The sequence below is a fragment of the Hymenobacter humi genome (genome assembly GCF_042665855.1).
GTDB classification, from domain to species: domain Bacteria; phylum Bacteroidota; class Bacteroidia; order Cytophagales; family Hymenobacteraceae; genus Hymenobacter; species Hymenobacter humi.
This window is the reverse complement of record NZ_JBHTEK010000001.1, coordinates 1,801,837-1,859,507: the sequence shown is the minus strand read 5'-3', so window position 1 is coordinate 1,859,507 and position 57,671 is coordinate 1,801,837. Positions and strand designations below refer to the sequence as shown.

The 57,671-nt window shown below is 62.1% G+C and carries 48 protein-coding genes, 1 tRNA gene and 4 pseudogenes (2 of these 53 only partly in view); 25 read left to right on the top strand and 28 right to left on the bottom strand.

Annotation, left to right across the window (positions count from 1 at the left end; genetic code table 11):
* Positions 1–863: the 5' portion of a class I fructose-bisphosphate aldolase gene (locus ACFQT0_RS10430; RefSeq protein ID WP_380202537.1), read on the bottom strand. Its footprint begins 184 nt before the window's first position; 863 of the gene's 1,047 nt are visible here — the first part of the coding sequence; its start codon is at positions 861–863; the stop codon falls past the left edge of the window.
* Positions 864–1,053: 190 nt separating this feature from the next.
* On the opposite strand from ACFQT0_RS10430, the gene ACFQT0_RS10425 reads away from it, so the two are divergent.
* From ACFQT0_RS10425 to ACFQT0_RS10415, 3 genes are all read left to right on the top strand, one after another.
* The gene (locus tag ACFQT0_RS10425) at positions 1,054–1,371 is read left to right on the top strand and encodes a hypothetical protein (protein WP_380202535.1); all 318 of its coding nucleotides are present in this window, start codon (positions 1,054–1,056) and stop codon (positions 1,369–1,371) included.
* Between the two features lie 332 nt (positions 1,372–1,703).
* The gene (locus ACFQT0_RS10420; protein WP_380202533.1) at positions 1,704–2,084 is read left to right on the top strand and encodes an OmpA/MotB family protein; all 381 of its coding nucleotides are present in this window, start codon (positions 1,704–1,706) and stop codon (positions 2,082–2,084) included.
* 71 nt (positions 2,085–2,155) lie between these two features.
* Complete coding sequence (locus tag ACFQT0_RS10415) at positions 2,156–3,631, top strand: hypothetical protein (protein WP_380202531.1); 1,476 nt, start codon at positions 2,156–2,158, stop codon at positions 3,629–3,631.
* A gap of 115 nt (positions 3,632–3,746) precedes the next feature.
* Here ACFQT0_RS10415 and ACFQT0_RS10410 read toward each other — a convergent pair whose 3' ends face one another.
* The 8 genes from ACFQT0_RS10410 to ACFQT0_RS10375 form a co-directional block, all read right to left on the bottom strand.
* Complete coding sequence (locus ACFQT0_RS10410) at positions 3,747–5,243, bottom strand: TonB-dependent receptor plug domain-containing protein (protein WP_380202529.1); 1,497 nt, start codon at positions 5,241–5,243, stop codon at positions 3,747–3,749.
* A gap of 9 nt (positions 5,244–5,252) precedes the next feature.
* The gene (locus ACFQT0_RS10405) at positions 5,253–6,554 is read right to left on the bottom strand and encodes a TonB-dependent receptor (RefSeq protein WP_380202527.1); all 1,302 of its coding nucleotides are present in this window, start codon (positions 6,552–6,554) and stop codon (positions 5,253–5,255) included.
* 456 nt (positions 6,555–7,010) lie between these two features.
* Positions 7,011–7,196 (bottom strand): hypothetical protein, encoded by a 186-nt coding sequence (locus ACFQT0_RS10400; RefSeq protein WP_380202525.1) that lies wholly within the window; start codon positions 7,194–7,196, stop codon positions 7,011–7,013.
* Positions 7,180–7,635, bottom strand: coding sequence for a hypothetical protein (locus ACFQT0_RS10395; protein WP_380202523.1), 456 nt, complete (start codon positions 7,633–7,635; stop codon positions 7,180–7,182). Before ACFQT0_RS10395 ends, ACFQT0_RS10400 begins: the two co-directional genes overlap by 17 nt.
* Positions 7,635–7,832, bottom strand: coding sequence for a hypothetical protein (locus tag ACFQT0_RS10390; RefSeq protein ID WP_380202521.1), 198 nt, complete (start codon positions 7,830–7,832; stop codon positions 7,635–7,637). Before ACFQT0_RS10390 ends, ACFQT0_RS10395 begins: the two co-directional genes overlap by 1 nt.
* Positions 7,781–8,464, bottom strand: a complete 684-nt coding sequence (locus ACFQT0_RS10385) for a metallophosphoesterase family protein (protein ID WP_380202519.1) — start codon at positions 8,462–8,464, stop codon at positions 7,781–7,783. Before ACFQT0_RS10385 ends, ACFQT0_RS10390 begins: the two co-directional genes overlap by 52 nt.
* 217 nt (positions 8,465–8,681) lie before the next feature.
* Positions 8,682–9,527, bottom strand: a complete 846-nt coding sequence (locus ACFQT0_RS10380) for a maleylpyruvate isomerase N-terminal domain-containing protein (RefSeq protein WP_380202517.1) — start codon at positions 9,525–9,527, stop codon at positions 8,682–8,684.
* A gap of 297 nt (positions 9,528–9,824) precedes the next feature.
* Positions 9,825–10,964: a cystathionine gamma-synthase gene (locus tag ACFQT0_RS10375; protein ID WP_380202515.1), complete on the bottom strand. Its 1,140-nt coding sequence runs from the start codon at positions 10,962–10,964 to the stop codon at positions 9,825–9,827.
* Positions 10,965–11,136: 172 nt separating this feature from the next.
* Between ACFQT0_RS10375 and ACFQT0_RS10370 the strand changes: the two genes are divergently transcribed.
* From ACFQT0_RS10370 to ACFQT0_RS10275, 20 genes and pseudogenes are all read left to right on the top strand, one after another.
* Entirely contained in the window at positions 11,137–12,036 is a 900-nt protein-coding gene (locus ACFQT0_RS10370) for a DUF2167 domain-containing protein (protein WP_380202513.1), read from the top strand.
* 259 nt (positions 12,037–12,295) lie between these two features.
* Positions 12,296–12,475, top strand: a complete 180-nt coding sequence (locus tag ACFQT0_RS10365) for a hypothetical protein (protein WP_380202511.1) — start codon at positions 12,296–12,298, stop codon at positions 12,473–12,475.
* Positions 12,429–12,758 (top strand): VTT domain-containing protein, encoded by a 330-nt coding sequence (locus tag ACFQT0_RS10360; protein WP_380202509.1) that lies wholly within the window; start codon positions 12,429–12,431, stop codon positions 12,756–12,758. The genes ACFQT0_RS10365 and ACFQT0_RS10360 overlap by 47 nt, the downstream gene beginning before the upstream one ends.
* Entirely contained in the window at positions 12,719–12,868 is a 150-nt protein-coding gene (locus ACFQT0_RS10355) for a hypothetical protein (protein WP_380202507.1), read from the top strand. The genes ACFQT0_RS10360 and ACFQT0_RS10355 overlap by 40 nt, the downstream gene beginning before the upstream one ends.
* Before the next feature lie 121 nt (positions 12,869–12,989).
* Positions 12,990–13,063, top strand: a tRNA-Arg gene (locus ACFQT0_RS10350).
* 501 nt (positions 13,064–13,564) lie between these two features.
* Positions 13,565–15,295 (top strand): family 78 glycoside hydrolase catalytic domain, encoded by a 1,731-nt coding sequence (locus ACFQT0_RS10345; protein WP_380202505.1) that lies wholly within the window; start codon positions 13,565–13,567, stop codon positions 15,293–15,295.
* Positions 15,261–16,379 carry an alpha-L-rhamnosidase-related protein gene (locus tag ACFQT0_RS10340; RefSeq protein WP_380202503.1) on the top strand — a complete coding sequence of 373 codons (1,119 nt, stop codon included), beginning with the start codon at positions 15,261–15,263 and terminating at the stop codon, positions 16,377–16,379. The genes ACFQT0_RS10345 and ACFQT0_RS10340 overlap by 35 nt, the downstream gene beginning before the upstream one ends.
* A gap of 54 nt (positions 16,380–16,433) precedes the next feature.
* The gene (locus ACFQT0_RS10335) at positions 16,434–17,495 is read left to right on the top strand and encodes a glycosylase (RefSeq protein WP_380205977.1); all 1,062 of its coding nucleotides are present in this window, start codon (positions 16,434–16,436) and stop codon (positions 17,493–17,495) included.
* A gap of 245 nt (positions 17,496–17,740) precedes the next feature.
* Positions 17,741–18,409 (top strand): sugar-binding domain-containing protein, encoded by a 669-nt coding sequence (locus ACFQT0_RS10330; protein ID WP_380202501.1) that lies wholly within the window; start codon positions 17,741–17,743, stop codon positions 18,407–18,409.
* Complete coding sequence (locus ACFQT0_RS10325) at positions 18,364–20,055, top strand: glycoside hydrolase family 2 TIM barrel-domain containing protein (RefSeq protein ID WP_380205976.1); 1,692 nt, start codon at positions 18,364–18,366, stop codon at positions 20,053–20,055. Before ACFQT0_RS10330 ends, ACFQT0_RS10325 begins: the two co-directional genes overlap by 46 nt.
* Positions 20,056–20,064: 9 nt before the next feature.
* Positions 20,065–20,816 (top strand): annotated as a pseudogene (locus ACFQT0_RS10320) (sugar-binding domain-containing protein); the annotation flags it as partial.
* A 39-nt stretch (positions 20,817–20,855) separates the two neighbouring features.
* Positions 20,856–23,474: a glycoside hydrolase family 2 TIM barrel-domain containing protein gene (locus ACFQT0_RS10315; protein ID WP_380205975.1), complete on the top strand. Its 2,619-nt coding sequence runs from the start codon at positions 20,856–20,858 to the stop codon at positions 23,472–23,474.
* A gap of 70 nt (positions 23,475–23,544) precedes the next feature.
* Entirely contained in the window at positions 23,545–26,946 is a 3,402-nt protein-coding gene (locus tag ACFQT0_RS10310; RefSeq protein ID WP_380202499.1) for a glycosyl hydrolase, read from the top strand.
* 59 nt (positions 26,947–27,005) lie between these two features.
* Positions 27,006–27,368 (top strand): hypothetical protein, encoded by a 363-nt coding sequence (locus ACFQT0_RS10305; protein WP_380202497.1) that lies wholly within the window; start codon positions 27,006–27,008, stop codon positions 27,366–27,368.
* Between the two features lie 43 nt (positions 27,369–27,411).
* Positions 27,412–28,145: pseudogene (locus ACFQT0_RS10300) on the top strand (beta-L-arabinofuranosidase domain-containing protein).
* Entirely contained in the window at positions 28,028–29,047 is a 1,020-nt protein-coding gene (locus tag ACFQT0_RS10295) for a glycoside hydrolase family 127 protein (protein WP_380202495.1), read from the top strand. The pseudogene ACFQT0_RS10300 and the gene ACFQT0_RS10295 overlap by 118 nt, the downstream one beginning before the upstream one ends.
* Positions 29,048–29,080: 33 nt before the next feature.
* Positions 29,081–29,926: a sialate O-acetylesterase gene (locus ACFQT0_RS10290; RefSeq protein ID WP_380202493.1), complete on the top strand. Its 846-nt coding sequence runs from the start codon at positions 29,081–29,083 to the stop codon at positions 29,924–29,926.
* A 4-nt stretch (positions 29,927–29,930) separates the two neighbouring features.
* Positions 29,931–30,518: a hypothetical protein gene (locus tag ACFQT0_RS10285; protein ID WP_380202491.1), complete on the top strand. Its 588-nt coding sequence runs from the start codon at positions 29,931–29,933 to the stop codon at positions 30,516–30,518.
* Positions 30,519–30,520: 2 nt separating this feature from the next.
* Positions 30,521–31,888, top strand: coding sequence for a DUF5703 domain-containing protein (locus tag ACFQT0_RS10280; protein WP_380202489.1), 1,368 nt, complete (start codon positions 30,521–30,523; stop codon positions 31,886–31,888).
* 31 nt (positions 31,889–31,919) lie between these two features.
* Complete coding sequence (locus ACFQT0_RS10275; protein WP_380202487.1) at positions 31,920–32,849, top strand: hypothetical protein; 930 nt, start codon at positions 31,920–31,922, stop codon at positions 32,847–32,849.
* On the opposite strand, the gene ACFQT0_RS10270 is transcribed toward ACFQT0_RS10275, so the two are convergent.
* The 17 genes and pseudogenes from ACFQT0_RS10270 to ACFQT0_RS10190 form a co-directional block, all read right to left on the bottom strand.
* Entirely contained in the window at positions 32,846–33,652 is an 807-nt protein-coding gene (locus ACFQT0_RS10270; protein ID WP_380202483.1) for an IS5 family transposase, read from the bottom strand. The genes ACFQT0_RS10275 and ACFQT0_RS10270 overlap by 4 nt on opposite strands.
* 259 nt (positions 33,653–33,911) lie before the next feature.
* The gene (locus tag ACFQT0_RS10265) at positions 33,912–35,951 is read right to left on the bottom strand and encodes an alpha-L-rhamnosidase-related protein (protein WP_380202481.1); all 2,040 of its coding nucleotides are present in this window, start codon (positions 35,949–35,951) and stop codon (positions 33,912–33,914) included.
* A 140-nt stretch (positions 35,952–36,091) separates the two neighbouring features.
* Positions 36,092–37,984: a right-handed parallel beta-helix repeat-containing protein gene (locus ACFQT0_RS10260; protein ID WP_380202479.1), complete on the bottom strand. Its 1,893-nt coding sequence runs from the start codon at positions 37,982–37,984 to the stop codon at positions 36,092–36,094.
* A 3-nt stretch (positions 37,985–37,987) separates the two neighbouring features.
* The gene (locus tag ACFQT0_RS10255; RefSeq protein WP_380202477.1) at positions 37,988–39,382 is read right to left on the bottom strand and encodes an alpha/beta hydrolase family protein; all 1,395 of its coding nucleotides are present in this window, start codon (positions 39,380–39,382) and stop codon (positions 37,988–37,990) included.
* A gap of 48 nt (positions 39,383–39,430) precedes the next feature.
* Positions 39,431–40,560, bottom strand: a pseudogene (locus ACFQT0_RS10250) (sialidase family protein).
* A 26-nt stretch (positions 40,561–40,586) separates the two neighbouring features.
* Positions 40,587–41,807: a glycoside hydrolase family 88/105 protein gene (locus ACFQT0_RS10245; protein ID WP_380205974.1), complete on the bottom strand. Its 1,221-nt coding sequence runs from the start codon at positions 41,805–41,807 to the stop codon at positions 40,587–40,589.
* A gap of 44 nt (positions 41,808–41,851) precedes the next feature.
* Complete coding sequence (locus ACFQT0_RS10240) at positions 41,852–43,516, bottom strand: family 78 glycoside hydrolase catalytic domain (protein ID WP_380205973.1); 1,665 nt, start codon at positions 43,514–43,516, stop codon at positions 41,852–41,854.
* A complete protein-coding gene (locus ACFQT0_RS10235; protein ID WP_380202475.1) occupies positions 43,416–44,618 on the bottom strand; it encodes an alpha-L-rhamnosidase N-terminal domain-containing protein in 1,203 nt (400 codons plus the stop codon). Before ACFQT0_RS10235 ends, ACFQT0_RS10240 begins: the two co-directional genes overlap by 101 nt.
* A gap of 290 nt (positions 44,619–44,908) precedes the next feature.
* A complete protein-coding gene (locus ACFQT0_RS10230; RefSeq protein ID WP_380202473.1) occupies positions 44,909–46,117 on the bottom strand; it encodes a beta-galactosidase small subunit-related protein in 1,209 nt (402 codons plus the stop codon).
* The gene (locus ACFQT0_RS10225; protein ID WP_380202471.1) at positions 46,098–47,744 is read right to left on the bottom strand and encodes a glycoside hydrolase family 2 protein; all 1,647 of its coding nucleotides are present in this window, start codon (positions 47,742–47,744) and stop codon (positions 46,098–46,100) included. Before ACFQT0_RS10225 ends, ACFQT0_RS10230 begins: the two co-directional genes overlap by 20 nt.
* Positions 47,745–47,900: 156 nt before the next feature.
* Positions 47,901–48,620, bottom strand: coding sequence for a hypothetical protein (locus ACFQT0_RS31625; protein WP_449272090.1), 720 nt, complete (start codon positions 48,618–48,620; stop codon positions 47,901–47,903).
* Positions 48,621–49,070: 450 nt separating this feature from the next.
* A pseudogene (locus ACFQT0_RS31620) lies at positions 49,071–49,798 on the bottom strand (six-hairpin glycosidase); the annotation flags it as partial.
* A complete protein-coding gene (locus ACFQT0_RS10210; RefSeq protein WP_380202465.1) occupies positions 49,791–50,681 on the bottom strand; it encodes a glycoside hydrolase family 43 protein in 891 nt (296 codons plus the stop codon). The pseudogene ACFQT0_RS31620 and the gene ACFQT0_RS10210, both read right to left, overlap by 8 nt.
* An 84-nt stretch (positions 50,682–50,765) precedes the next feature.
* The gene (locus tag ACFQT0_RS10205; RefSeq protein ID WP_380202463.1) at positions 50,766–52,073 is read right to left on the bottom strand and encodes a glycoside hydrolase family 140 protein; all 1,308 of its coding nucleotides are present in this window, start codon (positions 52,071–52,073) and stop codon (positions 50,766–50,768) included.
* Positions 52,074–52,251: 178 nt separating this feature from the next.
* Positions 52,252–52,947, bottom strand: a complete 696-nt coding sequence (locus ACFQT0_RS10200; protein WP_380202461.1) for a hypothetical protein — start codon at positions 52,945–52,947, stop codon at positions 52,252–52,254.
* Positions 52,944–53,903 (bottom strand): pectate lyase family protein, encoded by a 960-nt coding sequence (locus tag ACFQT0_RS10195; RefSeq protein ID WP_380202459.1) that lies wholly within the window; start codon positions 53,901–53,903, stop codon positions 52,944–52,946. The genes ACFQT0_RS10200 and ACFQT0_RS10195 overlap by 4 nt, the downstream gene beginning before the upstream one ends.
* An 83-nt stretch (positions 53,904–53,986) precedes the next feature.
* Positions 53,987–54,562 (bottom strand): hypothetical protein, encoded by a 576-nt coding sequence (locus tag ACFQT0_RS10190; RefSeq protein WP_380202457.1) that lies wholly within the window; start codon positions 54,560–54,562, stop codon positions 53,987–53,989.
* On the opposite strand from ACFQT0_RS10190, the gene ACFQT0_RS10185 reads away from it, so the two are divergent.
* Positions 54,561–54,947 carry a hypothetical protein gene (locus ACFQT0_RS10185; protein ID WP_380202455.1) on the top strand — a complete coding sequence of 129 codons (387 nt, stop codon included), beginning with the start codon at positions 54,561–54,563 and terminating at the stop codon, positions 54,945–54,947. The genes ACFQT0_RS10190 and ACFQT0_RS10185 overlap by 2 nt on opposite strands.
* On the opposite strand, the gene ACFQT0_RS10180 is transcribed toward ACFQT0_RS10185, so the two are convergent.
* On the bottom strand, positions 54,875–55,714 hold the full coding sequence (locus tag ACFQT0_RS10180; RefSeq protein ID WP_380202454.1) for a hypothetical protein: 840 nt from the start codon (positions 55,712–55,714) through the stop codon (positions 54,875–54,877). The two genes, ACFQT0_RS10185 and ACFQT0_RS10180, sit on opposite strands and share 73 nt — an antisense overlap.
* A 467-nt stretch (positions 55,715–56,181) precedes the next feature.
* On the opposite strand from ACFQT0_RS10180, the gene ACFQT0_RS10175 reads away from it, so the two are divergent.
* Positions 56,182–57,078: an AraC family transcriptional regulator gene (locus tag ACFQT0_RS10175; protein WP_380202452.1), complete on the top strand. Its 897-nt coding sequence runs from the start codon at positions 56,182–56,184 to the stop codon at positions 57,076–57,078.
* A 114-nt stretch (positions 57,079–57,192) separates the two neighbouring features.
* Here the strand turns inward: ACFQT0_RS10175 and ACFQT0_RS10170 are convergent, their stop codons facing one another.
* Positions 57,193–57,671, bottom strand: partial view of a dihydrodipicolinate synthase family protein gene (locus tag ACFQT0_RS10170; RefSeq protein ID WP_380202450.1) — the 3' portion only. It continues 295 nt past the right edge of the window; only the last 479 of its 774 coding nucleotides appear in the window; its start codon lies beyond the right edge, outside the window — the gene reads right to left on this strand; its stop codon occupies positions 57,193–57,195.

Genomic DNA, 57,671 nt, shown 5'->3' with positions numbered 1-57,671 from the left:
CCGGAATTAATCAGGCCAATGCGGCCAGAGTAGCAGTTGAGCACCTGGTAGCGGGTGAGGTCGATGGGGTGGTCGCTGCTGAGCTTATCATACATGGCCGGAAAGGTCTTGCCGAATTTCAGCGTCGAGAAGCCGCCGTTGTTTTCGGGCAGCTTCTGCTTGATGATGTCGGCGCCCATGGTCACGCCCAGGTGGTTGGCCTGCCCGGTGAGGTCGGCTGACACGTGGTAGTCCTTGTCGGCGGTCTTGAAAGCGTTGTTGCGGGTGTAGCACCACAGCACGGTAGCCATGCCCAGCCGGTGGGCTTCCTCAAAGGCGGCGGTTACTTCCACAATCTGGCGGTTGCTTTCCGTTGAGCCAAAATACACGGTGGCACCCACGGCGGTAGCGCCCATGTCCCAGGCCTGCCGCACCGAGCCAAACAGAATTTGGTCGAACTTATTGGGATAAGTCAGCAGCTCGTTGTGGTTAATTTTGACCAGAAACGGGATTTTGTGGGCGTACTTGCGGGCCACCGTGCCAAAGGTGCCGAAGGTGGTGGCCACGGCATTGCAGCCGCCTTCCACGGCCAGCTTCATGATGTTTTCAGGGTCGAAATACATCGGGTTGGGCCCGAAGGCCGAGCCGGCGGTGTGCTCGATGCCCTGGTCGACGGGCAGGATGCTCACGTAGCCGGTGCCGGCCAGGCGGCCGTGGTTGTAGAGCGCGCCGAGGCTGCGCAGCACCTGGGGCGAGCGGCTGCCGGGCAAAAAGCAGCGGTCCAGAAAGTCGGGGCCGGGGGCGTGCACCAGGTCCTTGCTCACCACGCACTGGTGGGCGAGCAGGGCTTCGTTTTCGGGGCTCAAGGTCAGCGTGGAGGCCATTCGGAAAGAGCGGGTTGGGGCGTTTTTCGGCGGGAAAAGGCCCGCTCGGGAAGAAAGCAAAGATAGGCCGAAAAATGCTGGGCAAATTGGGGTTGAGCTGCGCTGGCTGCGCGTTAAGCGCTACCTTGCTGCTCCAATGCGGCCGGGTGGTCCGGCCGCTTCCGGCCCGTCGTTTCACTCCTTTTGTCCCGTGAAAAACCTCTCCCCTGCCCTGCTGGCGCTGTCGCTACTGGCCGCGCCCGTTCTTAACAGCTGCGTTACCGCCAAGAAATACGACGACCTGAGTGCCCGCCAAAAGGCCGATGCCGAAGGCAAAGCCAGCGCCGAACGCCAGTACCGCGGCGCCACCGCCGAGCTGCAGAAAGCCTCCGACGAGCTGGCCCAGCCTGCGCCTCACCCAAAAGCGCCTCGTGACCGACTCGGCCGAAACCGGTGCCGCCTACCGCAAAACCCGCACCCTCTACAACGAGCTCAACAACAGCTACGACAAGCTGCTCAAGAACAGTGACCGGGAACTGGCCAACAAGTCGTCGGACTACAACAAAGTAGCCAAGGACCTCGCCCGCCGCGAAGCCGAGCTCGGCGAGCTGGAAACCACCCTGCAAAAAAGCAAAACCGAAAACGACCGCCTCGCCGCCGACCTCAAAGGCCGCGAAGCCCGCCTCACCGAGCTCACCAAAGCCCTTGCGGATAAAGACCAGGCCGTGACCGACCTGAAAGCCCGCGTTAGCAAAGCCCTGCTCAGTTTCAACTCCAGCGACCTGCAGGTGAAGCTCAAGGACGGCAAAGTGTACGTATCGCTTTCCGAGCAGGCTGCTGTTCAAATCCGGCTCAACGAAAGTGGACCCCAAAGGCCAAGAGGCCCTGAAAAAGCTCGCCGCCGTGCTGCAGGAGCAGAAAGACGTGAACGTGGTAGTGGAAGGCCACACCGACAATGTGCCCATTATGCGCGGCACCGCCGGCCTCACCGACAACTGGGACCTGAGCGCCCTGCGCGCCACCGAAATTGCCCGCCTGCTCACCAGCAGCGGCGTGCCGCCGGCCCGCGTCACGGCGTCGGGACGCGGCCAGTATGTGCCCGTGGCGGCCAACGATACGCCCCAGAACAAGGCCATGAACCGCCGCACCGAAATCATCCTCACGCCGAAGCTCGACGACCTGTTTCAGATTCTGGACAGCAACTCGTCCAGTAAGCCTGCTGCGGCGCCTGCCGGTAAATAATACGGCCGGCTAATACCGGTAAAGCCCTGATTCACGTTAGTTTCACCAGTCTGGCGCCGCTTGCCGGGCTGGTGTTTTCGTTTCTATCCATTCTACTCCCCTATGCGCCCATCTTTCCTCTTCCGCAGCACATTGCTTCTGTTTTTTGGTGGGGCAGTTGCCTGGCCGCCCATGCTTCTCACTTGCTGGGGGCCGACCTCACCTATGCATACGCCGGTACCGCGGCCCTGCCCAACCAGTACCGCGTGACAGCGCGGTTATTCCAGGATGCCACTTCAGCGGTGCAGAACTATGATATTTGGTTGACATGCGGCAAGCACGAATGCGGTACAGCCCTGGCCGGCAGCTTCACCGCTTTTATGACCCGCACGGCCGAGGTAACCGTGAGCCAGAACTGCGCTGGTGGCGGCTCCGGCGGCAGTCTGAATTACCGGGTGACCACGTTGGAAGCGCTGGTGCAGCTCCCGCCCGCCGATTGGACGCTGAGCATCAACGGCGAAAACCGGCGCTTCGGGTTGGTTAATATGGACCTATCGGGAATGCAAAGCATGTATGTGAAGGCCGAGCTGCACAATGCCACCGGCCTGATAAATTTCTCCCCTCAGTTTACCACCGCGCAGCTTATTCAGCTTTCTGGGCTGCAGGCGCGGTCCTTCAGCCTAAATGCCTACGACAGCGAGGGCGATTCGCTGGTGTACCGCCTGGTGCAGCCGTTGGCGGCTCCCAGTGCCTCGCCGGGCTGTAGCCGGCTTACGGTCGGACCCATTGCGCCGCACTTTCAGATTAATGCGGCTACGGGCCTGCGCACCGGCAGCGGACTGGCGGAGCAGGGCACTTACGCCCTGGCCGTGCGCGTCGACGAGTACCGGCGCGTGAGTGGCAACTGGCAGCAGATTGGCAGCATCACGCGGGATATGATTTACCTGCTGGCGCTCACCAGCAACCAGCTGCCCGCCTTTACGCGCGTGGCCCGCTCTGGCAGCCCAAGTAGCCAACTCCTGGGCCAAACCATTCCGGTCAGCCCGGGCCAGACGCTTTCGCTCACGGTAACGGCCACTGATGCCGACGCGGGGCAGGTGTTGGCCCTGAGCAGCCAAGTGCCGGCTGTTATTCCGGGCGCCACCTTTCAGGACCTCGGCAATGGCCAGGGGCTGCTGACCTGGCAGGTGCCGGCCACCCAGCCGTTGGGCCGCTACGCCCTGACGGCCACCGCCACCGACAACGCCTGCCCCGTGCCCGGCGCCGAGGTTCTGACGGTGCCCGTGGTGGTCACGCGGCAGGCGCTGGCCGCCCGCGCCCGCCGCCAACCGCTGGCGCAGCCGCCGCACCCCATGCCGTTTCAAGACGAAGTGCGGTTCCAACTCGCCGAGCCGGGCCGCCAGGCCGTGCTGATTACCGACCAGTTGGGCCGCACAGTAGCACAGCTCCTCTCGGCTGCCGACGGTACCCTGGTATGGCAGCCTGCTGCGACCGTGGCTGCCGGCCTCTACCTGGCCCGCAACCTGAGCGGCGCCCAAGTAGCACGGCTTTCTTACGCGGGCCGATAACGTTTTACGGGGCACTTTCTGAATCAAACCACCTCGTACCCAAAACTACAAAAAGGCCAGCCCCGAATCCGGAGCTGGCCTTTTTTGTTGAGCCGCCGAGCGGCCTAGCCGAGACTTATGGCAGCGTCACATTTATGCGGGCAAAGTAGAAGGCGCCCTGGAAACCAAACTGGTTGGCCTGGTACACAAAGCGGCCGCGGTTGGTGTTGTCCAGGCTCGAGTTGTAGCTCTGGTTGGGGTCCACCGAGAAGTTGAACTCGTTGTTGCGCGGGTTCTGGAAAAACTTGTCGGGGTACACGTCAAACAGGTTGTTGACGCCCACCATGAGGCTCACCTGCTTGATGATTTGCGCGCTCAGGCTCACGTCGGTAATCCACTTGGCGGCGAAGGTCTGGTCCAGGAACGAGCGCGACGGGTCGGCGTCCTTGTACTGCACCTCGCCGAAGCGCACCGTGCGGGCTTCGATGCCGAAGATGCCGTAGTTGTAGTTGGCCGACAGGTTGATTTTGCTGCGCGGGTTGCCCGACTCGAGGCGGGTGCGCTGCTGGCGGTCAAACAGGGTGTTTTGCAGGTTGTTGACGCCCGGCGTCTGGTCGTTGTTGATGGTGGAAGACGTGCTGTTGAAGCCGCGTACTTTGGTTTCGTTGAAGTTGACGGCGGCCGTCAGGCCGAGCCGGCTTTTCTCGCCGAGCACCAGCCGCTCGTTGGCCACAATGTCGAGGCCCCGGGTGCGGGTATCGATGGCATTGGCGAAGAACTGCACCCGGCTCACGGGCTGCGAGCCCAGAATGGTGTTCACGGTGGGGTTGGTGCGGGCAAAAGACGAGGACAGCACGATGCGGTCGTCGATGTCAATCTGGTAGGCATCCACGGTCAGGGTGATGGTGCGGGCCACGCGCGAGGTCAGGCCCAGGCTGTAGTTGCGCGAGTTCTCCTGCTTGAGCGCCGCCACGCCGAAGCCCTGCTGGCCGCTGCCGCCGAAGGGGTTGCGCACGAGAGGGTTTTCGTTGTTTACGGTCAGAATCTGGTTGGGCAGGCCGCTGATAAACTGCGTGCTCACGTTGGTGAAGTAGCGCTGTTGCAACGAAGGCGCCCGGAAGCCGTTGCCCAGGGAGCCGCGCAGCGACAGCCCTTCGAATACCGTAAAGCGGGCGGCGGCCTGGCCGCTGACGCTGGTGCCAAAGTCGCTGTAGTTTTCGACGCGGCCGGCGGCGTGCACCAGCAACTGCTCGGTTATGTCGCTTTCCAGGTCTACGTAGCCGGCCAGGTTGGTGCGCGACTTGTCCACGGCGTCCGAGGGCTGGTAGCCGGGAAACACCTGCGAGCCCGAGGCAGTGGGCGTGGTGCCAATCAGGCGGCCGCCGTTTTTGTAAGAGTTTTCCTCGCCGGCTTCAATCTGAAACCGGTCGACGCGGAACTCGCCGCCGAACGCCACGTTCAGCGTGGCCAGCGGGCCCACATCGGTGAGCCGGCGCGACAACGCCAGGTTGGTGGTGTTCTGGCTGAATTTCAGCGTGCCGGCGTAGAACTCGGTCTGGTTGCGGATGCCCGGGCCCTGCGGCAGCGAGGCGTTCACGCTGTTGCTGATGTCGTAGCGGCTGGTTGCGGCCAAAGGTGTTGCTCAGGTCGGCTGCGAAGCCCCGAACGTCTTGCGCAAGCCCACAATGGCCGACTGGTCGTCGATTTTGGTGTTGATGAACGGCAGGAAGCCGTTCGGGAAAATGGTCAGGTCGCTTTGGGTGGGCTGGTTGGGCAGGCGGTTGAAGCCGGCCGACTTGCCCGTACGGTGCGTTATGCCGCCCGAGAGGTAGGCCGTCAGGCCGCCACCTATCCGGTATTCGGAGTTCAGGAAGCCGCCGTAGTTGCGGGTGTCGGCGCTGCCCACGCGCAGGTCGTTGCGGTCGAAGCCGTTGGCTCTTACCAAGGCATCGTCCTGGGCTTTGAGGTCGCGGCGGGCCTGCTCGGTGTTGGCGCTGCTGGGGTACTGGCCGCCGTTGCCGCCCAGGTAAATGAGCGGGGCCGTGTCGGGAAAGCCGCGGTTGAAGTAGCTGTGGTTCTGGAACTGGCCGCTGAGGTCCAGGAAGCCCCGGCCACCCAGGCCAATGCCCACGTTGCCATCCACCTGAAACACGTCGCCGTCGCCTTCGGTGGTCTGGCCCACGGTGCTGCTGGCCGTAACGCCTGTGGAGTCGTCCTTGAGCTGAATGTTGATGACGCCGGCAATGGCGTCGGAGCCGTAGAGGGCCGCCGCGCCGTCGCGCAGCACCTCAATGCGCTTGATGCTGGCCGTTGGAATGGTGTTCAGGTCGGTACCCACCGAGCCGCGGCCGATGGAGCCGTTGATGTTCACGAGCGACGAATTGTGGCGGCGCTTGCCGTTCACGAGCACCAGCACCTGGTCGGGGCCGAGGCCGCGCAGGCTGGCCGGGTCGATGTGGTCGGTACCGTCGGTAATGGTCTGGCGCGACGACTGGAACGACGGGGCCACGTAGGACAGAATCTGAGCCACGTCAATCTGGGCGTAGGCCTTGATTTCGCGGGCCGAAATCACGTCGACCGGCGCTGTAGTGAGGATGTTGGAGCGGCCTTCGCTGGCGCGGGAGCCCGTCACCACCACCTCGTTCAGGTCCTGGGCCGAGGCCACGAGGCGCACGTCGGGCAAGGACGTGCGGCCGTTGACCGGAATCTGCTGGGCCGTGAAGCCGATGGCTTGAATGGTGAGCGTGGCGTTGGGCTGCACCGAAAGCGTGAACTCGCCGTTGCCGCCTGTCGAGGTGCCGTTGGTGGTGCCGCGCTCCAGCACCGTGGAGCCCGGCAGGGGTTCACCCGAAGCGCCCACCACGCGGCCGGTCACGGTGGTGCTTTGGGCGTGCGCTGTCAGCCCCGCCAGGACCAACAGAAGAAGGAGTAACAGATTTTTCATGCGAAGAAGGTTGGTGAAATGATATAGCGAAAGCGAGCAGGAAAGCCACGGGCTGCTTCAAATGGCCCAACGCCGACCTAAGTGCGGACGACGACCAGCATTAGTTTCCAGAAATGTACAAATATTTAACCTGTAAAGTCAACCGCTGCCGTTAGCAACAACAGCAGTATGCTTCCCCAGCACGGCAACAGCACAGCATGCAGGCAGCAAGTGAAGGCATAAAGAAAAACAGAAGCAACTCATCCGGCGGCCTCCAGGCGCGGTAACTTACTGGCAGCCAATAGCCGTAAGCAGCGCGAACCCAGGCCGCACCGTACGCACGGCAATGCCCAGGCAGGCCTTGAACCTCCTAAATATAGCTTCCAACTTTTATTTACCGCACAGCCTTCGCAGGCCCGCGAGCCGCCCGGGAGTTAGCTCAACCAAGCCACCGTTGGCCCAAGCAGCGGGCTTGGGCTAGAAATCGGCTTTCACTCCCAGGGCCAGCGTCAGGATTTGGCCGAGCCCCAGCCCGCCGTTCCGGTTGTTGAAGTAGCTGAGCAGGTACAGGTCGTTGGTGCCCAGCTCGTAATAAAACGACAGCTTGCGCGGCTGCCCCGTAGCGGCTACCGGCGCCGCCAGGTAGCTAACCCGCCCGCCCACCAGCGCCCCAAAGCGCGTATCGGTCGAAAACCAGTAGTAGTTTTTCGAATACTGGTCCCGCAGGCTCGTCGTTGAAGGTGCCGTGGGTGTAGCTGAAATACCCGCCCACCGTGAACGGCACCCCCTGCACCCGCTCGGCCACGCGCACGTGGAAGGGCGAATACATCAGCTTGGCCGAGGCCAGGCTCAGGGTGGAGCTGCCGTAGCGCTTGGGCACGTAGCCCAGCAGAATGTCCGTTTCGAGGCGGTCGCGGAATAAGGAGTAGCCGCCGCCGCCGGCCACCATGCCGAGGCCGCCGCCGGTTTGCAGCGCCAGGTGGCTGAGGCGGTACCACTTGCGCGCGACGGGCGGCGCCTGCGTGGTAGCGGTGTCGGGCGGGGAGGCGGCAAAGGCGCCCGGCGCCGCCAGCAGCAAGGAAGAAAGCAGAAGTGTTTTCATTAGAATGCTACCCGTTTGATGCGAAACTGCTTGTCGCCCCACACCGTGACCAGCATGTAGTGGTGCTCCGAAAAAGCGTCGGAATTGACGTAGGTCACGCCGTCGTTGTAGGGCTGCCCGAGGCGGTATTGGTGGTTGTGGCCGTTCATTTCGAACACCAGGGCCGGGGCCTCGCGCAGGGACTGCACGTAGGGCATTTCGAGGGCAGGGTCGAAGTCCTCGTTGTACGGCGGCACGTGCGAGATGACCACCTGCCGCCGGGCCCCGTCGAGGTTGGCGAGCAGGGCCGCAGCCAGCCCAGGTTGGGTATCTGGCCGTTGAAGTTGTACTCGCGGCTGTTGGTATCCACCATGATGAACTTGGTGTCGCCGTACACGAACGTGTAGTTCAGCGGCCCGTAGATGTGCTGGTACGTCTCGCGACCGTTGCCCACCATGTCGTGGTTGCCCACCACGGTCACGTAGGGCACGTTCAGGCGCCGCAGCTTCTCATCGACCCAGCGCATTTCGCGGGCCATGCCAAAATCGGAAATATCGCCGGCCACCACCAGAAACGAGATGCCCGACAGCTTATTCACGCTGGCTACCAGCGCTTCGGCTTCGTCGTAGAACCGCTGCGAGTCGCCGGTAAAGATGAAACGCAGGGTGTCGCCCGCCGGGAGGGGCCGGGCCTCGAGCTTGGCCAGGTTTTTCGCAGTGAGATTGGTGAATTCCGCAGGCACGCGGTGGTCGTTGGGGCTGAATTCCAGCATATCGCAGCCAGCCAGCCCCAGTAGGGCCGCCAGCGGCGCAACGCGGGAGCAGCGGCGCAGAAAAGGGAGGAAAGGCATGGAAACAGGCCAGCACGAAGCCAGCTAAACGAAAAATAGTCCTTTAACTCGTCTTGCGTTCATCGAGTTGAAAACGAGCCTGCTTTTAACGCAGTTTTAATGCGCTGGTCGACCAGCCTGGTCGCACAACCGTCTTCATTGCAGCAGCGCCCGGCAACCCGGTGCGCTAACGGATGCCGAGCCCGATTACTTTACTTTCCCTCCTATTTACAAGCAGCTAGCCCATGATGGCCAGCAGGTGCAGCGCCGCTTCGCCCAGCTGCCGGTTGCCGCCGAGCTGCGCCTGCTCCCGGGCCTGGGTTGGGCTGAGGCCTTTGGTAAAGAGCTGCCAGGCCACTTCGGGGCTGAGCGTAACCTCGGCGGCTGGCGCAGCAGATGCAGCTCCGGGCGGCTGCAGCACCCAGGCGTCGGCGGCTTTTACAAGGTGCCACACGCCCCCGATGGGCGTCTCAACGCGCACCTGCACCACCGTGCCCACCGGCGCGGCCACCTGCCGGTAGGCGTGCGGCAAGCCGCGCAGGCACGTTTCCAGAAATGGCCGAAACAACTCCCGGGTCAGCAGGCCCGGGCCGCCCACGGCCACGTGAATCTGCTGCTGGTGGTGCCACTTTTCGGTGTAGTCCCGGGCAATGTGAAACCAGTTGAGCGACTCCGTTTCGCCGGCCCAGCCCACGGCCCAGGCCGCCGGCGCCCATGGGTCGAGCATGCCTAGGTACGCCGTGTATTCGGCGCCGGATTGGGCCAGCAGCTCAATGAGCACGGTTGGGCTAAGGCGCCGGGCGGCCCGCACCCAGTCGGCATTCAGACGGTTGAGGTAGCGGACCATGCCCTCGTAAGAATGAGGGTCCTCCGGCGGCGCTTCGCCGTAAAAGCCGTCGCGCAGCATGGACAGCGTGCGCAGGTTGCCGTCGAGCAGGTGCGCGGCCACATCCTTCACCGTCCATTCCCGCGCCAGCGTGGGGCGCTGCCAGTCGGCCGGTGTGAGGCTCCGCAGCAGCTCAAGCAGCTTCTGGTCCAGCACCGGGAAAAACGGCAGCGTGACGATGGGGACGATGGGTGACATAAAAGGGGAAGCTTAAACGAAAGAACGTCCTGCTGAGCAAAGCGAAGCATCTCGCTCGGGGAACCTCACCCCCGACCCCTCTCCAAAAGAGAGGGGAGCCAGAAGTAAAGCAACAAAAAGCCCCGGCTCAATTGAGCCGGGGCTTTCGCATTTAAACAGTTCTTAGCTGCCGTGGCTCCCCTCTCTTTTGGAGAGGGGTCGGGGTGAGGTTCCCACCCACTGCGCAAACGCCAGCTCAGAATGTCGTTCTTCTTTTGCATTCCGAAGTTTTCCCGGAAGGCCAGAAGCTCAGCTCAATTATCCAATGGCCTGAGCCAAATCCTCAATCAAATCCTCGGCGTCCTCAATGCCCACGCTGAGGCGGATGAGCGAGTCGCTCAGGCCCGATTTGCGGCGCTGCTCGGCCGGGATGCTGGCGTGCGTCATGCTGGCGGGGTGGCCGCTGAGGCTTTCCACGCCGCCCAGACTTTCGGCCAGGGTGAAGTACTTGAACTTTTCGAGCACCGCGATGGCGTCTTCCTGACGGTCGCCCTTGAGCACGAAGGACATCATGCCGCCGAAATCGCGCATCTGCTTGGAAGCGATGGCGTGGTTGGGGTGGTTTTCGAAGCCGGGCCAGTACACCTTCTCCACCTTGGGGTGCTGGCGCAGGTACTCGGCCACGGCGCGGCCGTTTTCGCAGTGCCGCTGCATGCGGATGTGCAGGGTTTTGAGGCCGCGCAGCACCAGGAAGCAGTCCTGGGGGCCGGGCGTGCCGCCGCAGGCGTTCTGCAGGAAGCGCAGCCGCTCGTGCAGCTCGTCGTCCTTCACCACCAGCGCGCCCATCACGGTATCCGAGTGGCCGGCCATGTACTTGGTGAGCGAGTACATCACGATGTCGGCGCCCAGGTCCATGGGCGTTTGCAGGTAGGGCGTGCTGAAGGTGTTGTCGACGGCCAGCAGGGCGCCGCACTCTTTGGCCACGGCCGCGGCGGCCGCAATGTCGATGATGTTGAGCAACGGGTTGGTGGGGGTTTCCACCCAAATCAGCTTGGTTTTGGGGCCGGCCACGGCGCGCACCGCTTCCATGTCGTGCATGGGCACGAAGTGGAATTTGATGCCCAGCGGCTCGTACACTTTCGTGAAGAGGCGGTAGCTGCCGCCGTAGAGGTCGTTGGTCGAAATCACCTCGTCACCGGGCTGCAGCAGCTTCACCAGGCAGTCGATGGCGGCCATGCCGGAGGCAAAGGCCAAGCCATGCTTGCCGTTGTCGAGGGCGGCCAGCGCATCCTGCAGCTGGGTGCGGGTGGGGTTGTGAGTGCGGGAGTACTCGTAGCCTTTGTGGTCGCCGGGCGAGCGCTGCACGTAGGTCGACGTCTGGTAGATGGGCGTCATGATGGCGCCGGTGGTGGGGTCCGGGTGCACGCCGGCGTGAATGGCTTTGGTGGCGAATTTCATAGAAAAGGAAGCGGGAATTTGACGGTATGAGCCCAAGCGCGCGGCCTAAGCCCGACGCTTTGGGCCGGCAAGTTACGGACGCCGGCCAAGGCAAAGCTGAAACGTGCGCCGCGGGTTATATTCGCGGTTCACATTACTTCTATCTCTTCATTTTTTCTCTTTTCAGCTTCGCATGAAAAAACTTCTACTGCTCGTTATTCCCTTGTTTTTGCACACCGCCGCCATGGCCCGGCCCAAGCCCGTGCCCACTGCCGCCGACTCGGCGCTGATGCGCATGGCCGCCTACAAAGCTTTCTCCGATTCGGTGACCAACAGCCTGCATTTTCAGCAGGGACACATTGTACTGCCCGGCGGCATCGGCGAGCTCACCGTGCCCAAAGGCTTCCGCTACCTCGATTCGGCCCAGAGCCGCCGGGTGCTCACGCAGCTCTGGGGCAACCCCAAGAGCGAGACCCTGGGCATGCTGTTCCCCGCCACGCGCGGCCCGCTCGATGAGAAAGCCTGGGCCTATTCCATCAGCTACGACGCCATGGGCTACGTGAAGGACGACGATGCCGACGACATCGACTACAGCGAGCTGCTGGAAGAGATGCAGGCCGACACGAAGGAAAACAACAAGGAGCGCGAAAGCGCGGGCTTCGAACCGTTCTACGTGCTGGGCTGGGCCGCCAATCCGTATTACGACAAAACCACCCACGCCCTGCATTGGGCCAAGTCCCTGCGCTTCGGCAGCAACCCCGACACTACCCTCAACTACAACGTGCGCGTGCTCGGCCGCAAGGGCGTGCTGGTGCTCAATGCCATTGGCGACCACAGCCAGCTTCCCGAAATCAAGGCCAGCATCCCGGGGCTGCTGGCGGGCGTCACCTTCGCCCGCGGCCAGCAGTACGTCGATTTCGACGCCGACATCGACGAGGTGGCGGCGTACTCCATCGGTGGCCTGGTAGCCGGTAAGGTGCTGGCCAAAGTTGGGCTGTTTGCCGTGGTGCTCAAATTCTGGAAGCTGGGCCTGCTGGCCCTGGCCGGCGCCTGGGCCGGGCTGAAGCGGTTTCTGGGCTTCGGCACCAAATAATCCTAGCCCAACGGCCGACCTTCGGGCCGGGCGCGGCGTACTGGTATCAAATCGGCGGGGCCACTCGCACGGGGCGCGGGCCCGGTGCGGGTGGCCCCGCCCCTACCTTCGCCGGCCTATGAGATTTCTGCGTGAGCTTTTCCAAAAAACTTTTCCACGCTGCTCACCATGTTCCTGCTGGTGGCTGTGCCGCTGCTGGGCTCGTCGTCGCTTCTGGTGCTGCTCTACCAGCGGCAGGAGCTGCTGCAAAACCTGAGCATTGTTCAGCAGCCTGCTCTACTTCGTGGTTATTGCCATCACCATGGCCTTCGCGTTCACGCCCACCACGTTTGTGGCCATCGTCACGGGGTATTACTTTGGGTGGCTGGGGCTGCCGGGCATGGTGGTGGCGTATGCGCTGGCCTCCGTCATCGGCTACGAGCCTGGCCCAACGGCTTGACCACGGCAAGCTGCGCACCTTTCTGCACCACTTCCCCAAAGCGGGTGCCGTGCTCGAGGAGCTGCAGCACCAGAGCTGGCAGCTCATCATCCTCACCCGCCTCTCGCCGGTACTGCCTTTTGCTTTGATGACCTTCGTGCTGGCTATCGTAGGAGTGCCGCGGCGGCGCTTTCTCATCGCATCGGTGGTGGGCATGCTGCCGCGCAGCTTGTTTTTTATTGGCTGGGCACGGAGGCTTCCGATGTGCTGGCCCTGCTGCGCGACCCCGACCAGGGCGCGTTGAGCAAAATCGTCCTGATTGGCTTGGTAGCAGCCTCACTTTTCGGCCTGCTCTTCATCTTCAACCGGGCTTTGCAAAAAGCTTTACGCAGCAAGAGCACCGAAATATCGTAAAATGGCCCGTTGATTATTAGCCAGTTGCTGGTAAATCTAAATTTTTCTTGCCTAAAAAAGTGGCCCAGGTTTGCACAGCCGCGTTTTTGTCTCTTACCTTTGCGGTCCCATCACGGGAACGGGTTGTGTAGCTCAATTGGATAGAGCATCTGACTACGAATCAGAAGGTTTAAGGTTCGACTCCTTACACGACCACAGAAAAGGCCCTCAGCACAAGCTGAGGGCCTTTTTCATTTTCGGAGGATGCCAACTTACTCAACGTAGACTAGGCGAATCAGAAGATGGCATTGCAAGCACTATGGGCACATCCATAAATCCAAAAGCTCTGCGGCCCTCTTGGTAGGGTTAAGGCTCTCCCGCTCCCTGAGATATTCCTCGCCGCAGTTTGCGGCCCAACCGGGTATGGAACCGGCCCAGGACTCTAAGCACAATAGAGCGGCCTGCTCTTGCATAGTAGAGGCATAGTCCCTTAATACGGTGCTCTAAATGCCAATGCTAATATCCTACAACAAGATGCCAAATGGCAGCACGGTGCCGGTAGCGGGAAATTCTACATTTGTAGACAGCCCTGTTCCTCCGATTGCAGCATTCAGCCCCTATCCGATGGGTCAGTAATGGTGCTTTGGCGTGCAGGGACTCAAAAGACGAACCCAACGGCACCACAAAGCACAACCAGACGCGCTGAACCTGAAGGCAATGAAAATAAGCTCTTTTCTGTCTTTGGGTTCGGAGTTGTGTTGGGCTGGCCTGCTCGTTGTTTTTGTACTGATTTACCATCCGGCCTCGGCGCAGCGGCTACGGGTTTCGAACCTGAAATGTGCGTACCAAAGCCGGCCCCTGGGGGTGCAAAGCCCCGCCCCGGTGCTGAGCTGGGAGCTGAGCGCCGACCGCCGCAACGTGGTGCAAACGGCCTACCGCGTGCTGGTGGCCGACAGCCCGCAGAAGCTGAGCCAAAACACGGGCAATATCTGGGATTCGGGCAAAGTGACGGCGGGCGCTTCCATTCAGATAAGCTACGCGGGCCGGCCGCTGGAGCCAGCCAAAACCTACTATTGGAAAGTAAAAACCTGGGACAACCACGCTGCCGAATCGCCGTGGTCGGCCCCGGCCGAATGGCAAATGGGCTTGCTCTCGCCCCGGGACTGGCGCGGCGCCCAATGGATAGCCTACGAGCAGCTGCCGGCCGAGCGCCTAGCGGTGCTGCCCGTCGACGGCAAAAAGGACACTTACACCGGCAACAACGTGCTGCCGCTGCTGCGCAAGCAATTCATCGCGAAAAAGCGGCTGGCTAAGGCCTCGATGTTCATCAGCGGGCTGGGGCACTTTGAATTACTACTAAATGGCCAGAAAGTGGGCAACCACTTCCTCGACCCCGGCTGGACTAAGTACGACAAACAGGCCCAGTACGTCACCTTCGACGTGACGCGTCTGCTTAAAAGTGGGCCGAATGCGCTGGGCGTAATGCTCGGCAACGGCTTTTACTACGTGCCGCCGGTGAAGGAGCGCTACCGCAAGCTCAAGTCCTCGTTTGGGTTCCCGAAGCTGATTTGCCGACTGGCACTGGAGTACGCCGACGGGTCGCGCGAGGACATCGTGAGCGACCCGACGTGGAAAACGGCGGCCGGGCCCATCACCTTTTCCAGCATCTACGGCGGCGAGGACTACAACGCCGTCCTCGAACAAGCCGGCTGGGCCACGGCGGAGTTTAATGACCAGAAATGGCGGTCCGCCATCGTGGTGGATGGCCCGCCGGAACTGCTCGCGCAGGAGCAGGAGCCGCTCCAAACCTTTGACACTTTTAAGGCCCAAACCATCACGCAGGCCCAGTCGGGCAAGTGGGTCTACGACTTCGGCCAGAATGCCTCGGGCATCGTGGAGCTGCAGTTAAAGGGCCGTCGGGGCGACACCGTGCGCATTGCGCCGGCCGAACTGCTGGGGGCCGACCACACGATTACCCAAAAGAACATCGGGCGCGGCTACTACTTCACCTACGTGCTGAAAGGCGGCGGGGTGGAAACCTGGCGCCCCCGCTTCAGCTACTACGGGTTCCGTTACGCGCAGATGACCGGGGGCGTGCCCAAGGGCCAGCCCAACCCCACTGGCCAGCCGGAAATCGTCGCGCTCACGGCGCTGCACACCCGCAACGCCGCGGCCCGCGTGGGCGCTTTCTCGTGCTCCAACGACTTGCTCAACCGCACCGACAAACTGATTGACTGGTCCATCAAAAGCAACCTGGCGAGCGTATTTACCGACTGCCCGCACCGCGAAAAATTGGGCTGGCTGGAAGAAACCCACCTAATGGGCAGCTCGATGCGCTACAACTACGACATTGCCACGCTGTGCCGCAAGACCCTGCTCGACATGCGCGCTTCGCAGGCTGGCCGATGGGCTGGTGCCGGAAATCGCGCCCGAATACGTGAAGTTTGAGTGGGGTGGCGACATGTTCCGTGACTCGCCGGAGTGGGGCAGCGCCAGCATCATCCTGCCCTGGTACCTCTACCAGTGGTACGGCGACCGCCAGGCCTTGGCCGAGAACTACCCCATGATGCAACGCTACGTTGCCTACCTCGGCACCAAGGCACAGGGCCACATTCTGAGCCAGGGCCTCGGCGACTGGTACGACCTCGGCCCCAAGCCGCCGGGCGTGTCGCAGCTCACGCCCATGGGCGTAACGGGCACCGCCACCTACCATTACGACCTCTGCATCTTGGCCCAAGTGGCCCGCCTGCTGAGCAAACCCAACGAAGCCGCTGCCTACGAAAAGCAGGCGGCCGAAGTGAAAACAGCTTTCAACTCCAAGTTTTTCAACCCTACCACCAAGCAGTACAGCACCGGCAGCCAGGCCGCCAATGCCATGGCCGTGTACATGGGCCTGGTGGCGCCGGCCGACCGAGCGGCCGTTGTGGCGAACATCGTGCAGGACATTCGCAGCCGCCACAACAGCCTCACGGCCGGCGATATTGGCTACCGTTACCTGCTGCGCGTGCTGGAAGACGAAGGCCGTTCCGATGTCATTTTCGAGATGAACAGCCGGGCCGACGTGCCGGGCTACGGCTACCAACTGGCTCAGGGCGCCACGGCGCTCACGGAGTCATGGGCGGCGCTGCCCTCAGTATCGAACAACCACCTGATGCTGGGCCACCTCATGGAATGGCTCTACAGCGGGCTGGCGGGGATTCGGCCGGCTGCAGGGTCGGTGGCGTTCAACCAAATCGACATCCGGCCGGAGCCCGTGGGCGACGTGACCAGCGCCAAGGCCAGCTACCACTCGCCCTACGGACTCATTGCCAGCGACTGGAAAAAGTCCGCCACCGCCTTCGATTTGACGGTGACAATTCCGGCCAATACCACCGCCACCATTTACCTGCCCGCCCCCGCTGCCGCTCGCATTACCGAAGGCCATCAGCCGCTGGCGCAGCACCCAGAGCTACAGCTGCTGGGCAGCGAAAACGGCCGGGCGCGCGTGAAGGCCGGCTCCGGCACCTACCATTTCGTGGTCAGCTCAAACTAGTTTATGATGAACCTGAAATTCTCTTGTCTCTTCCTGTTCGCTTGCTTGAGCCAAGTGCCGGCCTGGGCGCAGCAGGACAGGCCCAAGGACGTGCCTGCCAATGTGATGCAGCGGGTGTACGAGGAAGTGAAAACCCCGCACAAATACGGCCTGGTGCTCGTCACCGACGACAATCGCAAGAAGATGGACTGCCCGAGCGTGTTCCGCAAAAACGGGCAGTGGTACATGACCTACATCATCTACGACGGACGCGGCTACGAAACATGGCTGGCCCAAAGCAAGGACCTGCTAAAGTGGGAAACCAAGGGCAAAATCATGTCCTTCACCGACAGCACCGACTGGGACACCAATCAGAAAGCCGGTTACGTGGCCCTGCAGGACCCCAAATGGAGCGGCAGCTACGCCTGGCAGCCCTACCAGGGCAAGTACTGGCTGTCGTACTTCGGCGGCAACTCCCGCGGCTACGAGAAAGGCCTGCTGTCCATCGGCATGGCCTACACCGCGCAGGACCCCACCACCGTGCATCCTTGGCAGCGCCTGCCTCAGCCCCTGCTGAAGGCCAACGACCCGGACGCCCGCTGGTGGGAAAACCACACCATCTACAAAAGCTCGGTGGTGTGGGACAAGACCAAGCTCACCGGCCACCCCTTCGTGATGTACTACAACGCCAACGGCGACAGTCTCAACGCCAAGCGCGGGGCCGAGCGCATCGGCATGGCCGTGTCGGATGACATGACGCACTGGAAGCGCTACCTGCGCAACCCCGTGCTCAACCACCACACCGGCATCACCGGCGACGCCTACCTGCAGAAGATGGACAATGGCCTGTGGGTCATGTTCTATTTCGGGGCCTTCTACCCCGGCGTGAAGGGCGCGGTGAACCGCTTCGCCTGCTCCTACGACCTCACGCACTGGACCGACTGGACCGGCGCCAACCTCATCGAACCCTCCGAGCCATACGACGAGCTATTTGCCCACAAGTCTTTCGTGGTGAAATATAAAGGCGTGGTGTACCACTACTACTGCGCCGTGAACAAGCCCGACCAGCGCGGCATCGCTGTGGCTACGTCCAAGGACCTCGGCAAGAGTGCGCTGACGTTCATCGCCCCCCGATAAAAAAGCCCAAAACCGCCAAAACGGACGCCAACTAATTGTAGAGACGCGACCCTTCGCGTCTCCGCGACCGCGCCATTCTTGCGTCATCGTTCAACGCTAAGACGCGAAGGGTCGCGTCTCTACAACTTCCAAAATTCCACCATGCCCCGCCTGCTTTCCCTCCTTTTGCTCATCTTCCTCGGTACGCAAAGCGTGGCCGTGGCAGCGCGGCCGGAAACGCGGGTAATTCTGGATTTCAATAAAGGTTGGAGATTCTTGCTCGGCGACGACGAACAGGCCAAATCAGCCCAATTCAACGATGCGGGCTGGCGCCACTCACGCTGCCGCACGACTGGAGCATCGAAGGCAAATTCGACGAAAAGAACCCGGCCAAGCCCGAAGGCGGTGGCCTGCCCACCGGCGTTGGCTGGTACCGCAAGACGTTTACGCTGCCCGCTACCAGGGGTCGGAGCGTGTTCATCGAATTCGACGGCGTGTATCAGAATAGCGAAGTGTGGCTGAACGGCCACTCGCTCGGTAAGCGCCCCAACGGCTACATCTCCTTCCGCTACGAGCTGACGCGCTACCTGCAGCCGGCTGGCAAGCCCAACGTGCTGGCCTTGCGGGTCGATAACTCGGCCCAGCCGAACTCCCGCTGGTACACGGGTTCGGGCATCTACCGCAACGTGCGACTGGTGACCACGCACCAGGTGGCGGTAGACCACTGGGGCACCTTTGTAACTACGCCCAAAGTGAGTGCACAGGCGGCTACAGTAAGCGTACAAACTACCATCCGCAACACCACGGGCCAGCGCCAAACTGTGCGGCTCTTCACCACCATTCTCGACGCCAGCGGCCGCAAGGTGGCGGAAGCCACTGCGGCAACGGTATCGGTCACGGGGGCTCGGCAAACACTACGCAGCGACTCAGCCTGAAACACCCCATTCTATGGTCGACGACTAAGCCCTACCTCTACCGGGTGGTAACGGAAGTACGGCGTGGCCAGACCCTGGAGGACACCTACGAAACGCCGCTGGGCGTGCGCACTTTTCAGTTTGATGCCGCCAGCGGCTTCTCGCTCAATGGGGCGCCGCTGCGCATTCTGGGCGTGTGCCAGCACCACGACTTGGGCGCGCTGGGCGCGGCAGTCAACACCCGGGCTATGGAGCGGCAGTTGGAACTGCTGAAAGCCATGGGGTGCAATGCCATTCGGACGGCCCACAACCCACCGGCTACGGAGTTCTTGGATTTGTGCGACAAGATGGGCTTTCTGGTGATGGACGAGGCCTTCGACATGTGGCAGAAAAAGAAGAACGGCCAAGACTATCACCTCGACTTCAAGCAGTGGCACCAGCGCGATTTGGAAGACCAGATTCGGCGCGACCGCAACCACACGAGCGTGTTTATCTGGAGCATCGGCAATGAAATCCGGGAGCAGTTCGACAGCACCGGCGTGCGGCTCACCAGGGAGCTAACCGCCACCGTGAAGCGCCTCGACCCGACGCGGCCCGTAACGTCGGCCCTGACGGAGCAGGAGCCGGCCAAGAACTTCATCAGCCAAGCTGGCGTGCTCGATGTGCTGAGCTTCAATTACAAGCATGCGGAATACCCCGAACTGCCCAAGCGCTTTCCCGGCCAGAAATTCCTGGCCACCGAAATAGCGGCGGCTTACGAAACGCGGGGGCACTACGACATGCCCTCCGACAGCCTGCGCATCTGGCCCAAGGATGGCAAAACCAAGCTGACTACCGGCAACCCTGACTTAACCGCTTCCAGCTACGACAATGCGGCTCCCTACTGGGGCACCACCCATGAAAAGGCCTGGCGCGCCATCAAGCAGAACCCGCACATAACCGGCGCCTTTGTCTGGTCGGGGTTCGATTACCTGGGTGAGCCCCTGCCCTACCCCTGGCCTGCCCGCAGTTCCTACTTCGGCATTCTGGACTTGGCCGGCTTCCCCAAGGATATCTATTACATGTACCAAAGCGAGTGGACGGATAAGCCCGTGCTGCACTTGCTGCCGCACTGGAACTGGAAGCCGGGCCAAACCGTGGACGTGTGGGCCTACTATAACAACGCCGACGAAGTGGAACTGCTGCTCAACGGTAAGTCCCTGGGCAAGCGCCAGAAGCAGGCCGAGGACCTGCACGTGATGTGGCGCGTGCCCTACGCCCCCGGCACCCTGCAAGCGGTGTCGCGCAAAGGTGGCCAAACTGTGCTGACGCGTACGATAAAAACCGCCGGCCCCGCTGCCAAAATCGAGCTTACTGCCGACCGCCGCAAGCTGCGCGCCGACTCCAAAGACCTCTCCTTCGTCACCGTGCGCGTGCTGGACGCGGCCGGCAACCTGGTGCCCGACGCTGCCCATCTGGTGCGGTTCTCGGTGAGCGGACCAGGAGTAGTAGCCGGGGTTGACAACGGCTACCAGGCCAGTATGGAATCATTCAAAGCCGACTCGCGCAAGGCCTACAACGGGATGGCGCTAGCCATTATCCAGACCACCGCTAAGGCCGGGCAAATCACGCTTAACGCCTCCGCCGACGGCCTCACTCCAGCTACGGTGACGCTCACCAGCAACTAATTCCGCGCCATGCTTTTCCAACGCCCGCCCCTTCATGTCGACAGCATTCTTCCGGCCGCAGCAGCGGCCAGGTGGCTGAAACCAGTGGCCTTTGGAGCCATGCTGCTGTTGGCATCTCCTTTTGCCCACGCCCAGGAGGCCAGCGTGTATTTCTTCCCCGGCGTTTCAAACCCGCCCAAAATCTACGCGGGCGAGGCAGATGGCTACCAGATTCCCCAAATCACCGAGCTTAACCGGGACCCAGCGCGAGCCACGGCGTATTCCTTTGCTACTGAAAAAGACGCCTTGCTCGGCAACCGCGACAAGACGCCGCGCCTGCTTTCGCTCAATGGCTTGTGGGACTTCCGCTTTGCCTTGAAGCCGGCTGATGCGCCCACGGATTTCTACAAAAGCCGGGTGAAGGGCTGGAAGCAGTTGGCGGTACCCGCCAACTGGGAGATGAACGGCTACGACCAGCCCATTTACAAAAGCGCGAAGTACCCGTTTCGGCCCGTGAACCCGCCGTTTGTGCCGCAGGACTACAACGGCGTGGGCTCGTACCAACGCACGTTTACAGTACCCGCGGGCTGGCAGGCGCAGAATGTGACGCTGCACTTTGGCGGCGTCACTCGGCGTTTAAGGTGTGGGTAAACGGCAAGTTCCTGGGCTACGGCGAAGACAGTTGCCTGCCGTCGGAGTTCAATGTGTCGCCGTATTTGCAGGCGGGCGAAAACATTGTTTCGGTGCAGGTAATGCGTTGGTCCGACGGCTCCTACCTGGAAGACCAGGACCATTGGCGGCTGAGCGGCATCTTCCGCGAGGTGCTGCTGCTGGCCGAACCCAAGCTGCGCATTGCCGATTTTCATTGGCAGGCCAAGCTCGATAAGCAGTACCGAGACGCGGTGCTGAGCATTCGCCCGCGTCTGGAAAACCTGACGGGCAACAACGACATTTCCGGCTACCGCCTGCGCGCCCAGCTCTACGACCAGCAAGGCACGCCGGTGCTGGAGAAACCCATGCAGCGCACGGCCGAATCCATCATCAACGAGCCCTACCCGCGGCTCGACAACGCCAAATTTGGGCTGCTCGAAACCACCATCCGCAATCCCGCCAAGTGGAGCGACGAGGCCCCCAACCTCTACACGCTGGTGCTCACGCTCACCGATAAAGCCGGCGCCGTGCTCGAAGCCAAGAGCTGCAAAGTGGGCTTCCGCACCATTGAATTCTCGAAGGACAACGGCAAGCTGCTTATCAACGGCAAGCTGACCTACCTCTACGGCGTGAACCGCCACGACCACCACCCCACCAAGGGCATGGCCGTGAGCCGCGAGGATATCCGGGAGGATGTGCGCACGCTCAAGCAGTTCAACTTCAACTGCATCCGCACCAGCCATTACCCCAACGACCCGTATTTCTACGACCTCTGCGACGAGTACGGCATCCTGGTCATCGACGAGGCCAACCTGGAAACCCACGGCCTGGGCTCCAAGCTTAGCAACGACCCCGCCTGGACCACAGCCTACGTGGAGCGCAGCACCCGCATGGCCTTGCGCGACAAAAACCACCCCAGCATCATTTTCTGGAGCCTGGGCAACGAGTCGGGCCGCGGCCCCAACCACGCCGCCATGGCCGCCTGGCTGCACGATTTCGACATCACCCGGCCCATCCACTACGAGCCGGCCATGGGCGACCCGCACGTGGAAGGCTACATCGACCCCTCGGACCCGAACTACCCGAAAAACCACGCCTACCGCATTCAAACGCCGCGCGACCAGGCCTACGTGGACATGGTGAGCCGCATGTACCCCGGCCTGTTCACGGCCGAGCTGCTGGCCAATCAGCAAAACGGCGACACCCGGCCCATTTTCTTCTGCGAATACGCCCACTCCATGGGCAACGCCACCGGCAACATGAAGGAATTCTGGGACACCTGGCGGGCCACCAAGCGCATCATCGGCGGCTGCATCTGGGAGTTCAAGGACCAGGGCCTGGTGAAGAAGGACTTCACCGGCACGGCCTTCTATGCCTACGGCGGCGACTTCGGCGAGAAGTATTATGATGACTTCACCATCAAAGGCATTGTGGCTTCGGATGGCCGGCCGCACGCCGCGCTCTACGAATGCAAGCGGGTGTACCAGCCAGCCGAGTGCACCCTGGTAGACGCCAGCAAAGGCTTGCTGAAAATCAGCAATCGGCACGCGTTGAAATCCTTGCGCGACTACGTGCTGACGCTCGTGGTGCGGGCCGATGGCCGGGCCTTGACGACCAGGCAACTGCCCCGTCTGGCCCTAGCGGCGGGCCGCGACACGGTTATCAGCCTCAAGCCATTTCTTCCGAAAATGAAAGCGGGTACCGAGTACCTGGCCGACATTCATTTCACGCTGCCGCAAGCCAGCGCCTGGGCTGCGGCCGGCCACGAAATCGCCACCAACCAGTTTGCCCTGACCGGGCTGGCGCAGCCGCAACGATCGGCGGCTAAGCAGCCGGCTGTCGCGGTTCGCGACGAAGCCAAGTCCTATACGCTCAGCGGCAAGGATTTTCAGGTTGCCATCGACAAAACCACCGGCGCGCTCACGTCCTACCGCTGGCGCGGTACCGAGCAGCTGGCAGCCCCGCTCTTGCCCCACTTCACCCGCCCGCTCACCGACAACGACCGCCGCGGCTGGAAAGCCGACAAGAAGCTCAAGGAATGGTTCGCGGCCGAGCCCAAGCTGCAAAGCCTGACCCTCGACCAGGCCAACCCCAGCCAGCCCAGCCTCACGAGCACCTACAGCCTCATCGATGGGAAAACCACCGTGCGGGTGGTGTACACGCTCAACGGCGATGGTACACTCAAAGTAGACTACGCCCTCACGCCTGCCGCCGGCCTGCCCAATATCCCGAAAGTGGGCATGCAGTGCGGCATCCGGCGCGCCTACGACCGCATCAGCTACTACGGGCGCGGGCCGATGGAAAACTACATCGACCGCCGCTACGGGTTTGATGCGGGTATCTTCTCGCAGCCGCTGGCAGAATTTGCCGATTCCTACGTGGTGCCCCAGGAGTACGCCAACCGCACCGACGTGCGCTGGATGCAGCTCAGCGACGCGCAGAACACCGGCCTGCTGGTGGTGGCCGACAGCCTGTTGAGTATGAGTGCCTGGCCCCACACTGAGCAGAATATTCAGCAGGCCCGGCACACCAACAAGCTCAAGGACGCCGGCTACCTCACCCTCAACATCGACCTGGCCCAGATGGGCGTGGGCGGCAACACCTGGGATGCCCAGGCCGCGCCCATTGACCAGTACCAGCTGCCGGCCAAGCCCTACGCCTACAGCTTCTACCTGCGGCCCGTCGATGGCAAGAAAACCGACCCCAGCGCAATAGCCCGCGCCGTGCGATTTGGCAAGGAAACCTCCACGCTAAAGGCCGCGCCCGGCGGCAAAGTTGGCAAACTCTGATATGAACACCCGGCCCACTCTTTCGCAGCTCTGGCGGCGCCTGCTTCTGAGCTTGGCGGGGTTACTGACTATGGCCACGGCTCACGCCCAGGCTCCGGTGGTTGACCTGCAAGCCGCCTTTCAAAACCCGCCCGAATCGGCCAAGCCGTGGGTGTTCTGGTATTGGATGAACGCCGCGGTGACGGCCGAAGGCATCACCGCCGACCTCGAAGCCATGAAGGAAGCCGGCATTGGCGGGGCTTACCTGATGCCGATTAAGGGCGTGGAAAACCCGCCGGCCATCTCGCCGCCCGCCGTGCAGCTCTCGCCGCAATGGTGGAAGATGGTGCGCCACTCCATGCAGGAAGCCGACCGGCTAGGCCTGAAGCTGGCCATGCACTTCAGCGACGGCTTTGCGCTGGGCGGCGGACCGTGGATAACGCCGGAGCTGTCGATGCAGCACGTGGTATCGGCCCAAACCCAGGTGACGGGCGGCAAACAACTGCGCCTGACGCTGCCCCAGCCGCCCACGGTGCAGGGCTACTACCGCGACATTGCCGTGTACGCCTACCCCACGCCCACCGGCGGCAGCATTTCCACCTACACCACCAAGCCGCAGATAACCAGCAGCATCGTGGGCGAAAACCTCGAGCGGCTGGCTACTGCGGGCAACAAGGCCGGCTTCAAAACCAACGAGCCGGGCTGGATTCAATATGCCTTCAACCAGCCTTTTACCTGCCGCGCCATCCGCATCAAGTCCAACGGCTACAACTACCAGGCTCACCGCCTGCGGGTGGAAGCGAGCAACGACGGCCGTACCTTCCGGCCGGTGGCGCGCCTGCAGCCGCCGCGCAGCGGCTGGCAGGACTCCAGCGCCGTAACGCACGCGCTGCCGGCCACCACCGCCCGGTTTTTCCGCTTCGCCTACGACCCCACCGGCTCGGAGCCCGGCGCCGAGGACCTGGACGCGGCCAAGTGGAAACAGTCGCTGAAAGTGTCGGAAATCCAGCTGTCGAGCGAGGCCCGCATCCACCAGTTTGAGGGCAAAAACGGCGACGTGTGGCGCGTGAGCGAGCGCACCACCGCCGCCCAGGTGCCCGATGCGCAGTGCGTGCCGCTGGGCAAAATCATCAACCTCACCGGCAAGCTCGACGCCAGCGGCCAACTCAACTGGACTGCGCCGCCCGGCCGCTGGACCATCCTGCGCATGGGTCACACCTCCACCGGCCAAGTCAATACCACCGGCGGCGGCGGCCGGGGACTGGAGTGCGATAAATTCAACCCCGCGGCCGTCACGCTGCAGTTTGACAAGTGGTTTGGCGAGGCGGTGCGTCAAGGCGGGCCGGAGCTGGCGGCGCGCGTGCTCAAGTTCTTTCACGTGGATAGCTGGGAGTGCGGCTCGCAGAACTGGTCGGCCAATTTTGCGGCTGAGTTTCGGCAGCGGCGCGGCTACGACCTGCTGCCTTATCTGCCGGTGCTGGCGGGCGTGCCGCTGCAAAGCGCCGACGTATCGGAACGGGTGCTATTCGATGTGCGCACGACTATCGCGGAGCTGGTCAACGACAAGTTTTACGGCACGCTAAAGGAGCTGGCGCACGCCAAAGGCTGCGCCTTCTCGGCCGAGGCCATCGCGCCCACCATGGTAAGCGACGGCCTGTTGCACTACAAAAACGTGGACGTGCCCATGGGCGAGTTCTGGCTGCGCAGCCCCACCCACGACAAGCCCAACGACATGCTTGACGCCATTTCGGGCGCGCACATCTATGGCAAGAACATCGTTCAGGCGGAAGCCTTTACTGAGCTGAAGCTGGCCTGGGACGAGCACCCCGGCATGCTCAAAGCCCTGCAGGACCGCAACTACGCGCTGGGCGTCAACCGCATGGTGTACCACGTGTTCGTGCACAACCCCTGGCTCGACCGCCGGCCGGGCATGACGCTGAGCGGCATTGGCCTGTTTTTCCAGCGCGACCAAGCCTGGTGGAAGCCCGGCCGCGCCTGGGTCGACTACGCCCGCCGCTGCCAGGCTCTGCTGCAGTTGGGCCACCCGGTGGTGGACGTGGCCGTGTTTACGGGCGAGGAAACCCCGAGCCGTGCTCTGCTGCCCGATAAGCTGGTGGCGGAGTTGCCCGGCATTTTCGGACCGCAAATGGTAACCAGCGAGCAAAAGCGCCTCGCCAACGTGGGCCTGCCCATGCGGGAGCTGCCCGAGAAAGTCTCGGCTTCGGCCAACATGGCCACAGCCGAAACGCTGGTAGACCCGCTGCACGGCTACGCCTACGACTCTTTCAACAAGGACGCGCTGCTGAACCTGGCCACCGTGCAGAAGGGCCAGCTAACGCTGCCGGGCGGCGCCAGCTACCGCCTGCTGGTGGTGCCGGGCGCGCAAAAGATGTGGCCCGACAGCACATCCATGTCGCCGGCCGTGGCAAAGCGGCTGCGCGACTTGGTGCAGGCCGGCGCCACCGTTTTGCTCGACCGCCAGCCCACTCGTTCGCCGGAATTGCGCAACTTCCCATTGGCAGATAAGGAGGTGCAATTGGTAGCCGCGGAGCTGGCTCAGGCCGGTGGGTTGGTAGCATCAGCGGCTACAACTGCGCCAGTTGGGCCGGGCCGGGTGCTGCCGGGCCCTTTTACAGCCGATTCCTTTGCTGCCCTGGGCCTGGAGCGCGACGTTACGGCCAGCCTCGCCAACGGGCAGCGGGCGCCGGGCATTGCCTGGAACCACCGCACTGACGCGCAATTTGACATCTACTTTATCTCGAATCAGCTCGATTCTGCCCACACCATTACCCTGTCGCTGCGCGTGGCTGGCCGCCGGCCGGAGCTGTGGGATGCCGTGACCGGCGAAACCCGCCCGGCCCGCGAATGGCAGACGGCCAACGGCCGGACCAATCTGCCGCTGCGCCTTGACCGCAACGGCTCCGTGTTCGTGGTATTTCGGGAGCCGACTGCCGCGCAGGCCGAGCACACGGGCTCGAACTGGCTCGCCGTGCAGCCGGTGCAAAGCATCACCGGGCCCTGGCGCGTCAGCTTCGACAGTAAAGCGGGCGGCCCCGCGCAACCCGTCGTATTTAAGGAACTAACTGATTGGAGCAAGCATACCGATGCGGCCATCCGCCATTATTCCGGCACGGCCGAATACACCCAAACCTTTCGCTGGAAACCGGGCAAACGCCCGCGGCAGCGCGTATGGCTGGAATTGGGCCAACTGGCCAACCTTGCCGAAGTGCAGGTGAACGGCAAAGCCTGCGGGATTTCCTGGACCGCGCCCTACCGCGTCGACATCACCGAGCCGGTGAAGAAGGGCGACAACCAGCTCCGAATTCTCGTGACCAATACCTGGGCCAACCGCCTCATCGGCGACCAGGCCCTGCCAGCTGAGCAGCGGCTGACGCAAACAACGGCTCCCTCGCCCACGGCGGGCAAGCCACTGCTGCCGGCTGGGCTGCTCGGGCCCGTCACCATTGGTGTCTCCACCGAACCCTTAAAATAGCGTGTCCTGCGGCGCGGCACACCATAACCGCAAGAATTTCAACTGTTAAATCCAACGCAATGCCATCTTTCATCAAGAATATTCTCCCTGCCGGACTGCTGGCGCTGGCTACGGCTGCCAGTGCGCCCGTGGCGGCCCAAAACAAGGGCTTGGTGAATACCTCGGCCAGCCAATATGCCAAGCTGGGCAGCGTGGACATGGGCAGCGTATCCTGGACCAACGGCTTCTGGGCCGAGCGGTTCGACGTGTGCCAGAAATCGATGATTCCGACCATGTGGGCACTTTACCACAGCGACCGCAACCACGCTTACAAGAACTTCGAAATCGCGGCCGGCTTGCAAAAGGGCGAGCACAAGGGGCCGCCGTTTCACGATGGCGACTTTTTAAGTTGCTGGAAGCGCTGTCGGCATCCTATGCCGTGAACCGCGACCCCAAGCTTGACCAGCACTCGACGAGGCCATTGCCATGATTGCCAAGGTGCAGCGGTCCGATGGCTACATCAGCACCCAAAGCACCATCGCGGAGCTGAATAACCCCGGTCAGAAGGCCGCTTTCAAGGACCGCCTGAACTTCGAGACTTATAACATGGGCCACCTGATGACGGCGGCCTGCGTGCATTACCGCGCTACGGGTAAAACCACCATGCTCAAGTTGGCGCGCAAAGCCACAGACTACTTGTACGATTTTTACAAAAATCCTCTCCGGAGCTGGCCCGCAACGCCATTTGCCCTTCGCACTACATGGGCGTGGTGGAAATGTACCGCACTACCCGCGACCCGCGCTACCTGGAGCTGGCCCAGAACCTGATTAACATCCGCGGCCTGGTGGAAAGCGGCACCGACGACAACCAGGACCGGATTCCGTTCCGGCAGATGCAGCAGGCCGGCGGCCACGCCGTGCGCGCCAACTACCTCTTTGCCGGCGTGGCCGATGTGTACGCCGAAACCGGCGACGCCACCCTGCTCACCACCCTCAACCGCATGTGGGACGACGTGACCCAGCGCAAAATGTACGTCACGGGGCCTGCGGGGCGCTCTACGACGGCGTATCGCCCGACGGCACGGCCTACAAGCCCGACACGGTGCAGAAAATCCATCAGGCCTACGGGCGCGACTACCAGCTGCCCAACTTCACGGCCCACGGCGAAACCTGCGCCAACATTGGCAACGTGCTCTGGAACTGGCGGATGCTGCAAGTGAGCGGCGACGCCAAGTACGCCGACGTTCTCGAAACGGCCCTGTACAACAGCGTTCTATCAGGCATCAGTCTGGATGGCAAGCGCTTTCTCTACACCAACCCGCTGGCGTATTCCGATGCGCTGCCGTTTCACCAGCGCTGGTCGAAGGACCGGGTCGACTACATCAGCCTGTCCAACTGCTGCCCGCCCAACGTGGTACGCACCATTGCCGAGGTCAGCAACTATATGTACAGCACTTCGGACAAAGGCCTGTGGGTGAACCTATACGGAGGCAATAACCTGAGCACCAAGCTCAAAAATGGCTCACCCGTAAAGCTTCGGCAGGAAACGAATTACCCCTGGGATGGAGCCGTGAAGCTGACCCTGGCCGAAGCGCCCAAAAAGGCATTCTCGCTGTTTTTGCGGGTGCCGGGCTGGTGCGAAGGCGCCACGCTGCTGGTGAACGGCAAACCCACCGCGGCCGTCCTCACACCTGGAACCTACGCCGAAGTCAACCGCCCGTGGAAGGCCGGCGACCGGGTGGAACTGCAGCTGCCCATGCCTGCGCAGCTGGTGGAAGCCAACCCGCTGGTGGAGGAAACCCGCAACCAGGTGGCCGTGAAACGGGGGCCCATCGTCTACTGCCTCGAAACCAAGGATTTTCCGGCGGGTCAAAAGCTTTCCGGCCTGACCCTGCCCGCCACGGCCAGCCTCCAACCCCAGCGCCTCCAAATCGACAACGCCGACGTGATGTGCCTCACCGGCCAGGGCACGCTCACGCCAGCGGCGCAGTGGGGACCGCAACTCTACCGCAAGCTTCCCACGGAAAAACCCGCTTCCGTGCCGCTCACGCTCATTCCCTACTACGCCTGGGGCAACCGCGGGCATTCGGATATGGAGGTGTGGATTCCGGTGAGTAGATAATTCAGGCGCTGCGTGAGCACAGTCATTTCCCCAATGAAACCAAAGTCCCTTCTCCTCTGCTGCATCACGCTGCTGGCGCTTCTGCCGCTCCCCGGCCGCGCCCAACTCCGTTTGCCTTCGCTTTTCACCGACAACATGGTCTTTCAGCAGCAGGCCGACTGCGCCGTGTGGGGCTGGGCCAAGGCCGGCAGCACGGTCACCGTCAGCCCGTCATGGAACAAGCAGAAGTACCGCGCCCAGGCCGACGCGGCCGGCAAGTGGAAAATAAAAGTAAAAACTCCCACCGCCGGCGGGCCTTATGAGTTGACCATCAGCGACGGCACGCCTGTGAAGCTGAAGAACGTGCTGGTGGGCGAAGTCTGGCTCTGCGGCGGGCAGTCGAACATGGAAATGCCCATGAAAGGCTTCAAAGGCCAGCCGGTCCTGGGCTCAAACGAAGCGGTGGTGAAGTCGAAAAACGACAACCTGCGCCTTTATATCGTGCCCCGCTCGTCGGTGACGGAACCGCAGGACAACAGCAAGCCCTCGCCCTGGCGTGCCGCCGCGCCCGAGGCCGTGGCCAATTTCAGCGCCACCGGCTACTACTTCGGGCGCCTGCTCCAGGAGATGCTGCAGGTGCCCGTGGGCCTGATTCACTGCAGCTACAGCGGCTCCAGCATCGAGGCCTGGATGGATACCGAGACGCTGCGGCAGTTTGCCGGCATCAAGGTGCCGGACCGGGGCGACACCATCAAGCAGGTGAGCCGCACGCCCACCACGCTGTTCAACGGCATGCTGCACCCCATCGAAGGCTACGGCATCAAGGGAGCTATTTGGTACCAGGGGAGTCGAACTACGACCGGCCCGACCAGTACGAGCAACTGTTTGCAGCCATGGTAAAACAGTGGCGCACGCAGTGGGGCATGGGCGATTTCCCGTTCTACTACGCCCAGATTGCGCCCTACAACTACGCCCGCTGCCGCCCTACAACAAGGGCAGCAAGTACAACTCAGCGTTTCTGCGCGACGCCCAGCGCAAGCTGCAGGACCATGTGCCCAACTCGGCCATGGCCGTACTCCTCGACATTGGTGAGGAAAACTCCATTCACCCCATGCGCAAGGAGCCCGGCGGCACCCGCCTGGCCTATCTGGCCCTGGCCCAAACCTACGGGCAGAAAGGTTTCGGCGCGCTCAGCCCAACCTATGAGTCCGTGACGGTGAAGGGCAACGCGGCGGCCGTGCGCTTCAAGAACGCGCCCAACGGCATGACGGCCTTCGGGCAGGAGCTGGCGGGCTTTGAAGTGGCCGGGGCCGACCAGAAATGGTACCCCGCCAAAGCCAGCATTGCGGGCAGTGTCATCAACGTATCGGCCGCCGAGGTGGCGGCGCCGGTGGCCGTGCGCTACGCGTTTAGGGACTACACCCGGGCCACGCTGTTCAGCAACGAAGGCCTGCCCGTGTCATCGTTCCGCACCGACGATTGGGCTCAGTAAGCATGAAGTGCGCCCGCCTTTTGCTGCTGTTGTGCTGCGGCTGGCTCGCCGGCCTGGGCGCGCAGGCCCAAAAGCCCAGGCCGAGCCTGGCCGCCTGCAACATCACCTGGACCAGCGCCAGCCGCAACGCCGGCGAGTCCATGCCCTGCGGGGGCGGCGACACTGGCCTGAACGTGTGGGTGGAGCAGGGCGACGTGCTGTTCTACGTGGCCCGCAGCGGCACCTTCGACGAAAACAACAGCCTGCTCAAGCTGGGCCGGGTGCGGCTGCGGCTGACGCCCAACCCGTTTGAGGGCGGCACCTTTAAGCAGGAACTAGCCCTGCATACCGGCGATGTGCGCCTGACCGGCACGGCGAAAAACCAAACGGTCCAAGTACACATATGGGTCGATGTGTTCCGGCCGGTGGTGCACGTTGAAATCAGTGGCAACAGCAAGCTGAGCGCCGAAGCCAGCTACGAAAGCTGGCGCTACGCCGACCGCGCGACCAAGGGCAAGGAAAACAACCAAAACTCCTACAAGTGGGCGCCGCAGGGCGAGGTTAAAACCCGGCGCGACAGCATGAGTTTCCGCAACCAAGGCGTTGAGTTCTTCCACCAGAACCAGCCGCAAACGGTGTTCGACGTGACCGTGCGGCAGCAAGGGTTGGAGACGGTGAAATCGCAGCTTTATAATCCGCTGGCCGGGTTGATTTTTGGCGGCGCGATGCAGGGCCACGATATGCAGCCCGCCGGCACCATCACCGGCCAGTACCTCAACACGCCCTACACTGGCTGGAAGCTAAAAAGCCGCACGCCGGCTCGCACGCATTCCATCATCGTGGCGCTGAATACGACCACCGCGCCGACTGCGAAACAGTGGCAGCAGCAGTTGCAGCAGACGCTTGCGGCCGCTCAGCAAAACCCCAAAGCCGCCCGCCAACGGACCTTGAATTGGTGGCAAGACTACTGGAACCGCAGCTTTATCTACATCCGGCCCGGCCAGCCAGCGGCCCAGGCGCCGGAGTGGCAGGCGGGGCGCAACTACCAGCTATTCCGCTACTTGTTGGGCTGCAACGCCTTTGGGACCTCCCCTACCAAGTTCAACGGCGGCCTCTTCACCTACGACCCATCACTGACGGATTCTACGCTGAAGTTCACGCCGGACTTCCGCAACTGGGGCGGCGGCACGCACACGGCCCAAAACCAACGCCTGGTGTACTGGCCGATGCTGAAAAGCGGCGACGCGGCCCTGATGAAGCCGCAGTTCGACTTCTACCTGCGCCTACTGCGCAACGCCGAACTGCGTAGCCAAACCTACTGGCGCCACCCTGGGGCCTGCTTCACCGAGCAGGCTCGAAAACTTCGGCCTGCCCAACCCGGCCGAGTATAACTGGAAGCGCCCGCCCGGCTTCGACCCCGGGATGGAATACAACGCCTGGCTGGAATACGAATGGGACACGGTGCTGGAATTCTGCCTGATGATGCTGGAAACCGAGCGCTACGCCGGTCAGGACGTGGCCGGCTATCTGCCCTTTGTGCAGAGCTGCCTCACGTTTTTCGACGAGCATTACCAGTACCTGGCCCGCCAGCGCGGCGCCAAAGCGCTGGACGGCGAAGGCCACCTCGTGCTCTACCCCGGCTCGGGCGCCGAGACCTACAAGATGGCCAACAACTCCACCGCCACCATCGCCGGCCTGCGCACCGTGCTCACCCGCCTACTGGCCCTGCCCCCAGCCTATGGCACCCCCGCACAGCGCCAGCAGTGGGCGGCCATGCTCGCCCGCATCCCAGCCCTCAGCTTGCGCGAGGTGCAGGGCCACGCCACTATCGCCCCGGCCAAGTCCTGGGAGCGCATCAACAACGTGGAAAGTCCGCAGCTCTACCCCGTTTTCCCCTGGGGAATCTATGGCGTGGGCCAGCGCGATTTAGCTACCGCCATCAACACCTACCGCTACGATACGGACGTCCAGAAATTCCGCAGCCACGTGGGCTGGAAGCAGCACAACATCTTCGCCGCCCGCCTCGGCCTGACGGACGAAGCCGCGGAGCTGACGGTGGGCAAACTGAAAGATTCGGGCCGCCGCTTCCCCGCTTTCTGGGGCCCCGGCTACGACTGGGCGCCCGACCACAACTGGGGCGGCTCCGGCATGATAGGATTGCAGGAGATGCTGCTGCAAACAGATGACCAAAAAATCTACCTGCTGCCCGCCTGGCCCAAAACCTGGGACGTGCATTTCAAGCTGCACGCGCCCTACCAAACTACCGTCGAAGCCACGGTCCGGAATGGCAAAGTGCAGGAGTTGAAAGTGCTGCCGGAGTCACGGCGCAAGGACGTCGTGGTAATGGACTAAGAGCATGTTTGGGATTTCAATCGGAGGTGGCACGTCGTAAGGTCATGGTCAGATTGGCGAGTAGCACCCACGCCGCATGGCTGGCTGGCTGGGGTGCGTTCGTAATCCACGACGAGGCGCCGAAAGCAGTTGAGCCAGGCGAAGGTGCGCTCCACGACCCAGCGTTTGGCGACGGGCACGAAGCCCCGGCCGAGACTGGGCGGTCGGCTCGCCACCTGATGCTGCCAGCCCAGGGCGTGGACCTGCCGGGCAAAACGACCTTGATAAGCGCTATCGGTCAGCACGGTGCGTAAGCGACTGGCCCAGGCCGGGCGTAGCTGGTCGCGCTGGGGCAAGAGGGCGTGAGCGGCGCGGCTGTCGTGGCCACTGGCCGCATGCACGGCAACGTGCCAGATGCGGCCGCCCGTGTCGCAGAGCACTTGGCGCTTGCGTCCATTGACGCGCTTGTGCGCGTCGAGGCCGCGCTGCTGGCCCAGGCGTGGGGCCAGCTTGACGCTTTGCGCGTCGACCAGGGCGAGCGACGGGGTGGGCAGGCGATGCTGTGCCAACCGGTCCACTCGATTAGCGGCTTCATTGAGTCGTTGCAAGAGTCCGGTGGTTTGCCAGCGGGCGAAATAATAGTAGACGGCTGGCCACGGTGGGAAGCGGGCCGGCAGGCTGCGCCACTGGCATCCCGTGCGGCAGATATACCGCAGCGCATCAATTACTTGCCGTAAGCCGTGGCGGCGCTTGCGTTGCAGGGGCAGCAGCGGCGCAATAACTTGCCACTGCGAGTCAGTAAGGGGTTGATAGCACTCAACCATAAAGCGAACCGGAGCCTAGGAACTCCTGCCGCAACTTACTGACTCGTTTCTTTTTGCCCTACCAATTCCCAAACACGCTCTAAGCTAGCAGTTGTGAAGAGGACTTACTTGGTCAGCGCCTGATACGTCACTACGTACTCCCGGCCTTTTTCCAGCTGCATTTCATATTGCCCATTGCCTTTAGCCTGAATCTTAGCGCCCTTGCAAGAGGGTTTTGAGCGGCTGCGGAAGCGTAGGGTGCCAGTGCCCACGGCGCCTTTCACCTTTGAGCCTGCTTGAGGCTGGCGGCCACTGTAATGTCGCCCTGTGGTGTGGGCACGGCACCTTCCATCCATTGCAGGCCGCCGAGGTTGGGCACGATTTCGTAAGTAGCGTAGCCGGGCGTGAGGGGTTGCACGCCGAGGTAGTACTTGCCCAGCAGGTAGATGGGGCTGGCGCCCCAGGCGTGGCACAGGCTTTTGCCGAAGGGCCGGCCGTACATGGCGTAGTGCTCGGCGCCTTTTTTGGCGGGGTCGTATTCTTCCCAGAATGAGGTGGCCCCTAGGTCCAGCATGCCGCCCCAGTACGCCTTCATTTCCTTGAGCACGTAGGGCTGCTCGCCCATCGCACACAGGGCTTCCAGCTCGTAGAATCGCATATAGGGCGTCGTGATTTTTGGCACTTCTTTGTTAAGCAGCACGGAGTTCTTCACCTCCTGTGCCTGGCTAGGCGTGAAGTAGTTGAAGAAGATACTGAACATGTTGGCGTAGCGCGTCACGTTGTCGGTGGGCTGGCCATTGATTTGGCTGTGCACTAGCGCGTGCTTATCGGGGCTCCAGTAGGTGGCGAAGATTTTGGTTTTGAGGTCGGCCGCAAGCTTCTGGTAGTTGGCCGCGCCGGCCGTGTCGCCCACCAGGTTGGCGCAGAGGGCCATGGTTTCGAGGCTGCGGCAAAACAGCAATTGTTCGAAACTGACTTCGCCTTTCTTGCTCAGACCGTCGGCCCAGTCGATGAACACCCAGTCGCCGGCCTGGCCTTCGAGCAGGCCGCTAGGGTTGCGGCGGCCCAGCACGTACTGCATCAGGCTTTGCATGCGGGGGTAGAGCTGTTGAACCTGGGCCCTGTCGCCGGTGTACTGGTAGGCATCGTACACGCTGATGAACCAGTAAAAGCTATAGTCCATGATGGTGTTAATGTGGCTGGTAACCGGATCTTTACCGCGCAACGCAAACTGCGTGCGGTTGACGGTGGGCGTGTCGAAGTAGAGGTAGTAGTTCATCAGGTAGCTCTGGTAGGCATCGCCCGACCACACCCACCGGTCGCGCTTAATGCCGTCGATGAAAAACTCCCGCGTATTGAGGTGCATGGTGTAGGCCGCCACGTCCCAGATTTTATTCAGCTGCGCATCCGAGCTGCGGAACTTGCCCCGCTCCGCCACCGGCGCGTACTCATACAGCAGCGACACCGAATCGAGACTCACGCCCGCCTCGGGCCGGATGTTCACGTAGCGAAACGCCTTCGACAAGCTCGTAACCCGGTCGCCCGGCTGGGGCTGGTCCACGGCCAGGTATTCCAGCGTTTCGCAGGTTTCGGTGGCCAACGCTTCTTCCTTCGATTCGCCGAAATACACCGCCACCTGGCCCTTGCCGCGCAGCCCGTACAGCTTGATGTAGCCGAAGGTTTCGCGCCCAAAATCGGCCACCAGGCCAGTCGGCGTGGGCTCGACGCGAACCGCCCGGCGCGCCTCCGTCGGCAGCTTAAACGCTGCGGGCCGCGCTTCGGGCGAGTCGAAATTCCAGGCGCCCGCCTGTAGCCAGGTCGTACCCGATTGGTCGGAGGTTTTGCCCGAGGCGTCAATCCATTCCTTGTCCTCATACGTCACCAGCCACGAGTTGTCGGACGCAATGGTTTTGCCGCGCACGAACACTGTCGGCGGCGTGGCCTGGTTGTATACCTTGATGTTAAGGCGGTGCTTGCCAGCTGGCACGGTCAGGCGCATGGGCGCGCCGGTCAGCGGCTTGCCGTCGAGCTTCACGTTGTATTGGCCCTCGGCGCGCAGCTCCACTTCTTCGGGCTGCGCGAGGTCGAAATCCTTATGAAAATCGATGAGGACGTAGTGACTGTCCATCCGCCAGAACACCGGGAAGAACGTGCCGCGCTCGGTGCGGCGATTCTGCATCTGGTTGCCCAGCCAGATTTCGTAGTCGCCGGGATACCAAATCCAGGTGGCCTGGCGCTGGGCTTGGGCAGGTGCCGGGGCCAGCAGCGCGAGCAGCACTGCGGCTACTGCCACGGCTTGTTTTAAGTAAGGTTTTATCATCAGACAAGTGTTTTCAGTAGCGGAACGGTCATGCTGAGCGCGGCCGAAGCATCTCTCCCGCTTCGTTGAGTGGCTTTATTAGTTGAGCACGCGAGATGCTTCGGCTGCGCTCAGCATGACGGCCTATCTTGTGTTTTCGGCTATTTCTGAGCCAACCCATTCCGCAAGTCCCGAAACTCCGGTTCCAAACCGGCGGCTTGCTTGATGGCCTCACTCACCATCGGCCCGTTGTTTTTCCAGATGTTGCCGGGGCCGTTGGCATTGGCCAGGAATTTCTCGCTTGGGCACCAGTTGTCCTGCACCGTGATATTGGAGGAGCCTTCGTCGAGGTAGAGGTAAAACCAGTGCTCAGGGTCGTGCACGTAGGCCGCGCGGCCAATTTCATCGATGCGGTTTTCGCTAATGACCGTGCCCGGCTGGGCCGACAAGGTGTAGACGCCAGCTACATCGTAGGTGTGCTGGGCGTAGTGATGAATGTAGTTGGCCTGCACGTGGTTGTCGCGCATGGCGTTGGTAGTTTTGGTCCAGCCCCAGCCCAGGCTGATGCCGGTGTAGGGCACCTGGGTTACTTCGTTGTGCCGGATGCTGATGCCCCGCACGTACCCGGCCGCAATGCCCACGCAGCCCCAATCCTCGTTGCCGCAGTCGGTGAGCAGGTTGTTTTCGAGTATCTCGTTGGTGCAGATTTCGCGCTCGTCGGTGGGCTGGTACGGCAGGTGCGTTTCGGTGCCCATGTCCGAGAACTTGCCGACTTGGATGCCGTTGCCGGCAATGTCACGAAACGTGCAGCCCACCACGGCATCGTCGTGGGTGCCGCTCTCATAGTCGAGCCCGGCCGAGGCCAGGTGCAGGAATTGGCAGCGCTCGAAGCGCATATGGTTGGCGCCGGATACCGCCACCGCGGCGGGCGGGCGCCCAATCCAGGCCTGGTTTTCGAGGTCCTTTTTGTCGGGCGTACCGGGTGTTTTCAGCGAGTACCCATCGAGCATAAACAGGCCCGCCTGTATCGGTACGTGGCCTTTTTCGGAAGGCCGCAGCCAGGTGGTGTAGGCGAAGGCGAGGCCTTTGAACTGCACGTGGGCTACAGGCTGGTCCAAGCTACCTGCTACCTGCACCAGCGTTTCCAGAGCTGGCGCTACCACCTTGGCGGTACCCATGGTTTCACCAGGCCGGGGCCAGTACAGCACCTGCCCGCGTGCTGCGTCGTAAAACCACTCGCCGGGCTGGTCGAGCAGTTCAATGGTGTTGGTCAGGTAGAAGGCTGAGCTGCCGTTCTTGCCGTTGAGGATGGGCCGGGGCCAGGGATGCTCAAACTGCACGCGGCTTTCGGGCTGTTGAAAGGTGAGGCGGGCTTGGTTGCCTTGCACAGTTAGCGTTTTCACGCGCAGCACAGCCACGGCCCACATTTGGTGGAGCACCATTTCGAGTTGGTTGACCTGGCGCAGGGCTCCTACGGCAGCCGCCGGCACGCTGGCCGCCTGCTGGTCCACGTCCCAGGCAAGCAGGCGCGGCAGGTTGTCGTTGTTAGGCGAGCGGGCCCGCACGGCCTTGCGGCCGTTCACCCACAGCTGCCGAAATGCCAGCATTCGGCCGCCAACCAAGGGCGCCGAGGCCACCCAAACCTGACCTTGCGCAGCGGCGGGCAGACCCGGGCGTTTGCCAACTTCTTGGCGCCAGCCCGTCACGGGCACGCCGCCGCTGAGCACCGGCTGCTCACCGGGCGCGGCTTCAATGATGGTGGGGCTGGCGGCGGTACCAGTGTCTTCGGGGCGCAGAAACAGCGGTTCAACCAGTCGGTATTCGCCCCCACGCACCCGGATGTGTACGCCGCCTTGCACGGCAGGGTCGTGCAGGCGCCGCAAATCGCGGGCCTGCCGCAGGGCCGCGGCCACCGTCGCCAGTGGCTTTTCCGCCGTGCCGGCGTTGCGGTCAGAGCCAGTGGTGGCCACCCAGATGTCAGCCGCGCCGGCAGATACGGAAATGGTCAGTAGTGCGCAAGACAGCAGGATTTTACTTGATAAGGAGCCGGTCATGCGTTAAGGCGTCACCGACTTATTGAAAACTGCCTGCAACGCTTCGAAACTGTGCAGCGCATTGGCGGGGAGCAGTTCTCCTTTGGGGCCGAAGACCCGCTGCACTTCCTCCTTTTCGATGGTTACTTTCGACTCGTCCAGCTTGCCGGTTTTGTCTTCGGCAGCGGCCAGGTTCAGGCCCAGGTGCTGCGCCAGGAACTCGTACATGGCTTGGCGCTTCGAGGGGCCGTAGTCGTGGCCTTCGGCGGGAAGGTGCACGTTTTTTACCAAGTCGGTTTTGCCATAGTAGCCGTAGATGTTGCGCACGAAGGGAAAGGCCGTTTGGGGCGTTTGGGCGGTCCAGTCCTTGCCGTCGGTGATGGCCAGTTGGGGACGGGGAGCGGCCATGGCGGCGATTTCGGCGTTGTTGGTGCCGCCCCCGCAGAGGTGCACGGGCATGCCACTTTCGCAGGGACAGCCGCCGCTGTGGTAGCTGGAAAGCATCACCACTGGCACGCTGACTTTGATGCGGTCGTCCAGGGCCGTGAGCAGCATGGTCTGGCTGCCGCCGCCCGAGCCGCCGGTGATGGCCACGCGGGTTTTGTCGGCCTCTTTCAGCCCCAGCAAGTAGTCGAGGCTGCGCAGGCCGTTCAGGGCCTGCACCGTCATGGCAAGGCTGCGGCGGTGGTCTTCGCCCTTGAACTGCAACAGCGACTCGCCCCAGGCAAATAGGTCGTAGCTGAACACCATGGCGCCCATGCGGGCCAGCGTGGCGCAGCGGTACTGGGCATCGGCGCGGTAGCGGCCGTCACCAAAGTGCCCATCGGGGCTGATGATGACCGGGGCTTTACCCTTGGCCTTGAGCGGCCGGTACAGCGAGCCCGCCACGTACAGGCCCGGCAGGGTCTCCAACGCCACATTTTCCACCGTGTAGCCGTCGTACTGCCGCTTGTTGGTGATGATGGGCTTGCTGGCGGGCCGGGCGGGCATGGGCGACAGCCGCAGGGCCTCCCACATGCAGCTCCGTAGCTCGGCTTTGCGCTGCTCCCAGGTAGCCGCGTCCTTGTACAGCGTGGCGAGGTAGGCCAACTGCTCGGCACCTTCTTCGGGCGTTTTGAGGTGGTATTGGAAGGTTTTGAGCTTGTAGGCCCGGTCGCCGGTTTTGGTTACTTGCAGGTCGAACGGCGCCAGCACGTTTTTTAGGGTTTCCTCTACGTTGGGGCGGTAACGCCACTCGGCGTAGGTCACGTATTTGTCCTTCACCATGTCCGCAGCGGGCCGAATTTTCACCCCATACCGCTGCTGAATCTGGTCCAGCACGGTTTGGAGCGGCAGGCGGTATTGTTCGTCGGCAGTCTGGGCGGCCGCGGCCGTGGTCAGCAGCAGAAGGCCTAAGAGCAGATGAAGGACTCTGGACATGGTGAGGAGGGGTTTGCAGCCGTGCTGGCCCTGACGGGCTTCGCTTATTTAATCCTTGGTAATCTCCGCCGTTCCCACCGGCGCGGTGTAGCCTTTCATGGCCGGCCACACGCCGTTTTTTATCTTTACCAGCTTCATTTTCTTGGGGTCGAGCACGGCGTGTTTGATGCGCTGGCGGCGCCAGGTGTACACAAAATGCACCTTGCCGTCCTTGGTCTGAATCACCGAAGGGTACGAGTACTGGCTGATGGGCGAGTCTTCCAAAATCGCCGCCGCGTACCAGGTTTTGCCGTCTTTCGAAACGGCCACGTTCAGCGGGGTGCGGGGACCTTTGGCGAGGTCGCCGGGCGGCAGCACGTGGTTGTACACCAGCAGCGGCGGCCGTCGGCCAGCGTCACGGCGTCGGTGCCGGAATTGTTGTTGGGCAGGGTGGTTTTGGCCAGCGGCGACCAGGTTTTGCCCTCGTCCGTCGACCAAGATTCCAGGATGGCGCGGTCGCGGCTGCGGCACAGCACCTGGAGGCGGCCGTCTTTGTAGGTCAGGATGCTGGGCTGAATGGCGCCCTTCGTGGTGCCATTGTCAATGGGCCCAATCATGCTCCAGGTCTTGCCGAAATCCGGGGTGGCCTCAAAATGCACGCGCCAGCCGCCGCTGCCTTCGGTGCTGGTGGGGCTCAGCAGTGTGCCGTTTGTCAGCAGCACCGGCTTGTTCTTCACCGGCCCAATGTAGTTCTCGGGCAGCGCCTGCGCCGCCGACCACGTCAGGCCGCCGTCTGGGGAAGTGCGCTGCCAGCCCTTCCAGTCCGAGGGCTTCGGGCCGATTTTGTAGTAGAGTATCAGCTCGCCACCGGGCACCTGGTAAAGCACGGGGTTCCAGGTGGGATAGCGCAGGGCTTCGCTCTGCACGCCGTTGGCCACTTCCACGGGCGCCGTCCAGCGGCCGTTTTCCTGGCGGCTCACCCAGATGCCCACGTCGGGGTTGCGCTCCTTGGTGCCGCCAAACCACGCGGCCACGAGGCCCTTGGACGTCTCGGCAATGGTGGCGGCGTGGCTCTCGGGGAAGGGCGCGGTTTCGAAGATAAACTCGTCGGTGATGATGCCTTTTTTCCACGGCTTGGTTTGGGCCCAGGCAGTGGTGGCAGTCAAGCCCAGAACGAGCAGGAGGAATGTCTTTTTCATGTTGATAAATGGTAGCGGCGCGGCCCTTATTTCTTCAGCTCCAGGCTGGCCAGGATGAAGGGGCCGGTGCCTTTGGGGTCGTTCACTTTGATAGGTTCCTTCACGTAGTACTCGTAGGAGCCATTGCGCTCCGTGCCCGGCCCCAGCCCGGCCACTTCGCACACTTGCAGCAAATTGAGCTCGCCGTTAGGCTTCACCTCGATGAACTTGCTGGTGATGCCCGCGTAGCCCTTCTCGGCCAACTGACGGCACTTTTTGTTCAGATATCCCTTATTCACTCCCTTGGCCAACGTGTACACGAACATGCACGAGGCCGACGCTTCGAGGTAGTTGCCCGGCTTCCCGGCCTGGTCCACTACCTGGTACCACAAGCCGGTGGCGGGGTCCTGATACCGCTGAATGGCCAAGGCCAAGCGGTCGAGCACCTGCCGCAGTTTGGGCCGGTCGGGGTGCTGGGCGGGCAGGTAGTCGAGCACGTCGACCAGCGCCATGCCGTACCAGCCCATGGCCCGGCCCCAGAAGTTGGGCGACTGGCCGGTTTGCGGGTTGGCCCAGGCTTGCACGCGCTTCTCGTCCCAGCCGTGGTAAAGTAGGCCAGTTTTGGGGTCGCGCAGGTGTTTCTCGAGCAGCAGCAGTTGCTTCGCGGCCTCGTCGAAACCGGCGGGTTCGTTGAACGTGCGGGCATATTGAGCCAGAAACGGACTGGCCATGTAGGCGCCGTCGAGCCACATTTGCTCGGGGTACTTGAGCTTGTGCCAGTAGCCACCCTCGGTGGTTCTGGGCTGTTTCTGGAGTTGGGCACGCAGCTTGTCCAGTGCCAGCTTGTACTTCTCCTGCTTGGTGTCGGCGTAGAGCTGGAACAGGATTTTGCCCGAGTTGATGTTGTCGAGGCTCAAATCCTGGGGCTTGTAGGTCTTAATCTCGCCCTGCGCGTCCACCATCTTGTTGCCGTAGAGCTGCAGGTAGGCCGGGTAGCGCGGGTCGCGGGTTTGGCGGCTCAATTTCTCCAGCGTGTGCATAATCAGGCCCTGCGTGTAGCCCCAGGTGTCGGCCAAGACGGGGTCGGCCATCCAGGGGCTGCGTTTCAAGACGGACAGCGCCATGCGCTCCGACCATTTCGCGGTGGTCGGGATGGTAGCCGGCAAGGAGAGCTGGCCCGCCGGGGCCGCCTGCGCGGCTACCCTCAGTGGCGCCGCGAGCAGCACCGCTGCCCCAAACACCAGCAACCCTCTACCCCATTCTAGCACCTTAATCAAGCCCAATAATCTATTCATATACAACGGCCTCAGCCCTACAGATTAGAAACAAACGCGTAATCTCCGGACCCAATTTCCACCACGGCCCGGTCGCCCTCCATGCGGAGAAATTTCACGCCCGCGGCGCTGGCCAGCTTGCGGCTCCCCTCCTGCACATCGGCCGGCTTTTTGGCCGGGATGTAGACCACGGCCTTGGTGTTGCCAGGCACAGTGATATTCCATGTAAAGTGCTTGGCATCCTTTTTCCAGCTGCTTTTAATAAGCCCGCGCACCGAGCGGTAGCTGCCCTGCGCACTCGTGAGGTCGGCTATCAGGGCGGGCTTCATCTCCACGGTTTGGAAGCCCGGCGCGCCGGGGGCCGCTTTGATGCCGGCCAGGTTTTCGTAGTACCAAATCAGTAGGTCGCCGAGCAGCATCACGTGGTTTTGGGAGTTCATGGCGGGGTCGGCGGTGTTGCCGTTCCACAGCTCCCAGATGGTGGTGGCGCCGTTGGCGGCCATGTAGCCCCAGCTCGGGTAGTCGCGGTTGGTGGCCAGGCGGTAGGCAATGTCGGGCCGGCCGTGCTCCGTGAGGCCGCGCATCAGCCACTGCGTGCCGATAACGCCGGTACTGATGTGGCCCTGATTTTCGACCAGGATTTTATCGGCAATGTTTTGGAATACCTTGCCGTGCTGGGCGTCCGGCGTCATACCGTAAGCCAGCGGTAGCAGGTTGGCCGTTACGGTGTTGTTAGAGTACTGCTGGTTCTGGGCGTTCAGGAATTTCTGGTTGAAGGCATCCTTGATTTTGACGGCCAAAGCGGCGTACTCCTGCGCGTCCTGCGGCTTGCCCAGCACGGTGGCAAAGCGCTGCATCAGGGCCAGCAGGTGGTAGTAGGTGCTGGTGGCAATGACCTCGCCGCTGGTGTTGCGGGCGGGGTCTTTCGAGTGAATGAGGGTGGCCGATTCGGGCGGCACGCACCAGTCGCCGTACTTGTCCTTGGTTACGAGGTGGTCGGCGGTCATGTAGTTGGCGCGCATGTAGGTCAGCCAGCGGCGCATCGAGTCGTAGTGCTTCGCGATGGGCTGGGTGTCGCCGTACTGCGAGTAGAGCATGTCGGCGATGGTGAGGTAGGTGCCGGGCCAGGTCATGTTGTCGCCGTAGTAGCGCCAGAACGCGGGGGCCACGTCGGGAATGCTGCCGTCGGCTTTCTGGGCTTGCGCAATGTCATCGAGCCACTTGGCGTACAGGCGCGAGTTGTCGAACACAAAGCTCTCGCCATAAGCGCCGGTGGTGCGGTCGCCGAGCCAGGGCTGCCGCTCGTTGCGCTGCGGACAATCCACGGGCATGCCCTTGTAGTTGCTGCGAATGCCCCAGTAGGCGTTCTTGTACACCTGGTTGATGGTGGCGTTGCTCGTCGTGAACTCGCCGGTGGTGGCCATGTCGTCGTACACCACCCGCGCATCAAAATCGGCCATCGTGGGCGTGCCGGGGTAGCCGCTGACTTCAACATACCGGAAGCCGTGGTAAACGAACGTGGGCTCCCAGGTTTCGCGCCCGCCGCCCTTCATCGTGTACACGTCGGTCACGCGGGCGTCGCGCAGGTTGGCCACGTACAGCTCACCGGTTTTTTGCAGCGTTTCGGCAAAGCGCAAGGTGATTTTGTCGCCCCGCTTGCCGGTGGCGCGCAGGCGCAGCCAGCCGGCCAGGTTCTGGCCCATGTCCAGGATGTAGGCGCCGGATTTTGCGCGGGTGATGGCCACGGGTTTCAGCGTTTCCATCACCTTCATGTTCTCGTTCATCTGGGCCTCGTAGGCGCCGCCCGGCTCCTGCACCAGGCTCGGCTTTCAGCCAGCTTTTGGCGTCGAAACCGGCGGTGCTCCAGCCCTTCATTTCCTTGGTGGCGTCGTATTCTTCGCCGTCGTACTCGTTGTTGGTGCGGATGGGGCCGTCGGCGGTGGCCTGCCAGCTGTCGTCGGTTTTGATGACTTCGCGGGTGCCATCGGCATACGTCACGTCCAGCTGCATGAGCAGCTTGGGGTAGCCGAAGGTTTTGATTTTGTAGGGCTTGTAGTTCTGCCGCATGGCGTAGAAGCGGCCGTTGCCCAGTACGGTACCCACGGCATTGACACCGGGCTTGAGCAGCGCCGTCACGTCGAACGTGTTGTACTTCACGTTCTGGGTGTAGTCGGTGGGGCCAGGCGCCAGCACCTGGTCGCCCACGCGCTGCCCGTTGAGGTAAAGCTCATACAGTCCCAGCCCAATAATGGACGCGGTGGCCTGCTTTATCGGCTTATCGGCCATGAATTCCTTGCGGAAATAGCGGGCCGACAGCCGGGCGTGCGACTCCTCCTTGTCCCAGGGAAAGGCACGGTCCAGCCCAATCCAGCGGCCTTTCCAGTCGAGGTAGTTGAGCAGGCCCATGCTCCAGCGGGCGGGCGCGCTCCAAGCGGTTTCGCCCTGGTTCGTCCAAGTTTTCACCTTCCAGTAGCACCGAACGCGGGTTTTTAGCGGCGCGCCGGCATAGGTTACGTGCACCGATTGGGCCGACGCGACCTTGCCCGAGTTCCAGAGGTCGCCTTCGTCGGCGGCCAGCTTTTCGGGGTTCGAGGCCACCAGCACCTGGTAGGCAGTTTGGGTCAGGCCGCGCTCGGGGCCGCTTAGCTCCCAGCTCAGGCGCGGCTCGGGAGCGTCGATGCCTTCGGGGTTAGTGAGCAGTTCACAGCGAAGGCGCTGGAGCTGCACAGGGCCCGGCGCCGCGGGCCGAAACGCCGCCAGCACCAGGAGTAGCAGCAGGAATGAAAGCAGGTATTTTCGGTTCATAGTCGTGGCCTTCCCCTTCGGCTCCCTGCCATTCAGCGAGGGAAAACCTGCCAGATGGCAGGCTTGGGCCACGGGGTTATGCGGGGCACTTTTCAGTACCCCATAGTTCCGACTTTTTTGCTGCTCTTTATTCTAGGATGTTAGCACGAATCTTCACGATTTGCGCATAGCTGAGGAATTCGGGTACAGTTTTCTGGTTTTTCCGAGCGATTTCAGCCCATGGAGCAAGTATTCTGCAGCCACCAGTTGCCCCAGCCGCTCGAGTTAGTAGAAACGCAAATCTGAGGTTCCTACCGCTTCCCAACCGTCGCAGCCGTCGCTTGCTTGGCCGTGAAATCGAAGTACAGCGTGATTTCCTTGGCGTAGGACGGGTCTTTGCTGTAGTCGTAGTACATGTTGGTTTTGCCCATGGGGCCCATGTTTTCGGCTTTTTGCGACTTCGTGCCAATGGGTGTGATACCGTGCATAAACGAGATGCTGCCGCTGGGGAAGGCCGGGGCCGTGTTGTAGGGCGTGGCCGAAAAACGCGGCGTGAACAGGCGCAGGTACACGTCTTCCTGGTCGCAAACGACCGTGAAGGGCTGGCCAGTAGTTTGCAGCGTCAGCCAGTAGAAGTTGGAATAGTAGCCCTTGAACTCGGGATACTCCGGGCCGCGGGTGCCATCGGGCTCGCCGGTGGAGGTGTTGTTGTAGGCCTTGTCCCACACGCCGAGGGTGGTGCCCTTCATCCGGTCTTTCCACACCCGGTAGGGACCGTCGCCGCGCCACTGGGCGCCTTTTACTTCTTTTTCGGGGTAGCTGAAGCTCAGGCCGGCCAGGGCAAAATCGTAGTCGCGGGGGAAGTACTTGGCCGTCATGCGCACCCAGCCCGAGGGGTACACCGTCCACTGCAGCGACTGGTAGCTGCTCTTCTTGCCAAACTTGGCGTCAATGACCACGTTCTGGCCCTCCTGCCGCTGGCTGAGGCCTTCGAAAGCCGTTTCGCCTTCGGCCAGCACCGGGCCGTTGGTGAGCGGGATGAGGCCTTTGGCGTTGCGCACCTGCCGCAGCACGCCCGCTTTGCGGCTGAACGTCAGCTCTACGCCATTGGCGGCCACGGTGTAGAGCGAGTCGGTTTCGGTGAGGCGCGCGGGCGCCGGGCCCTCGGTGCGCACGAGCTGCTGGGCCACGGCGGCCGGTCGGGCAATGGGCCAGCTCCAGGTATAGATTTCGCGGCCGCTGGGGTCCTGGGCTGTGATGTAGAGCACGTCGTGGCGGGCCCAGTCAGCGGGCAGGGCCAGCTGCAAGGTGCCGTAGGTGCCGCCCGGCGCCACGGCGGGCGCCGCGATGCTGCCGGTTTTGGTGACAGCCACTGCCTTGCGGCCGGGCGCCGGCAGTTGAGCCAGTTTCCAGGTGAATTTGCACTCACTCAGGCTGGTGTAGTGGAAGCGGTTTTGCACGCGGAAGCTGCCGTCGAAGGCGGGCGTGATTTCGCGGCGCTCAAAAATACCGGCGACCATACTTCCTTGATGGTGAAGTAGCTGCCCTCCTTCTCGCGGTACGGCCCCAGGATGCCATCGGCGCCGTGGTTGCCGTCGGTGTCGAGCGGCCTTTGCGGTCGGTGCGCACCACGCCGGCGTCGGAGAAGTCCCACAGGAAGCCGCCGGCGGAAAGCGGGTGCGCCCACATCTGCTCCCAGTAGTCTTGCAGGCCGGCACCGTGGCCGCCGTCGTAGAGGCCGTGCAGGAATTCGGTCGGGAACACCACGTTGTGGCCCTGCAGGTGCGTGCCGTTGCCGTAGTCGAAGTTGATGTAGTGCTGGGTGTCGGTGCCGCGGAATACCTGCCAGGCGTGCACCACGGGCCGCTTTTGCAGGTCCAGGCGGTCGAGCACGGGGTCGAGGTCGAAGTTGTGGCCGCCCTCGTTGCCGTTCACCCACACCACGATGCTGGGGTGCGTTTCGTCTTTCACAACCATTTCTTCGGTGAGCTTGGTGCCGGTGGGCGTGTCGTAGTTGGCATGCCAGCCGGCTACTTCATCCAGCACAAACAAGCCCAGCGAGTCGCAGGCCTCCAGGAAATGGTCGTCGGGCGGGTAGTGCGACATGCGCACGGCATTCATGTTCATGTCCTTCATCAGGTTCACGTCCATGATGCTCAGCGCCTTGCTGGTGGTGCGGCCCGAGGTGGGCCAGAACGAGTGCCGGTTTACACCCTTGAACTTGATTTTGGTGCCGTTGACGTAGAAGCCCTCCCGCTCGCGCAATTCCACCGTGCGGAAGCCGAAGCGCTGGTTGACGGTGTGCACCGGCTGGCCGCCCTTGCGCAGGGTCATGGCCACGCGGTAGCGGTTGGGGGTTTCCGCCGTCCAAAGCTTCGGCGTAGCTAGCGTGGTTTGCAGGCGCATGGCGGCATTACCGGCTGTTATTGGGCTGCGGAATTCACCGCCTACTTTCTGGCCGTCGAGGGTGTAGAGCTGGCCAACGACCTCATCGGCCGCGGTACCGCCCGTATAGACATCTGCTTTGAAACTGCCGTCGGCCTTGGCATCGAGGGCCACGCGGCTGATGTGCGCCGCGGGCAACGCTTCCAGAAACACCGGCCGAAAAATGCCGCCAAACAGCCAGAAGTCGCCCCGCCGCTCCGCATCGTTCACCGATTCGTTGGCGGAGTGCTTGGCCACGGTGGCTTCGAGCAGGTTGGTTTTGCCGTACTTCAGCAGCTTCGAGATGTCGTACTTGAAGCGGTAGTAGGAACCCTGGTGAATGAGCCCGGCGGACTGGCCGTTAATCTTAACTTCTGTATCGGACATTGAGCCATCGAACACGATATTCACAGCCTTGCCCCTCCACTTGGCGGGCACTTTGAACTGGTACTTGTACAGGCCCTTTTCCTTGCCGCGGGCGGTGTCTTTCTCGTGCCCGTAGTTGTACTTGCCGAAGCCCTGCAGCTCCCAGTTCGACGGCACCGGAATGGTGGTCCACTTGCCCGAATTGCGCCCGGCGGTGCAGTAGAACTGCCACTTTACGGTTTTGTCATTGCCAGTTCCGGAAAGCATCAGTTTTTCCGTGCTCTGGGCCTGGCCGCGGGTGAAGGACAGCAGCACCAGCAGCGCGGCAAGTTTAAACCCGGTAAAAACGTGGGGCATAGTAGCAGGTATCAGTGGGTTAAAAATGGCAACAAGTGGTCAGGAAGCGCCCGCCGAAGCACCTCTCCGGCGCAATCAGTCTCACCATCCCTGCGCTGAACTTCGGTTCAACCAAAGGGAGAAATGCTTCGGCCGGCGCGGCCTGACCAGTACTGCTTAAAGGCCGCTTGGTCCCGTAGCAGCCGGGCCGGGCGTAGACTCGGGGGCAGACGTTTTCAGGGATTTCAGGTAGAACACCGCCAGCGGGTCCGAGTCGCCGGCTTTCGGCAAATCGTATTCCTGGTCGGCGGGCGTGTCGGGCGTGGGAAAGTGCCGGGCCTCGCCCGTCCGGAACATGATGCGCTCGAACGATGCCACCGGCGCGAAGAAGATGTAGGTACCCGTGGGCTTGCCATTCACCGCCACGGTGAAGGACCGGCTATCGGCGTCGAGCGCCACGCGCACGTCGTATTGCTGGCCGGCCTGGTACTTTGTGATGTTCTTGAAGCGCGAGCCGGCCTTGTGGCGGAAGTTGCCCTCGGCATCGAAAGTAAGCTGCACGGCCGGCGTGCCTTTGCCGTCCTGAAACTCGATTTGCAGCAGGCCCTTGTCGTTTTGGGCGGGCACGACCGAGAACTCGGCCACCACCTTTTTGGCCTCCGGGATTACCCGCTCGGCCTTGGCGTAGTCGAACTTGTCGGAATCCTTAAAGACGAGGCCTTTTGTGCCGTCGGGCAGCGCGCCGATGCTCACCGGCGCCTGCACCAGGCTGTAAGTATTCCAATTCGCCAGCTCTTGCCCGGCGGGCAGCTGCGCAAAAACGTCGTTCGCGTGGCTCTCTGCTTTGGCGCGAACCGGCACCGGAACCGAGGCCAACCAGATGTCCTCTTTGTTCATGCTGTAAGTCACCCACAGATTTTTGTCGGGCGGAATGCCGTCGCCTTCCTGGATGCCGCGCACGTACTGCGGGCCATAGCTTTTGTAGGCCCCACCGTAGCGCATGGGCGATATTTCGCCGTGCACGAGCCACAAATCGGTATAGTCCAGCCCATTGGCGCTAGTCGAAATGGCCAGCGGCCAACGAAATTCCGAGGGGTTGTACACCGTGGCGTAGCGCCCGTCGGTGGTGCGCTGGCCCCAGATTTTGGCGTTGCTGTTCACGAAGTGCGGCGCACGAATTACGGGGTTGGGCCAGGTTTTACCGCCATCGGGGCTGATGGTGGTGAGGGCGTGCTTCCAGAGGCCCACCACGCGGTTGTCGGGCAGGTGGTAGTAGCTGAAGGCTTTGTAGTCTTTCTTGAGCGGAATCAACGGGTCGTTGCGGTCCTGCTCTTCCACCATCTGCTGCATCATCAGCGGATTGGCCAGGATTTCCTCGCAGGCGGCCACAAAGCCTTTGTCCTTGCTGGTGGTGTAGAAGGGGTACGTGGATTTCGACTTATCCCAGGAGGCGTTGTTGCGCAGGAAATAAATGGGGCCATACTTGCCGTTGGGCAGCACTTCGCGCACCACCCGCCCAATGCCGCGCCCGTCGTTCGGGTCGTCGTGGGGCTCGAGCACAATGCCGTAGTAGCCCAGCGTGAGCAGGCGGTTTTTCTTCGACACGAAGAAGCCCACGCGCTGGTGCATCACGGCATACAAGTCCTTGGCGACCTTGCCCGGGCGGTTGTCCTTGGTCACGCCGTCCGGGATTTTGTAAGGCGGGAAAACCACCATCGGGTTGGCCCAGGTGTGGCCGTCTTTCGACGTCATCAACAGGGTGCGCCCGGGGGCTCGTGCTCGCCCACCGGGTTGCTGAGGTACTGCAGGTAGAACTGCTTGTTCCAGTAGGCCAGCATGGGGGCATGGTTGTAGGTCCAGCCCTCGCCGTTGGCAGCGTCGGGGTGCTCCCGGTTGGCGCGCACCACTTGCTGGGCGTGCACCCCGATGGCTGGCCGCAGCTGCCCGTGGTGGTAGTCCACATTGCTGAGCGTGGTGCCCGTGTAGCGGATGGTTTCCTGGGCGTATGCCCCCGAGCTGCCAAGCAGCGCTACTGCCAGGAAACCGTGGGTGCAGATGCTGCTGAGTTTAGTCATGGGCTTGAGTGCGTGAAGTTGCCGCAGGAGCCTCGGCCGGCCCGGTTTGCAACAGTTTCTTGAGCGTCCGGCGCGGCACCATGAAGATGGTGCCGTGCTTGTGGCCCGTCGGCACGCTGGTCTGGGCCGACACGTCGGTGAAGGTGATGAAATCGGTGGTTTTCATGGCGCCGTATTTCTTCTCCTTGTAGGCATCGTAGTAAATCAGCCACTGGTTATGTGGCAGCTTGGCCACGCTGGGCCCTTCGGTAAAGTTGGCGGTAAAGGGCGCCGACACCTTAGCAAAAGGCCCTGTGGCCGTGGGCCCAAAAGCCACTTTGATATTGCGCTCGGGCCGGGTATTGTCTTTCACCACCAACACGTAATCCTCCGCGCCGCGCCGCAGCACTTCGGAGTCGATGGCGCTGAAACCGGGGTCGAGGTAGAGGCGCGTGGGCGCGAAGGTTTGGAAATCTTTGGTCGTAGTGTAGTAGAGCCGGTGGTTGTTGTCCTCGTCCTCCTGCCCTTTCGGGTACCGCAGCGGAATGGTGCTGGCCCACACAATGAGGTACTGCCTGGTGGGCGGGTCGTAGGTAATCTCGGGGGCCCACACGTTCACGGTGGTCGGCTCGTGGCTCATCACATCGATAAATCGCTGTTCTGACCAGTGCACCAAATCCTTGGAGTTGGCATAGCCGAAGCCTTTGTCGCCCTTCCAGCCGCAGGTCCAGACCAGGTGGTAGGTACCATCGGGCCCCTGCGTGATGCTGGGGTCGCGCATCAGCTTGCTCGGCCCCACTTGCGGCTTCAAAAACGACCTTCCCAGGTCCTGCCACTGGTAGCCGTCATAGCTGTAGAGCAAGTGCAGCCCATCGGTGGCCGGCTCGCGAAACGACGTGAACATGTAGGCCTCTTTCGCACAGGAACTCAGCAGCGCCGCGCTGCTGAAAACAAAAAGGGATGTAAGGTGGGAGGTACGCACGGCGCTTTAGCTGACGGAATCCAGAATCAACACCCAGTCGTTGCCGTCCTTCTGCTCGCCGGGCGGGTTGAATTCCCGCGTTCCTTTGTTCGGAAAGGTGCCGATGGCCGTGGTTTTGCCATCGCGCGGGCTGTACCAGGCGGCCTTCACTTTGGTACCGGCAATTTTGCCCAGATTCACCTTCAGGTTGCGACCGTTGTAGGTGTAAACGAAGGCGTAGTTCTTGCCGCGCGTGCCCAGGAGGCGGTTGTACTTCTGGCCCGCATTACCGGCAATGAGCGACTGGTCGGGCACGCGCTCAAAGAAGGGCCGCGAGAGCATCAGGTTCTTGAGGTGCACCATCTGGGCCGAGCCCGGCGCGCTGATGGCCGAGGACCACAACTCCTTCGAGCCGTAGGCGCTGCCCTTATCAAAAGCGCTGTGCATCTGCATCACCGAATTCTGCCCGTAGGTGTAGCCAAAAGCGCCCGCAAACACCGACCAGTAGCCGTAGCGGCGCACGTCGGCGGCGTTCCAGCGGGGCTGGGCCACGTCGTGCAAACCCTGCGGAATGCCTTCGTAGGAAGGCTCGCCGTCCAGGGACGGCTTGGCAGGCTTCATTTGGTAGTCGGCTTGCTGGTAGCGCCAGTTGTCCTCGCCGTAGTGCAGTTTTTCGTTCTTCGAGGTGTCCTGCTCGTAGCGGCGGTGGCCCGACTGGTACATGTTAAAATCCAGCCATTTCTCCTGCTGAAACCAGTCGGAAGACTGCATGCGCCCGCGCGGGTGGAAGGTCACCAGGTGGTTGGGGTCCACGGCTTTGAGCGTGGCGCCAATGGACTTCCACACCTGCAGCGAATCCGAGCCTTTGATGTCGCCGCCGTTGAGCCAGATGATGTTCGGGCGGTTTTTGTAGCGCTCGGCCAGGAAGGTGGCGTAGGTTTTGGCCTGCTGCTGGTTGACCTTGCCGGCTTTCACGTTGTTGCCCCACACCGGCACCAGGCCCATGTAAAGCCCCTTTTTGGCGGCCAGGTCCACGATGTAGTCGACGTGGTCCCAGAAGTCGTACTGCGCCGCGTCGGTGGCCAGGACGCCGGGGGTGAGCTTGGGCCGGGCCGCGTCGCCCTTCACCAAAGCGGAGTCGCCGTACACATTGATGGCCGGTACGGTGTGCAGCACCATCACCTGAATCACGTTGAAGCCTTTTTTGCGGCGGTCTTCGAGGTAGGTTTCGGCTTCTTCGCGCTTGAGCTTGTTGAAGAGCAGCCAGCCCGTGTCGCCCAGCCAGAAAAAGGGCTTGCCGCTGCCCGTCATCAGGTAGCGGCCGTTGGGCGACACCTTGAGTGGCCCGTGGGCTCAGCAGCCGGAGCCCAGGCTACCAGCGACAGCAGAAGCGCTAGTAGCAGAGAAGAAGTACACGCTTTCAGGAACATGAGGAGGGGTTGTAGCGTGGACTCTGCGAGTCCGCGCATTGGTTGACCGTACACGCGCGGACTCGCAGAGTCCACGCTACAGGCTATGATTTGCGCTTTTCGGTGGGGCGCACGGTTTGCAAGTTCACCACGCTGTCGAGGAACTCCTCAATGTTGGTGTAGCCATCTTTGTCGCGGTCCTGGGTGGCGTCGGCAGCGCTTTTGGGGTCGAGGCCGTGCTTGGTTTCCCAGGCGTCGGGCAGGCCGTCGTGGTCGCTGTCTTTGTAGGGCGTGCCCTTATAAACCGGGTAGCCGCCTACTTGGGCAGGGTCGGTGATGATGCCCATTTTGTAGGAATCTTCGGGCAGGCGGCGCTTGATGTAGGGGCTCTTAGCCGAGGGCTTGGCGTCTTTGGCGTACACGATTTTGCCGGTGCGCACCTCCTCCACAATGCGGGCGTCCACGGCGTCGCGCCGGGGCAGGGTGGCGCCCACGTTGGCCAGCACAAACCGGTAGGCCTCCAGGGCCGGAACTACGGTGACGTGCGGAAAGGGCAGCGGCTCGTTCAGGCGAATGCCGGCCAGGATTTTCTCCGGCTCGGCCACGTCTTCCAGCTGCACGCCGCCCGCCCAGTTGTCTTTGGTGATTTTCTCGTTGCCTTCGATGATGTTGCCGGCCACGTAAGCCTGGCCGTACACCTGGCCCAGCGCCTTGTCGCGGCTGGCCTCGGGCTTGAGGATGCGGAAGCTGATGGGCTTGTCGAGTGGCGTAATGGGGCCGGGCTTGTAGTAGTTGTTCACGAAGTTGTACTGCGAGCGGTTGTCCCCCCGTCGGCCGAGCGGTTCCACCAGTTGAACACCACGTTGTTGGCAAAGCCAAAGTCGCCGTACATGCCCACCGAGGGGTTACGGCTGATGTTATTGGCCCACAGGTTGCGCACAAACGCGCTATTCAGCCCGCCAATGGTGCTGCCGAAGGCGTGGTTGTAGGTGTCGAGCCCTTCCGAAAAGATGGAATTCTGAATGGTCACGTTCACGGTCGGCAGCTTATCGGCCTTGCCGGTCTGGGGGTTGTTGTACACGTGGCGGTACATCGACATGTTCTCGTCGAGGCCCCAGCTAGCCGAGACGTGGTCAATCATGATGTTGCCCACCGGGTTGCCGCCCAGCGCGTCGTCGCGCCGGCCTACGTCCATGGCCCCGCGCCGGAAGCGCAGGTAGCGCACCACCACGTCGTGGGTATTGAGCCAAATGGACTCGCCGGCCACGCAAACCCCGTCGCCAGGGGCCGTTTGGCCCGCCAAAGTGATGTAGGGTGCGCGGATGATAATGGGGCTCTTGAGCTGAATAATGCCGGCGACGTTGAAGACGACGATGCGCGCGCCGCCTTGTTCGCAAGCTTCGCGCAAGGTGCCGGGGCCGCTGTCGGCCAAACTGGTCACCACGTACACTTTGCCGCCCCGCCCACCGAAGGAATACGCCCCGCCGCCCTCGGCGCCGTGAAACGCGGGAATGGTGGCCTGCGGCAAATCCGACGGTTGGGCTGCCCACGGCACGTAGGGCTTGCCGGCTTTGGCTTCGGCCTCAACGATGGGCAGGGCCTTCTGCCAGGCCACGTCCGAACGTTTTTTGGCGTCATTCAGCGCAGCCTCGGCCTTGGCTTCTACCTCGGGCGGAATGGTGGGGTACTGAGCCCAGGCGGGCGCGGCACCGGCCGAGACAAGGAGAGCAGAAAGCAGGGCAAAGCGCTTGTTCATAGCTGTTGGAGGATGGGGAATGTTGCTTGATCAGCTTGAAATCATTGGTAATAGTGCGTTGCAAAGCGGAGAGGACGGCACGCTTAAGCCGGCTGGGCGGCGTGTTCGAGCACGGGCGCTGCATTGATGCCCGCCACGTCGCCGCAAAAATGCACTTCCACTCCTAGCTCGGCTAGGGCCGCGGCTTTGATGCGGCAGGCCTGGTGGGCCTTGGCCTCGTAGGGAGCATAAACTACTTGAATGTGGTTGGCCTTGTGGCGGGCCATCATCTGGTTGCGGCTCACGCCCTTCAGCACCGCGTGCATGATGGGCCACTCGGGCGTGGTGAGCTTCCAGCGCCGCTTGGTTTCGGCGGCGGGCAGGGCCACGGCTTCGCCCACGCCTAGGTCGCAGTGCAGCTTGCCGTTCATGACGTATACCCGGCTCCAGACGATGGACCCGGGGCGGCTGACGCCTTTCACGCTGCCACCACCCAGCCGGAAATACATGGGCGGCTGGCGCTCGCTGCTGGTGCCCGCGTACCCGTCGATAAAGTGCGAAGGCGGGGCCGCTCCCGATATCAGGAACACCCACACAAACTCTTCGCCGTCGCCGGTGTCGTAGGTCTGGCCCCAGCGCAGGTCGTGCAAGGTGGTGTCGCCCGACATGCCCAGGCTCATGCCACAGGCGGTAGGTGAGCAGGGCATCAAGGCCGGCACATTCGTCCACCTCGTTGAAGTGGGGCAGCGCCTGGCCGGCGTACAGCTCCTCACCGCTGGCGGCGTACACCGGCGGCCGGTCGGTGTTGTTGAGCAGGCCTTCGGCCAAGTCGCTGGCCACGGTCAGGTCTTTGAGGCCCTGCTGGTACTGAATGCCGATGGTGTCGCAGCCAAACTCGGCGGCGATGCGCACGGCGGCGATGTACATCTTGCACTGCTCCAGGGTCTGGGCCAGGGTCAGCTGGGTGGCCTCCTGGGTGCCCCAGTTAAATTTCATGCCTTGGGCGAGCAGCCAATCCAGCACCCCCGGGCGTCGGCAGCGGTCACCTCGCGCATGGCGGCGTAGAGCGTGGCTTGGCTGAGCCGCTCCTTAAAAACGCCCGTGGCGTGCAGCAGTTCGTCGGGCACAATGGCGTTGTACATGCCCATGCAGCCTTCGTCGAACACGCCCATGATGGCCTTGTGCTGCCGGAACCGCTGGGCAAACGCCCGGCCGGTTTGCTCCTCGGCGGCCGGCACCGCGGCCTGGGCGAAGCTGGTGACGTGGCGCAGGTCCTGCACCACGCGCCCCTGGGTGAGCCACTGTTTCAGGCCAGTTTCAAAAAAGTCATCGGTAAAATCTTCGCTCCAGAGCGTGCTGTAGGGCACGCCCGCCTTGGTGAGGCAGCCGTTCAGGTTGAGCAGGCCCACCAGGCCGGGCCAGGTGCCGCTCCAGTTGGCCACCGTGAGGATGGGCCCCTGGTGGGTGGTGAGGCCCGAAAGCACGTGGTGCGAATACTGCCACACGCTCTCGGCCACAATAAGGGGTTGCAGGGGGTTCAGGGACCGAAACACATCCATGCCCATGCGCTGCGAATCGATGAAGCCGTGCTGCTTGTCGGGGTCGTAGGCGTGGGCCCGCTTCACCGACCAGCCCTGCCGGGCCAGGGCTTCGCCGAGGCATTTTTCCATGGCCTGCTGGGCGGCCCAGCAGTTTTGGTTGGCCGCAAGGCGCAAGTCGCCGCTGGCAAGGAGCAATACTTCTTTGGAAGGCACAGAAACCACGGCGTGCTGCTGAAAAGTGTGAACCGAAACCGGCAGCAGGCCCGGACGAGGGCCGTTTGCCGGCGGCATTCGGTGGAGAAAAACTTCGGAATACTGGGTAGACAAATTTGCTAGTCTATTGCCCGCAGGCCTTACCCGCCATTGCCTACTTAGTGTAGGATGTTGCCATGGGCTCCACCGGTAAGGACCCGTTTATTTTCAGCAGCCCGTAGCCCCGCACATCCATTCCTTCCATGATTTCATCAACTGGAAAGCTCGGAGCAGGCAAGTACAGGAGAGTGCCTGTTGGTAACGCCGATAAATTGGTATCCACTTACCAGCCCACCGGGCAGTCCAATTGCTGGCCTGGGGCTTTTTGCTCCATAGGATAACATCCTAGAGAAGCCTTGCTGCTCGGTTGTCACCTTTTACTACACTCGCTCTCTCAATTCTACCCCAAACGATTTCATGATTAGGTAGCCCTGCTACCTCCCCTTTTGCTTTCCAGGCGCGAATTTTTTATCCCGTTCCACAATTCCCACCAACTCTATTTTCCTATGAAAGCCCATTTCCACAAAGTCCCGGTTAATACGCAAAGCTCCTTTAGCGTCCGCCACGACCAGAAGCCCAACTTCGGCACCGTGTGGCATTATCATCCGGAACTGGAGCTGCATTACGTTATCAAGGGCGAGGGCGTGCGGCTGATGGGCGACAACATCAGCAATTTTTCGGCGGGCGAAATCGTGCTGCTTGGCGCCAACCTGCCCCACACCTGGCGCTGCAACGAGGAGTACTTTCAGGGCAACCCGGAGAAGGAAGTGGAGGCCATTGTCATTCAGTTTCTACCCGAGTGCCTGGGCCGCTACCTCTTCGGCCTGCCCGAGGCCTACCTCATCCCCAAGCTGTTTGAGAAAGCCAAAAGCGGCCTGCTCATCAGCGGCAAGGCTAAGGCCAAGCTGGCCCCGCTCATGCGCCAGGCCGTGCACGCTACTGACCTGGACCGCATCATCATCTTCCTATCCATCCTGAAAATCCTGTCGGAGACGGCAGAAGTCAAGACCATCGCCTCCGAGCACCACGCCTTCAAGCAGAGCAACGAGTCGGACGTGCAACGCATCAACAAGGTGTGCAACTACACGTTGTCGAACTATAAAAACGAGATTACGCTCGACGAAATCGCCTCCATCAGCAACCTGAGCGTCACGTCGTTCTGCCGCTACTTTAAGCTGATAACCAAAAAGACCTACTACGATTTTCTGATTGAAATTCGCATCAGCCAGGCCTGCCGCCAGCTCATCGAAGACAAGATGCCCACGGAGGTTATCTGCTTCGAATGCGGGTTCAACAACGTTTCCAACTTCTATCGGCACTTCAAGAAAATCACGAAGATGACTCCTTTGGAGTACAAGAAGAAGTATCTGCACAACCACCGGGAATTGGCCATGGCGGCTTAATTGGGCGGGGACGGCGTGAAAGCCTAACGTAACAAGAAGGTCCTGCTGCGGAGCTCCGCAGCAGGACCTTCTTGTTTAGCTCAATACTATTATGACTGCCAGCAGGGGCGCCGCTTACGCCACCAGCTCCAAGTGGCGGCTTAGGGTGCTGTAGTCGCCATATAGGGCTTCGACGCCTGCGCGGGTGGAGCTAGTAAAGGTGCCCACTTTCCGGCGCGTGAAGGTGGAAATATCCACGCCCCGCTGCTTGAGGGAATACTTGGCCACGGTGGGGTACACGTCGTGCATCACGCCCATATTCTTGATGAAGAAATCCTGCACTTCGTCTACCTCGGCGCGCAGGCTGGCATTGTCGTAGTTCTTGCACAGCCACACGATTAGCTCCGGGAAGAAATTGCCCTGAATGCACGACAGGCCCGCCGCGCCGGCCCGCAGCGATTCCACCGCGTGGCCCATGTAGGCATCGTAAAGGCCGAATTGATGGCCTTGCGTGGCAGCCAACTTGGCCCGTATCTGCTCAATATCCAGACAGGTGTCTTTGTGGTAGGTCACGCGGCCGGTGCTCACGAACTGGCCCAACTGCTCGGCCGAAA

Coding starts and splice junctions, on each gene's coding strand:
- ACFQT0_RS10405 (WP_380202527.1), bottom strand. CDS start 6,554: ATGAAAAATCTGTTACTCCTTCTTCTGTTGGTCCTGGCGGGGCTGACA.
- ACFQT0_RS10395 (WP_380202523.1), bottom strand. CDS start 7,635: ATGAAAACACTTCTGCTTTCTTCCTTGCTGCTGGCGGCGCCGGGCGCC.
- ACFQT0_RS10390 (WP_380202521.1), bottom strand. CDS start 7,832: ATGCCCTACGTGCAGTCCCTGCGCGAGGCCCCGGCCCTGGTGTTCGAA.
- ACFQT0_RS10385 (WP_380202519.1), bottom strand. CDS start 8,464: ATGCCTTTCCTCCCTTTTCTGCGCCGCTGCTCCCGCGTTGCGCCGCTG.
- ACFQT0_RS10380 (WP_380202517.1), bottom strand. CDS start 9,527: ATGTCACCCATCGTCCCCATCGTCACGCTGCCGTTTTTCCCGGTGCTG.
- ACFQT0_RS10375 (WP_380202515.1), bottom strand. CDS start 10,964: ATGAAATTCGCCACCAAAGCCATTCACGCCGGCGTGCACCCGGACCCC.
- ACFQT0_RS10370 (WP_380202513.1), top strand. CDS start 11,137: ATGAAAAAACTTCTACTGCTCGTTATTCCCTTGTTTTTGCACACCGCC.
- ACFQT0_RS10360 (WP_380202509.1), top strand. CDS start 12,429: ATGCGCTGGCCTCCGTCATCGGCTACGAGCCTGGCCCAACGGCTTGAC.
- ACFQT0_RS10345 (WP_380202505.1), top strand. CDS start 13,565: ATGAAAATAAGCTCTTTTCTGTCTTTGGGTTCGGAGTTGTGTTGGGCT.
- ACFQT0_RS10310 (WP_380202499.1), top strand. CDS start 23,545: ATGGCCACGGCTCACGCCCAGGCTCCGGTGGTTGACCTGCAAGCCGCC.
- ACFQT0_RS10305 (WP_380202497.1), top strand. CDS start 27,006: ATGCCATCTTTCATCAAGAATATTCTCCCTGCCGGACTGCTGGCGCTG.
- ACFQT0_RS10290 (WP_380202493.1), top strand. CDS start 29,081: ATGAAACCAAAGTCCCTTCTCCTCTGCTGCATCACGCTGCTGGCGCTT.
- ACFQT0_RS10280 (WP_380202489.1), top strand. CDS start 30,521: ATGAAGTGCGCCCGCCTTTTGCTGCTGTTGTGCTGCGGCTGGCTCGCC.
- ACFQT0_RS10275 (WP_380202487.1), top strand. CDS start 31,920: ATGGAATACAACGCCTGGCTGGAATACGAATGGGACACGGTGCTGGAA.
- ACFQT0_RS10270 (WP_380202483.1), bottom strand. CDS start 33,652: ATGGTTGAGTGCTATCAACCCCTTACTGACTCGCAGTGGCAAGTTATT.
- ACFQT0_RS10265 (WP_380202481.1), bottom strand. CDS start 35,951: ATGATAAAACCTTACTTAAAACAAGCCGTGGCAGTAGCCGCAGTGCTG.
- ACFQT0_RS10260 (WP_380202479.1), bottom strand. CDS start 37,984: ATGACCGGCTCCTTATCAAGTAAAATCCTGCTGTCTTGCGCACTACTG.
- ACFQT0_RS10255 (WP_380202477.1), bottom strand. CDS start 39,382: ATGTCCAGAGTCCTTCATCTGCTCTTAGGCCTTCTGCTGCTGACCACG.
- ACFQT0_RS10240 (WP_380205973.1), bottom strand. CDS start 43,516: ATGGGCCAGAACCTGGCCGGCTGGCTGCGCCTGCGCGCCACCGGCAAG.
- ACFQT0_RS10235 (WP_380202475.1), bottom strand. CDS start 44,618: ATGAACCGAAAATACCTGCTTTCATTCCTGCTGCTACTCCTGGTGCTG.
- ACFQT0_RS10230 (WP_380202473.1), bottom strand. CDS start 46,117: ATGGTCGCCGGTATTTTTGAGCGCCGCGAAATCACGCCCGCCTTCGAC.
- ACFQT0_RS10225 (WP_380202471.1), bottom strand. CDS start 47,744: ATGCCCCACGTTTTTACCGGGTTTAAACTTGCCGCGCTGCTGGTGCTG.
- ACFQT0_RS31625 (WP_449272090.1), bottom strand. CDS start 48,620: ATGAACAAAGAGGACATCTGGTTGGCCTCGGTTCCGGTGCCGGTTCGC.
- ACFQT0_RS10210 (WP_380202465.1), bottom strand. CDS start 50,681: ATGTTCACGTCGTTTCGCGAGCCGGCCACCGATGGGCTGCACTTGCTC.
- ACFQT0_RS10195 (WP_380202459.1), bottom strand. CDS start 53,903: ATGAACAAGCGCTTTGCCCTGCTTTCTGCTCTCCTTGTCTCGGCCGGT.
- ACFQT0_RS10185 (WP_380202455.1), top strand. CDS start 54,561: ATGCCACAGGCGGTAGGTGAGCAGGGCATCAAGGCCGGCACATTCGTC.
- ACFQT0_RS10190 (WP_380202457.1), bottom strand. CDS start 54,562: ATGAGCCTGGGCATGTCGGGCGACACCACCTTGCACGACCTGCGCTGG.
- ACFQT0_RS10180 (WP_380202454.1), bottom strand. CDS start 55,714: ATGCCGCCGGCAAACGGCCCTCGTCCGGGCCTGCTGCCGGTTTCGGTT.
- ACFQT0_RS10175 (WP_380202452.1), top strand. CDS start 56,182: ATGAAAGCCCATTTCCACAAAGTCCCGGTTAATACGCAAAGCTCCTTT.